Annotated in this window: 51 protein-coding genes and 2 riboswitches (1 of these 53 running past the window's edge); of the genes, 19 read left to right on the top strand and 32 right to left on the bottom strand. The window is 36.9% G+C overall.

Features of this window, described 5'->3' with window-relative positions; translation table 11 throughout:
• Both rarD and AC6CHV_RS14550 read right to left on the bottom strand, forming a co-directional pair.
• On the bottom strand, positions 1-736 hold the 5' portion of the coding sequence (gene rarD / locus AC6CHV_RS14555; RefSeq protein ID WP_341332218.1) for an EamA family transporter RarD. The gene continues 206 nt to the left of window position 1, outside the view; only the first 736 of its 942 coding nucleotides appear in the window; it begins with the start codon at positions 734-736; the stop codon falls past the left edge of the window.
• Positions 737-1,338: 602 nt separating this feature from the next.
• Entirely contained in the window at positions 1,339-1,464 is a 126-nt protein-coding gene (locus AC6CHV_RS14550) for a DUF6254 family protein (RefSeq protein WP_010283238.1), read from the bottom strand.
• 124 nt (positions 1,465-1,588) lie between these two features.
• On the opposite strand from AC6CHV_RS14550, the gene AC6CHV_RS14545 reads away from it, so the two are divergent.
• A complete protein-coding gene (locus AC6CHV_RS14545; RefSeq protein WP_341332219.1) occupies positions 1,589-2,188 on the top strand; it encodes a CPBP family intramembrane glutamic endopeptidase in 600 nt (199 codons plus the stop codon).
• 18 nt (positions 2,189-2,206) lie between these two features.
• The gene (locus AC6CHV_RS14540; RefSeq protein WP_165918087.1) at positions 2,207-2,371 is read left to right on the top strand and encodes a hypothetical protein; all 165 of its coding nucleotides are present in this window, start codon (positions 2,207-2,209) and stop codon (positions 2,369-2,371) included.
• Here AC6CHV_RS14540 and AC6CHV_RS14535 read toward each other — a convergent pair.
• The 3 genes from AC6CHV_RS14535 to AC6CHV_RS14525 form a co-directional block, all read right to left on the bottom strand.
• Complete coding sequence (locus AC6CHV_RS14535) at positions 2,368-3,765, bottom strand: amidohydrolase (RefSeq protein ID WP_498079098.1); 1,398 nt, start codon at positions 3,763-3,765, stop codon at positions 2,368-2,370. The genes AC6CHV_RS14540 and AC6CHV_RS14535 overlap by 4 nt on opposite strands.
• A gap of 71 nt (positions 3,766-3,836) precedes the next feature.
• Complete coding sequence (locus tag AC6CHV_RS14530) at positions 3,837-4,559, bottom strand: small-conductance mechanosensitive channel (RefSeq protein ID WP_121445283.1); 723 nt, start codon at positions 4,557-4,559, stop codon at positions 3,837-3,839.
• Positions 4,560-4,580: 21 nt separating this feature from the next.
• Positions 4,581-5,279 (bottom strand): DUF5058 family protein, encoded by a 699-nt coding sequence (locus AC6CHV_RS14525; RefSeq protein ID WP_341333557.1) that lies wholly within the window; start codon positions 5,277-5,279, stop codon positions 4,581-4,583.
• Between the two features lie 213 nt (positions 5,280-5,492).
• Here AC6CHV_RS14525 and AC6CHV_RS14520 point away from each other — a divergent pair, with 213 nt between their 5' ends.
• Entirely contained in the window at positions 5,493-7,574 is a 2,082-nt protein-coding gene (locus AC6CHV_RS14520) for a helix-turn-helix domain-containing protein (RefSeq protein ID WP_341332221.1), read from the top strand.
• A gap of 115 nt (positions 7,575-7,689) precedes the next feature.
• Here AC6CHV_RS14520 and AC6CHV_RS14515 read toward each other — a convergent pair whose 3' ends face one another.
• Entirely contained in the window at positions 7,690-8,721 is a 1,032-nt protein-coding gene (locus AC6CHV_RS14515; protein WP_341332222.1) for a YkvI family membrane protein, read from the bottom strand.
• A 249-nt stretch (positions 8,722-8,970) separates the two neighbouring features.
• On the opposite strand from AC6CHV_RS14515, the gene AC6CHV_RS14510 reads away from it, so the two are divergent.
• Positions 8,971-11,106 carry an ATP-dependent Clp protease ATP-binding subunit gene (locus tag AC6CHV_RS14510; protein WP_341332223.1) on the top strand — a complete coding sequence of 712 codons (2,136 nt, stop codon included), beginning with the start codon at positions 8,971-8,973 and terminating at the stop codon, positions 11,104-11,106.
• Positions 11,107-11,149: 43 nt separating this feature from the next.
• Here AC6CHV_RS14510 and AC6CHV_RS14505 read toward each other — a convergent pair whose 3' ends face one another.
• The 3 genes from AC6CHV_RS14505 to AC6CHV_RS14495 are packed head-to-tail and all read right to left on the bottom strand — an operon-like array spanning position 11,150 to position 13,541.
• Positions 11,150-12,130: a DMT family transporter gene (locus AC6CHV_RS14505; RefSeq protein ID WP_341332224.1), complete on the bottom strand. Its 981-nt coding sequence runs from the start codon at positions 12,128-12,130 to the stop codon at positions 11,150-11,152.
• Positions 12,131-12,144: 14 nt separating this feature from the next.
• Positions 12,145-12,609, bottom strand: coding sequence for a GNAT family N-acetyltransferase (locus AC6CHV_RS14500; protein ID WP_341332225.1), 465 nt, complete (start codon positions 12,607-12,609; stop codon positions 12,145-12,147).
• Positions 12,610-12,668: 59 nt separating this feature from the next.
• The gene (locus AC6CHV_RS14495) at positions 12,669-13,541 is read right to left on the bottom strand and encodes a GNAT family N-acetyltransferase (protein ID WP_341332226.1); all 873 of its coding nucleotides are present in this window, start codon (positions 13,539-13,541) and stop codon (positions 12,669-12,671) included.
• Positions 13,542-13,675: 134 nt separating this feature from the next.
• Here AC6CHV_RS14495 and AC6CHV_RS14490 point away from each other — a divergent pair, with 134 nt between their 5' ends.
• Positions 13,676-13,975, top strand: coding sequence for a hypothetical protein (locus AC6CHV_RS14490; protein ID WP_341332227.1), 300 nt, complete (start codon positions 13,676-13,678; stop codon positions 13,973-13,975).
• Between the two features lie 38 nt (positions 13,976-14,013).
• Here the strand turns inward: AC6CHV_RS14490 and map are convergent, their stop codons facing one another.
• A complete protein-coding gene (gene map / locus AC6CHV_RS14485; protein WP_341332228.1) occupies positions 14,014-14,766 on the bottom strand; it encodes a type I methionyl aminopeptidase in 753 nt (250 codons plus the stop codon).
• 138 nt (positions 14,767-14,904) lie between these two features.
• Positions 14,905-16,599, bottom strand: coding sequence for a M3 family oligoendopeptidase (locus AC6CHV_RS14480; protein ID WP_341332229.1), 1,695 nt, complete (start codon positions 16,597-16,599; stop codon positions 14,905-14,907).
• A gap of 215 nt (positions 16,600-16,814) precedes the next feature.
• On the opposite strand from AC6CHV_RS14480, the gene motA reads away from it, so the two are divergent.
• Together motA and motB are read left to right on the top strand one after the other, a co-directional pair.
• Complete coding sequence (gene motA / locus AC6CHV_RS14475; RefSeq protein WP_498079097.1) at positions 16,815-17,606, top strand: flagellar motor stator protein MotA; 792 nt, start codon at positions 16,815-16,817, stop codon at positions 17,604-17,606.
• Positions 17,599-18,345: a flagellar motor protein MotB gene (gene motB / locus AC6CHV_RS14470; RefSeq protein WP_341332231.1), complete on the top strand. Its 747-nt coding sequence runs from the start codon at positions 17,599-17,601 to the stop codon at positions 18,343-18,345. The genes motA and motB overlap by 8 nt, the downstream gene beginning before the upstream one ends.
• Before the next feature lie 195 nt (positions 18,346-18,540).
• On the opposite strand, the gene AC6CHV_RS14465 is transcribed toward motB, so the two are convergent.
• Complete coding sequence (locus tag AC6CHV_RS14465; protein WP_341332232.1) at positions 18,541-20,106, bottom strand: bifunctional metallophosphatase/5'-nucleotidase; 1,566 nt, start codon at positions 20,104-20,106, stop codon at positions 18,541-18,543.
• A 214-nt stretch (positions 20,107-20,320) separates the two neighbouring features.
• Between AC6CHV_RS14465 and AC6CHV_RS14460 the strand changes: the two genes are divergently transcribed.
• Complete coding sequence (locus tag AC6CHV_RS14460; RefSeq protein ID WP_341332233.1) at positions 20,321-21,826, top strand: ATP-binding protein; 1,506 nt, start codon at positions 20,321-20,323, stop codon at positions 21,824-21,826.
• 50 nt (positions 21,827-21,876) lie between these two features.
• Here AC6CHV_RS14460 and AC6CHV_RS14455 read toward each other — a convergent pair whose 3' ends face one another.
• Positions 21,877-22,824, bottom strand: a complete 948-nt coding sequence (locus tag AC6CHV_RS14455; RefSeq protein ID WP_121445298.1) for an aldo/keto reductase — start codon at positions 22,822-22,824, stop codon at positions 21,877-21,879.
• 229 nt (positions 22,825-23,053) lie between these two features.
• On the opposite strand from AC6CHV_RS14455, the gene AC6CHV_RS14450 reads away from it, so the two are divergent.
• Positions 23,054-24,289 carry an MFS transporter gene (locus tag AC6CHV_RS14450; RefSeq protein WP_121445299.1) on the top strand — a complete coding sequence of 412 codons (1,236 nt, stop codon included), beginning with the start codon at positions 23,054-23,056 and terminating at the stop codon, positions 24,287-24,289.
• A 124-nt stretch (positions 24,290-24,413) separates the two neighbouring features.
• Here the strand turns inward: AC6CHV_RS14450 and AC6CHV_RS14445 are convergent, their stop codons facing one another.
• The 7 genes from AC6CHV_RS14445 to AC6CHV_RS14415 form a co-directional block, all read right to left on the bottom strand.
• Positions 24,414-24,674, bottom strand: coding sequence for a Spo0E family sporulation regulatory protein-aspartic acid phosphatase (locus AC6CHV_RS14445; protein WP_121445300.1), 261 nt, complete (start codon positions 24,672-24,674; stop codon positions 24,414-24,416).
• A gap of 302 nt (positions 24,675-24,976) precedes the next feature.
• The gene (gene cbpA / locus AC6CHV_RS14440) at positions 24,977-25,606 is read right to left on the bottom strand and encodes a cyclic di-AMP binding protein CbpA (protein WP_121445301.1); all 630 of its coding nucleotides are present in this window, start codon (positions 25,604-25,606) and stop codon (positions 24,977-24,979) included.
• A gap of 176 nt (positions 25,607-25,782) precedes the next feature.
• A complete protein-coding gene (mtnD, locus tag AC6CHV_RS14435; RefSeq protein WP_498079096.1) occupies positions 25,783-26,328 on the bottom strand; it encodes an acireductone dioxygenase in 546 nt (181 codons plus the stop codon).
• Between the two features lie 21 nt (positions 26,329-26,349).
• Complete coding sequence (locus tag AC6CHV_RS14430) at positions 26,350-26,970, bottom strand: methylthioribulose 1-phosphate dehydratase (protein WP_121445303.1); 621 nt, start codon at positions 26,968-26,970, stop codon at positions 26,350-26,352.
• On the bottom strand, positions 26,957-27,625 hold the full coding sequence (locus tag AC6CHV_RS14425; protein ID WP_121445304.1) for a 2-hydroxy-3-keto-5-methylthiopentenyl-1-phosphate phosphatase: 669 nt from the start codon (positions 27,623-27,625) through the stop codon (positions 26,957-26,959). The genes AC6CHV_RS14430 and AC6CHV_RS14425 overlap by 14 nt, the downstream gene beginning before the upstream one ends.
• A gap of 2 nt (positions 27,626-27,627) precedes the next feature.
• On the bottom strand, positions 27,628-28,866 hold the full coding sequence (mtnW, locus tag AC6CHV_RS14420) for a 2,3-diketo-5-methylthiopentyl-1-phosphate enolase (RefSeq protein WP_341332234.1): 1,239 nt from the start codon (positions 28,864-28,866) through the stop codon (positions 27,628-27,630).
• 76 nt (positions 28,867-28,942) lie between these two features.
• A riboswitch (SAM riboswitch) is annotated at positions 28,943-29,049 on the bottom strand.
• 139 nt (positions 29,050-29,188) lie between these two features.
• Entirely contained in the window at positions 29,189-30,364 is a 1,176-nt protein-coding gene (locus tag AC6CHV_RS14415) for an aminotransferase class I/II-fold pyridoxal phosphate-dependent enzyme (RefSeq protein ID WP_498079095.1), read from the bottom strand.
• A gap of 96 nt (positions 30,365-30,460) precedes the next feature.
• Between AC6CHV_RS14415 and AC6CHV_RS14410 the strand changes: the two genes are divergently transcribed.
• The 3 genes from AC6CHV_RS14410 (at position 30,461) to mtnA (ending at position 33,973) form a co-directional block, all read left to right on the top strand.
• Positions 30,461-31,252, top strand: a complete 792-nt coding sequence (locus AC6CHV_RS14410; RefSeq protein ID WP_121445307.1) for a carbon-nitrogen family hydrolase — start codon at positions 30,461-30,463, stop codon at positions 31,250-31,252.
• Positions 31,253-31,338: 86 nt separating this feature from the next.
• Positions 31,339-31,473, top strand: a riboswitch (SAM riboswitch).
• 255 nt (positions 31,474-31,728) lie between these two features.
• A complete protein-coding gene (gene mtnK, locus AC6CHV_RS14405; protein WP_341332236.1) occupies positions 31,729-32,919 on the top strand; it encodes an S-methyl-5-thioribose kinase in 1,191 nt (396 codons plus the stop codon).
• Between the two features lie 4 nt (positions 32,920-32,923).
• Positions 32,924-33,973: an S-methyl-5-thioribose-1-phosphate isomerase gene (gene mtnA, locus AC6CHV_RS14400; RefSeq protein WP_341332237.1), complete on the top strand. Its 1,050-nt coding sequence runs from the start codon at positions 32,924-32,926 to the stop codon at positions 33,971-33,973.
• Positions 33,974-34,030: 57 nt separating this feature from the next.
• Here mtnA and AC6CHV_RS14395 read toward each other — a convergent pair whose 3' ends face one another.
• Both AC6CHV_RS14395 and AC6CHV_RS14390 read right to left on the bottom strand, forming a co-directional pair.
• Entirely contained in the window at positions 34,031-34,519 is a 489-nt protein-coding gene (locus AC6CHV_RS14395; RefSeq protein WP_341332238.1) for a methylated-DNA--[protein]-cysteine S-methyltransferase, read from the bottom strand.
• Positions 34,520-34,632: 113 nt separating this feature from the next.
• Positions 34,633-36,393, bottom strand: coding sequence for a methyl-accepting chemotaxis protein (locus tag AC6CHV_RS14390; protein ID WP_498079094.1), 1,761 nt, complete (start codon positions 36,391-36,393; stop codon positions 34,633-34,635).
• 211 nt (positions 36,394-36,604) lie between these two features.
• On the opposite strand from AC6CHV_RS14390, the gene AC6CHV_RS14385 reads away from it, so the two are divergent.
• Entirely contained in the window at positions 36,605-38,350 is a 1,746-nt protein-coding gene (locus tag AC6CHV_RS14385) for a DUF4080 domain-containing protein (RefSeq protein ID WP_498079093.1), read from the top strand.
• A gap of 42 nt (positions 38,351-38,392) precedes the next feature.
• On the opposite strand, the gene ykzP is transcribed toward AC6CHV_RS14385, so the two are convergent.
• On the bottom strand, positions 38,393-38,548 hold the full coding sequence (gene ykzP / locus AC6CHV_RS14380; protein WP_498079092.1) for a protein YkzP: 156 nt from the start codon (positions 38,546-38,548) through the stop codon (positions 38,393-38,395).
• A 145-nt stretch (positions 38,549-38,693) separates the two neighbouring features.
• On the opposite strand from ykzP, the gene AC6CHV_RS14375 reads away from it, so the two are divergent.
• On the top strand, positions 38,694-39,050 hold the full coding sequence (locus AC6CHV_RS14375; protein WP_121445313.1) for a DUF3905 domain-containing protein: 357 nt from the start codon (positions 38,694-38,696) through the stop codon (positions 39,048-39,050).
• A gap of 70 nt (positions 39,051-39,120) precedes the next feature.
• Here the strand turns inward: AC6CHV_RS14375 and AC6CHV_RS14370 are convergent.
• Positions 39,121-40,469, bottom strand: a protein-coding gene (locus AC6CHV_RS14370) for an IS3 family transposase (RefSeq protein WP_498079091.1) whose coding sequence is annotated in 2 segments (ribosomal slippage) — positions 39,121-40,025 and positions 40,025-40,469 — 1,350 coding nt in all. Because the reading frame shifts where the segments join, the coding sequence is not laid out codon by codon here.
• A gap of 72 nt (positions 40,470-40,541) precedes the next feature.
• The gene (locus AC6CHV_RS14365) at positions 40,542-41,891 is read right to left on the bottom strand and encodes a TrkH family potassium uptake protein (protein ID WP_341332242.1); all 1,350 of its coding nucleotides are present in this window, start codon (positions 41,889-41,891) and stop codon (positions 40,542-40,544) included.
• Positions 41,892-42,121: 230 nt separating this feature from the next.
• Here AC6CHV_RS14365 and AC6CHV_RS14360 point away from each other — a divergent pair, with 230 nt between their 5' ends.
• Entirely contained in the window at positions 42,122-42,316 is a 195-nt protein-coding gene (locus AC6CHV_RS14360) for an alpha/beta-type small acid-soluble spore protein (protein WP_099354122.1), read from the top strand.
• A 45-nt stretch (positions 42,317-42,361) separates the two neighbouring features.
• Here AC6CHV_RS14360 and AC6CHV_RS14355 read toward each other — a convergent pair whose 3' ends face one another.
• A complete protein-coding gene (locus tag AC6CHV_RS14355; protein ID WP_498079090.1) occupies positions 42,362-43,429 on the bottom strand; it encodes an anti-sigma-I factor RsgI family protein in 1,068 nt (355 codons plus the stop codon).
• Complete coding sequence (gene sigI / locus AC6CHV_RS14350; protein WP_341332244.1) at positions 43,426-44,178, bottom strand: RNA polymerase sigma factor SigI; 753 nt, start codon at positions 44,176-44,178, stop codon at positions 43,426-43,428. Before sigI ends, AC6CHV_RS14355 begins: the two co-directional genes overlap by 4 nt.
• A gap of 473 nt (positions 44,179-44,651) precedes the next feature.
• Between sigI and ku the strand changes: the two genes are divergently transcribed.
• Positions 44,652-45,581, top strand: coding sequence for a non-homologous end joining protein Ku (ku, locus tag AC6CHV_RS14345; RefSeq protein ID WP_341332245.1), 930 nt, complete (start codon positions 44,652-44,654; stop codon positions 45,579-45,581).
• Between the two features lie 48 nt (positions 45,582-45,629).
• The gene (locus AC6CHV_RS14340) at positions 45,630-47,462 is read left to right on the top strand and encodes a DNA ligase D (RefSeq protein WP_498079089.1); all 1,833 of its coding nucleotides are present in this window, start codon (positions 45,630-45,632) and stop codon (positions 47,460-47,462) included.
• A 1,054-nt stretch (positions 47,463-48,516) separates the two neighbouring features.
• Here the strand turns inward: AC6CHV_RS14340 and AC6CHV_RS14335 are convergent.
• From AC6CHV_RS14335 to proV, 4 genes are all read right to left on the bottom strand, one after another.
• Complete coding sequence (locus AC6CHV_RS14335) at positions 48,517-51,585, bottom strand: efflux RND transporter permease subunit (RefSeq protein ID WP_498079088.1); 3,069 nt, start codon at positions 51,583-51,585, stop codon at positions 48,517-48,519.
• Between the two features lie 126 nt (positions 51,586-51,711).
• Positions 51,712-52,611, bottom strand: a complete 900-nt coding sequence (locus AC6CHV_RS14330; RefSeq protein ID WP_440272663.1) for a glycine betaine ABC transporter substrate-binding protein — start codon at positions 52,609-52,611, stop codon at positions 51,712-51,714.
• On the bottom strand, positions 52,611-53,459 hold the full coding sequence (locus AC6CHV_RS14325) for an ABC transporter permease (RefSeq protein ID WP_341332271.1): 849 nt from the start codon (positions 53,457-53,459) through the stop codon (positions 52,611-52,613). The genes AC6CHV_RS14330 and AC6CHV_RS14325 overlap by 1 nt, the downstream gene beginning before the upstream one ends.
• Positions 53,459-54,709: a glycine betaine/L-proline ABC transporter ATP-binding protein ProV gene (gene proV, locus AC6CHV_RS14320; RefSeq protein WP_341332272.1), complete on the bottom strand. Its 1,251-nt coding sequence runs from the start codon at positions 54,707-54,709 to the stop codon at positions 53,459-53,461. Before proV ends, AC6CHV_RS14325 begins: the two co-directional genes overlap by 1 nt.
• 326 nt (positions 54,710-55,035) lie before the next feature.
• Here proV and cudC point away from each other — a divergent pair, with 326 nt between their 5' ends.
• Both cudC and AC6CHV_RS14310 read left to right on the top strand, forming a co-directional pair.
• On the top strand, positions 55,036-55,566 hold the full coding sequence (cudC, locus tag AC6CHV_RS14315; RefSeq protein WP_341332273.1) for a choline uptake/conversion transcriptional regulator CudC: 531 nt from the start codon (positions 55,036-55,038) through the stop codon (positions 55,564-55,566).
• 5 nt (positions 55,567-55,571) lie between these two features.
• Positions 55,572-55,835 carry a hypothetical protein gene (locus AC6CHV_RS14310; RefSeq protein WP_341332274.1) on the top strand — a complete coding sequence of 88 codons (264 nt, stop codon included), beginning with the start codon at positions 55,572-55,574 and terminating at the stop codon, positions 55,833-55,835.
• A gap of 175 nt (positions 55,836-56,010) precedes the next feature.
• On the opposite strand, the gene AC6CHV_RS14305 is transcribed toward AC6CHV_RS14310, so the two are convergent.
• Positions 56,011-57,270: a tetratricopeptide repeat protein gene (locus AC6CHV_RS14305; protein WP_341332275.1), complete on the bottom strand. Its 1,260-nt coding sequence runs from the start codon at positions 57,268-57,270 to the stop codon at positions 56,011-56,013.
• Positions 57,271-57,671 lie beyond the last annotated feature (401 nt).

The raw sequence follows: 57,671 nt of genomic DNA, 5'->3' as shown, positions 1-57,671 counted from the left end.
ACGGGATTCGATTTGCTCCTGCTGCAAACCATAGCAGTGGCAATGCTGTCGCTACCCCAGCCCCTATTAATAATAATTGCACGTCAAATGTTGCACCAGTAAAGGATTCAACTCCACGGTTGTATAGAAATCCCAAATAGATAAGAGCAATCGGAGCAACCACCATTGTTTCCATCGCTAGCCCAATTAAGGAATCGAGTTTTGCAAGTTTCTTTGTTAATCCATAAAATCCAAAGCTTAATGCGAGTGTAATCGCAACCCATGGGAAACTTCCGTACTGTATAGTTAAAATGAGTACACCTAGACCCGCTAACACAAATGAAACTCCTTGCCAAAACAAGAGACGTTCCTTAAGAACGATAATCCCCAATAGGACACTGACCAATGGGTTGATGTAATATCCTAAGCTAGCATCAATTATATGATCCGTATTAACAGCCCAAATATATGTCGCCCAGTTGACTGTAATAAGGATTGATGAAGCGATAATCCCAATTAGTTTGGTTTTATTTTTGGAAATCTCTTTGAGGGTCGTTACCAACTGGTTCGCTTTTTTAGAAATTAAGATGATTACTAGCACGAAGACGAGCGACCATACAATCCGGTGTGCTAAAATCTCGATTGCCGGGACATAGTCGATTAATTTCCAATAAAGAGGCAGAACTCCCCACGCAATATACGCAATTGTCGTATACAAGATTCCGATTTTATAATCCTTCATGTCATCTTGACCCATCATGATCCTTCTTTCCATTTCATTTTTTATCATTTGTTAATTATATTTCGGTTCTCGACATTTCACAATGAAAATGAATTGGAATTTTGAGGATATCTGGCTGTATGTGGTCCACAAAACTTCTGAAGTAAACTCTGGAAGTATGTCACGGACCGCTTTTTAGGATGTTGATGGTACTCCAGTGCCTTTGGACTTATGTCATTTTCTATTTTTTAGGAAACCAATGATACTCCAAAGCTTTTTAACTCTCACTTTTGGGTATTTCAGGAAAAACTCTACTGTTATATCACGTATATGACACCACAATTGGAAATAACCGGAAAAACTATAGTGTTAAGACCCTTTTATGATATATGTTTTGGATAAATACGGAAAAACCATGCCGATAAACGTTCTTTATACCTTCACTTTTGTAAAATCTAGGAAAAACCTCTCCATTAAACCCTATTTATACCACCACTTTTGTAAGACTATGGAAAAACACAACCTAAATACCACTTTTATGGATCCCCTTCTGCGTAATACTGGATATCAAGTCACCTCTAGATACCCTCCGCCAAAAAACACACACCCAAAGCAGAGTGTGTGCGCCGTGCGTTTTCCTATTCTTTCGTATCCTTGCCAGCTTCTTCAGCCAGCTGTTCAAAGGATTTGACTTTTCCATGTGGGTTTTGTGATTGTTTTCTAACTGTCCACTGGCGTTCTTGTTGACGTTTTGATTGTGTCATGTAGAATCTCTCCTTCTTTCAGATCATCACCATTAGGATGAGTCACCGTCAGTTATTTATTCTAAAAAGTTTACGTTCATGTTAAAATGACAACGACATAATCTAAGTAAAGAGGAACGACAATATGCATAGAAACTTTTATCTTTTATTACTATTGGTACATATTTTATTGGCGACGAGTTTCTTGTCCACCATCCCTTTTTGGGTGATTTTCACCATATCCTTTTTCCTTTTATCAGCAGCAGCAATCCGTTTCGCCAATTTTGATAATAAATCTATATCAGCATCCAACCTAGCTATCGCTATCTTTTCAGGCATTATGATGTATGGCCTTTTCTCGATTGGAAAAATGGGATCCGCATTCCTCTTTCCAAACATGCTAGATGAGGTAGCTGATTTATATATGAAGATTCAGCCAGAGCTTTCCTGGCATTTTGTTGTACTCTTTCTCATCATTATTCCTGGTGAAGAAATCTTTTGGAGAGGCTATATACAGAAGAATATCGAGGCAAAGTTCGACAGCAAGCTAGTCGCAATCATCATCTCCTCTCTTCTTTATACGTCTGCCAATGTTTATACCTTTAATCTACTTTTCTTGCTTGCGACATTTGTAGGTGGGGTTGTTTGGGGAACATTATATATGTGGAAACGAAATATTTTTCTAACAATCCTTTCCCATCTAGTCTTCAATTTATTTTTACTTGTGCTTTTCCCACTATTTTAAATAAGGGGGCATGATTACATGAAGAAACGCAGAAAAAGGAGAGCGAAGGATGGTAAGTATACCTTCTCCGATCTCCTAGGTGATATTTTATTCGCATTGCCTGAGATTATTATTTTTCCATTTCGAATCATTTTTTACCTAATTAGAGGTCTCTTTAGGAATATATTTGATTTCTTTAATTAGGCCAAATTTATCGTTCTCGGTTTAACATTTTCAGGAATTCCTGCAACATATGGTTTATCTATTGTGGTTAGATTAAACTCCTCTTTTGCTCTTTCAAGTATATGATCTTTATTTAGTAATAAATCATATGCTGATAATGCCATCGTTTGCGCGGCAAAGTGCATTCCCTTGAATCCAATGGATGAACCAAATGAGGCTGTGGCCTGCCAAGTATGTAACTGTATACCGATAGGAGCACAAGTTGCCATAATTGAACCCACTGGTGTAATCCAACTAACATCACCGACATCTGTTGAACCAGTTAAAACTTTGCCCTTTGTCGATTTATCATTTTGTAAGTCTGACGCTAGGGACTCATTTGTAGAATTATGCGTCATTTTTATGATGTTAGAATCTACTGTCTTTAGCAATTCCTGAGCAAATTTCGCTTCTTCAACAGTATATGCCAAGGGTTCTGCTAGATTCATATTTTCAAACATGAGGTCATTTAAAGCTTCATTTGGAAGTGTGTCATAAGCAAAAGCATCGATTTCTGAACAAACCTCTGTTTCTGTCATAAGTGCTGCTCCTTGAGCAATTTTCTCTACCCTTCTAAGGATATCTTCAACTTGTTCTTTTGTAGATGCCCGTAAATAATACCAAACACTAGCATGTTCAGGAACAATATTAGGAGCAAGTCCCCCGTTTGTAATGACATAATGTATTCGTGAACCGTCCAACACATGCTCTCTTAAAAAGTTAGTGCCGACATTCATCAATTCAACAGCATCTAGTGCACTTCTTCCAGCATGGGGTGAGGCGGCCGCATGGGCTGGGATGCCTTTAAAATGAAACTTAATGGATACAATTGCTTGCATACTCATATTTAATGTCATGTTAGATGTCCATGGATGCCAGGTTAACGCACAATCTAAATCGTCAAAGACGCCTTCTCTCGCCATGAACGTTTTTCCAGACAATACTTCTTCAGCTGGACAGCCATAATAACGAATAGTCCCATTGATATCATACTTATCCATAACTTCTTTTAATGCAATTACTGCTTCAACCCCTGCTGTTCCGAGTAAATTGTGACCGCAGCCGTGACCTGGTCCATCTAATATAACTGGTTCCTGAACTGTATTAACTGTTTGAGAAAGACCAGGCAAAGCGTCGTATTCCCCTAATATCCCTATTATTGGTTTATCTGAGCCATATTCCGCAACAAATGCAGAAGAAATTCCTCCTATCGGGGAATGAATTCGAAATCCTTCTTCTTTTAATTTAGACACTTGTAGATCACTTGCATAGTTTTCCTCATATGCAATTTGCGGATGTTCCCATATTTTTTTTGCCATTTCAGTAAAACCTGATTGGTTGTTTTTAATCCACTGTAAAATATTCTGTTTACTCATTTTTTAGTCCATTTACTAAATGGATTTTTCACCCCTTCCCAAAAATTCAATACAAGGTCGACAACAAGGCTTTAATTATTTTTCTCTTGTTTTTTTAACTTCTCTAAAAGTAAACAAACTACAACAGTTCCGAGTATGCAGACAAATGTTTGGAAGGCACGGGGAACAGGACCTAAATTAACAAATAAACCAAATGCAATCCCAACTACACCAAATAATGGCTTCTTTATAGCAAACTGAGCAATGACTCCTCCAAAAATAGCCGGAAGGACAAAGTTTAGGCTATTTAAGACTGATTCAGGCAAGATTGTTAAAATGTATGAACCACTTAGTATTGCTAAAATAAGAATGATAGCATTCACGATTGAAGCAGTCGCAATTGCCAATGAGGCAGTAATTTCTCCCTTTTTAGTTCCTGGTTCTGCATCAACAACACGTTGAGCAACCGAAGCACATGGAAGACACATGTTTCCGATATTACCTGTAAGAAAGGCAAGATATGTACCAGAAACCCCCAAAACAGGATAATAGCTAATCGGCTCCAGCACCCAAACAAACATGATAATAGCTGCATAAGCAGTAAAACCTGAAATGATAGTTGACCAGCCTGGATGGTAACCAAGAACATATGATAGATATAGAGGCACAATTAATGTTAATGCAATGATTCCCCAAATTGTTAAGCGTCCCCAAAAATGAGACTTTAATTGAAAGGTTTCAAAGTCAATTGATGATGCAGACACTGGCACTGCTTCGTTTATAGATAGATTATTTTCCTCTCTAGTAACTGGCATATAGCTCTCCTACTTTCTTTTTTAAGATATCAAGTAACCAGCAAACATACCCACAATAATAACCAGACCTAATGACCATTCTTTTATCCACCTCAACTGGGTTTTATCTCCGATCCAAATAATGATGGGCATAACAATAAAGGCAACAATAAATACGACGAATTCACTAATACCTTTTACCATTTCTCCCCCACCAAGGTAGCTAAAAGCCCCAATCATTGCAGCAACTGATACTGTGCTTAACATCGTTACATTTTTAGGATTAGCTTCTGCTTTTTTCTGTATTTTCCCTAGAGATTTAGTAAATAGAGCAACGAATAATAACCAGCCCATTCCACCAAGACACATCACCCATACTGCATTTGTAAAGGCTTGTAACGTATAACCTTGAGAACCTAAATCAACCCCAGCTGCTTTAGACCCTATACTTGCACCAACTGTTTCTATTGCTGCCGATCCAATAATAGAGATTCGCATCAATGTAACGGGGCTTCCAATTAAAGAAATCATTGAAATAGCGACAACGATGATTGCTAATGATGGTCCAAGGGAACTAATCGCGCCAGCCCTTATTGCAGACTTAACATCTGTAGGTGTCATACCAACGGATTGGCTTGTTTTTGATGCAAGCCGAATAAAGATGATAGCTTGAAAGATTACGATACCAACTACCAGTGTAGCCAAAATCCAAAGTGGTAAGCTATTTGCCGTTTGTAACACTTTTTCCAAAATAATCTTCCTCCTTTTTCGAATTACTTTTAATTACAACCTTTAACCTCTAAAGAAAGCGCATTTAATATTTAATGGTTGAAAATTCTATATTTTCTAATTCTTATAGTAATTTATTAAAATACAGATTACAATGTAATAAATTACATTAATAAACCGGCAGATATGGAACTTTCTACATTTTCTTATTCTAGGAGGTTAGTAATGACAACAATTCAACAAATTTCATCTTATCTTGATAAAATTTTTAATGGAGCTTCCTATGAAATCTTGATACAAAAAGCACACGATACTTCGTTCAACCTTATATATAAAAAAGGGAATCTAAAAAAAGAGAATATTAATCCACAAACAAGTAATGGAGAATGCAAATACAAAATCATGATAAATAAAGGGTACTTATATGTTTTATTTTCTTACGTGAACAAGCATCAAGTGCTTCTTCGCTCTAATAGTAAAACTTGTCCCTTTGATGAAAGAGATTTGGAATATTTATATGTATGCTTCGAACTGCTAGATGCTAAAAGCCAAGTCCAAGCTAAAGGTGCAGAACTAGAGATGTTAATAGAGGGAATACGTTCTGTTTCTTCTTCTCTTGTCCTTGATGACCTATTAGAGAGGATTACAAAAAATGCATTATCAGTAATACCAGTTGCAAATGCAGGTTATCTACAACTCTATGACTATGATCAAGAAAAAATTATCACAAAGACAAGTGTTGGATTTGAACCGATCATCAGAAAGCTTAAAATGGAGGTCGGAGAATCGATTACGGGTGTAGTTTTTAAGGAAGGAAAACCGTTAATTTATCATTCTAAAGAACAGATTTATAAAGTAATGAGTGAGAATTCTATTTCAGAGAGAAATCTACATATAATCAAGTCTTCGTATAAAGAAAAAGAAATTCAAGCAATTGTTAGTGTACCTATATCTATTGGGGAAAAGCGTATTGGAGTCATGACGATTCACCAATTTAATAAGGTAGGAAAATTTACTGATGATGACGTGCGACTTTTACAAGGCTTTGCATCCCAGGCTGCAATCGCAATTCAAAATGCACGTCTTTATACAGAGGTAAAGCAACAATTAAATGAGCTCGCAAAAAGAAACGAAGTCCACGACAGACTTATTAAGATTTCTATACAAAACAAAGGTTTAAAGTCCATTATTAGAGAACTAGGAAAAATGATAAATGGTCCGTTTTCCTTCTACGACTATTTAGAAAACGATTGGTACCATAATCAAGAGAAAGAAAAAATTTATTTTAGCGTGGATGAAATTACTACTATTTTTAAAAATAGAAGAAATGCTGTTTTCGTGGAATTGCGTAAGCCTGAAGAGGGAAAATTTTATCTTTACCCGATTCTAAATGGTACTATTTTTCTTGGATGCTTTATTTACCCCTACTCTAATACATTATCAATCATTGATCGAATTATTATCGAACAGGGTGGCTCTTTACTCGCACTTGAACTTGTAAAGAAACACACACTAGAAGAAATCTATTATAAGAAATTCCATGAATTTTTTAATGAATTGATTCAAAGCAAGGAGCCAGAAGTCTTACTTGAGAAAAGAAAAGAGTTTAACATAAATCCTTCTCATATGTTTTATGTGGTCTTAATTGAACTTGTTAATTATAAAGATTTATATAAGCTTGGTGCTGATATTCATAGTATTATCTCATTGATAAAAAAGAATATCCAAGACGTGCAACTCATCTACGGATTTCATAATAAAATCATTTTACTTGTTTCAGTTGCACACAATTCAGGAGCTGACGACACGATAAAGGGATTAAAAACAATTATTACTAACTGGAAAACTATTAATGATTCGTTTTTGTGTGTGGGTATTGGTTCTGAAAATCAGGGAGTATATCACATAGGAAAGAGTTATGAGGAAGCAAAGAAGGCAGTTGCCTATCTAGTTAATAAAAAAGAATCTGGTATGATCGCATATGAAAGCATTGGGGTTAATCGCTTGTTTATTAATCAGGATACCAATGAGATTCAGGAATTCATAAATACCTTTTTCCAGCCTTTAAATACAGCAAAATCAAAGAAAAATGATTTAGAACAAACATTGTTAACATATGTAAAGTTAAATAAGTCTATGAATGAAACTTCGAAAAAACTTCACGTTCATATTAATACACTATACCAGCGTCTTAAAAAAATTGAAGACATGCTGAATTTGAGTTTTAATGACCCTAAAGAATTTCTTGAAATACAGCTGGCCTGTCACCTTAAAGAAACATTCGCTTATTCTAAGGATGTACATTAGTTATTTAAGTAGTTACCGTTAATCACTCTAAAAAAGTAAATAAAGAGGTTGATTATACCTCTTTATTTTTCCTCTTATATAGTTTCATTTATCCAGGTTTTGATTATTCCCTCGGTTAGCGCTTCATCGGTCTTGCCAACAGTACTAATAAAATCAAACTCATGTACCCAAACAATGGATATAAGAAAGAAATCAAGGAGCCATAACCTAATTGACTTATCAAATAGGCTATTGATAGAATCCCAAACACAATTGAAATCGATGAAAGCTTCAAGACATTTTTCAATTGGCGCTCAAGACCAAATAGGTTTCCGATCACAGACGTAAAGATTTCTCCATAAATCACAAGGATGTACAACCAATAAAACACAGCCATGAAGTTTTTCATTACTTCAGCCATCGGGATTTCAAAACCTTCTACATTTGGTAGTGCGGATAATGATATATGGCTCGTAAATAAAATAAGACATAACGCACCACCACCGATAAAACCGCCCCATCTTAATGTATGTTCATGGTTAATTTCTTTTGCAAGCGGAACTAATACCGGCATTGCCATAGTCAAATTAAAAGCCGAATATAAAAATGGTGAAATCAGCCATTTAGCGCTATGCGACTCGATTTCTGGCCGACTTAATAGACCCGTTGCATCATTTGCTATGACCTCTATTGCTAAAACAACACTAAAGAATATCATAATTGGAACAACAAACATGTTCACACCAAATAACCCTTTAACTCCATAAGTCAAAACAAAGATGGAAAGCCCACCCGTCAACAGGATTCCAAGCTGATAAGATATTCCCAATTGTTCATGAAAAACCGCTCCTGCACCAGAAAGCATAACGGAAGTTACTCCTATTAGGACAAGAAGCATAAGTGCATTCACCATTAACCCAATTTTTTTTCCAAATAAGTATTCATTAAATTCCTTATATGAATTTGCTTGAATTCGGTTTGCAATAATCATAATTCTTGTTCCTAACCATATAAATAGGAAACCGCTGATGCAGATTCCAACCAAGCCATATACACCGTGCTGGGTAAAAAATTCGACAATTTCTCTACCTGTTGCAAAGCCTGCTCCTACGATTGTTCCTACATATACAGCACCAATCTGGAATGCTGCTCCCCAATTCCCTCGCACAAATAGCCACCTCATTGTTTTATCTATATTACTTGATATATATGTACAAGTTCTATAAATAAGACGAGCTATTATTTCGGAAACAAGCGGAAAAAATTGCTAGGCCTTTTCACTTGAAAGTCAAAAATGGTCAAAGTATAATGTAGACATAAGGTCAAAGATGGTCAAACACTACGAATCATCATGCATGGCCTATTTCATTTATCTAATTAGTCAAAGATAGTCAAAAATTCAAGGAGGTATTTGTTTATGATTTGTCAAGCATGTAATCAAAATGAAGCTACTGTTCAATTACATCTACAACTTAACCAAGAAAAGCGACAAATTCAACTTTGCAGTGAGTGTTATGCGAAGGAGAAGAACAACATGAAAATACCTTCAGGATTGAACGGTTTCCCTAATTTCACATTTGATGACCTATTTAAAGGCAATGCCTTTAGTCAACAAAATGGAATCAACCAACAACAAACACAAACAAAACACGGTGGAAATGGCGGAGGTCTTCTCGATCAATTTGGACGTAACCTTACTCAAATGGCGAAAGCTGGACTAATTGACCCAGTTATTGGCCGTGATGAGGAAATCCAACGTGTCATTGAAATTCTGAACCGTCGTAATAAAAACAACCCCGTTCTAATTGGGGAACCGGGTGTAGGTAAAACTGCTATTGCAGAAGGATTAGCCCTACTTATCGCTGAAGGAAAGGCACCTAACAAGCTTTCAAATAAACAGGTTTACTTACTAGATGTCGCTTCATTAGTTGCCAACACGGGAATCCGTGGTCAATTTGAAGAACGAATGAAGCAATTAATAGCGGAACTTCAAAAACGTAAAAATATTATTCTATTTATTGATGAGATTCACCTTTTAGTTGGTGCAGGATCTGCAGAAGGATCAATGGATGCAGGAAATATTTTAAAACCAGCTCTTGCACGTGGTGAGCTGCAAGTGGTCGGTGCAACCACTCTAAAAGAATATCGAGAAATTGAAAAAGATGCTGCACTCGAGCGCCGTTTCCAACCTGTTACTGTGGAGGAACCATCGATTGATGAAGCAATTCAGATTCTTGAAGGAATTAAAGGAAAGTACGAAGACTTTCATGGAGTAAAATATTCAAACGAAGCAATCCGTGCATGTGTCACATTATCACACCGCTACATTCAGGATCGCTTTTTACCAGACAAAGCCATTGACTTACTTGATGAAGCTGGGTCAAAAATGAACCTAGTATCTGGTGGAACAAATCCAAAGAATATTGAAGGAGAGCTTTCAAAAATTGCAGCAGAAAAAGAAAAAGCTGCTGGTGAAGAAAATTATGAATTAGCAGCAAAATTAAGACATCAAGAAATTCTACTTGAAAAACAATTAAATAATCCAGAAAACAACGTAGAGCATGTGATTGATGTCGAAAACATTCAACAAATTATTGAAAAGAAAACCGGTATTCCTGTTGGTAAGCTCCAAGAAAATGAACAACAAAAAATGAAGCTACTTGCAGAAAATCTTGCCAAAAAAGTAATTGGTCAAGATGAAGCAGTAACAAAGGTTGCGAAAGCAGTTCGTCGTAGCCGTGCTGGTTTGAAGGCTAAAAATCGCCCTATTGGTTCCTTCCTCTTCGTTGGACCAACGGGTGTAGGTAAAACAGAATTAACAAAGACACTTGCTGAGGAGCTCTTCGGCTCAAAGGATGCGATGATTAGACTCGATATGAGTGAGTATATGGAGAAACATTCAGTGTCTAAAATCATCGGTTCACCTCCTGGATATGTCGGCCATGAGGAAGCTGGACAACTAACCGAAAAAGTTCGTCGTAATCCTTATAGCATCATCCTTTTAGACGAAATTGAAAAGGCACATCCAGATGTTCAACATATGTTCCTACAAATATTAGAGGATGGTCGTTTAACAGATAGCCAAGGCCGTACTGTAAGTTTCAAAGAGACAGTCATTATCATGACAAGTAATGCCGGAGTTGGCGCTCCTAAGAAAATTACGGTCGGCTTTGAAAAGGCTGAAACAGGTGCCTACAAGGAATCATCTATCCTTGAGTCACTTGGTTCCTTCTTCAAGCCTGAGTTCTTAAACAGATTTGATGCAATCATCGAATTCAAACAGCTTGAAAAAGAGCATCTGCTAAAAATTGTCGACTTAATGTTACATGATCTTGAAGCAACTCTTAAAGAACAAGAAGTAACTATGTCTGTTGACGACGAAGCGAAACAAAAATTAGCTGAGCTTGGTTACCACCCAGCATTTGGTGCACGTCCACTACGCCGTGTCATCCAAGAACAGCTTGAAGACCAAATCACAGATATTCTTCTAGAAAATGAAGATCAAAAAAGCTTGAATGTAACAGTTGAAGAAAATAAAATTGTAGTAAAATAATCTTCCCACTAAAAATGCAGAGCCCAAAAAGCTCTGCATTTTTTTATATTGACTTAGTCTTCAGGTCAGTCACCTTAATCGGAGTCTTTCGATTCGAGAACAGGCTGTGTAGCACCATCCCACCAGCGATCATGAAGAGTCCGACAAAGGAATACATCGTTGGCATTGGTGCACTTAATAAAAGGACCTCACCAAATATGACAAAAATAATCTGTGTAGCTTGGGTTGCTTCTACAGCAGCAAGTTTACTTTGATCATGTTTAACTAGCTCTGTCGCAAAAAAGAAAAGTACGGTTGCGATAATCCCAGAGGAAATCCCTACAATAAAGGACTGAAACACCTGGTCCTTACTCGGAAGTCCAACCGTAGCACCCCCAATTCCAGCAATGATTAGCCAAAATGGAGTCGATGCAAGTGTCATTCCAAGCACACGCTGAAACGTATCAAAGTTATTTTTACAATGCTCCATCATTTTCCTGTTACCTAATGGATACGCAAAGGCTGCCACCACAACTGGAAGGATCCCTACAAGAAACATCTCCATTCCAATGCCTTCATTTGCTGCCTGGAGTTGGATCAAGATAATCCCAATAAAAATGAGACTAGAAAAAATAAGACCTTTAACAGGGATTTTTTCTCGAACCCTTTGCATTCCATTCTTTGTTTCTACTGTCTTATAGAAAAACGGCACAACTAGTAATCCAGCAATAATCACAAATTGCCAAGTTCCCGCAACCAACCAACCTGGGCCTGATGTAGCTGCAAATGTAAGGGGTGCATAAAACAAGCCAAACCCAATCGTGCTCCATAATATCCATGTAACAGGATTTATTTTTAGCTCATGTAGTAGTTCCTTCATATTCCCTCTAAATAGAACAATCCCAATTAAAAATGGTACCATAAAAAAATATCGCAAGGATGAACTCCAAAGCCAACTACCACCTGAAAGTTCCATCGATCGATTTAGAATAAAAGTAACTGCAAAAAATAGTGATGAAACAATCCCAATGAGTATTGCTTTCATTCATATACTCCTTCCTACACCCTAAAACAATAAACTTCTTCGTCTACAAACCCTTTTATGATTTCAGCTGTTTTCGTAAATCCTGCTTCTGTATAAACATGGATTGCAGCTTTGTTAGTTGGAATAACTGACAAGTAAATCTCATCACAATAGGGTAATGTCCTTATCATTTCCGCAATAATTTCCTTTACTGCCGCTGTACCATAGCCTTTTCCTTGAAATTTATAATCAATCATTATCCTACATAGTTCAAACCGATTTCGTTCATTATCTAGTCCGAACATCGTAAATCCAATTAATTGTGTCCCATCATAAATTGCCTTTGTTACCCAATCTGGTTGGACTTTTGCCTGGGCTAGTGAAAATACATTTGAAGCAACCCACTTTTCAAATAAAACAAACTCTTTATCCTCAGATTTCAATTGAATGACATCCAGTAAATTTTCCATCGTGACATCACGTAAAATGATTTTTTTCAATTACCCTCCCCCACTTTACAATTGGTTTGACACTCAATTGATGTGAATATTCTAATAATTCATTTTATCATAAAGACTTGCTCTGCTTTCACATTAAATCCTTCTTTTTCTAATAATTCCCGTAAAATATTATTCAACATTGAAATATTGGCTGCAGTTCTTACCACAGGTTGACTAGTTGTTTTGTAAACCATACTTAGTAGATTTCTAACAATGTCCTCTTTCAATAGATGCGAAGGCTCGGCCTCACATTGAAATAGAATGATAGATTGAAGTGTACCTTCCTCATTAAATAGCCTTTTAAAGATTGCATAACCAACGACATTCTTGTTCTCATCTAAGGCTAGTATTGATTCTCCATCACGTGCATTGCTCCACTGCGTCTGCCACGGAACAAGTGCTTTGTAAAACGGCGCTTGCATAGCGTCAATTGGAATCCCTTTTTTATAAGTGTAACAGTTATTGTCTGATAAAAATGCATCCTTTGACAATTCACCTGTATGCTGGAGGTGAACTAACTCATCTACAATTTTATAACCGACCTTTTCGTATAAAGAGATAGCTTTCACATTTTCTTTCACAGCCTCGAGCGTAGCAACTTCTACACCTTCCACTTCATAGATTGCTAGCACAGCCTCAATCAGCTTTTTGCCGACGCCCTTACCTCTGTATTCAGGGTCAACACCTGTTCCACCATTCCAAGAAACCTTCTTACCGTTAATAAGGCGAATGCCGTTTAATATAATTCCTACTGGTCGCTCATCATCATATGCAATCACAGATAAACTTGGAGAAAGCCCTTCCAAAATTAATCGTCTTGTAAAAAAATCGACTGTTGTCGTCATATCAAAATAGTATCCTTCAAATCCTTTATTCCATGCAACTACTGCATCCTCAAGTGTACATTGGGACAAGCGCTTTATTGTGATCATGATTTTTTCGCCTCTTCCTTAAAAAGTAATTTAGTCGATTTATTTAACCATATTTTTGCTTAGGCTACAAGTAATTTTTGGAAGTGTGTCATCTACCTCTTTACTAATTCATATACATTAATGAGGTGGAAAACATGTCCATTATTCCAAGAATTTTCTTAATCATGTCCTTTTTCTTATTATTTATTAATGGTTCAGCATTAGGATTTATTTTGTATAATGAGAGGTTTAATACTTTATTTGGGAATGGCTTTTTTATCTTTACTTGTCTAGTGGGGGCTGTATTTGCGTCGATTGCTGAGGAACCAGGTTCGACAAAGAGGTTTTATTGTAGATATTGTTTCTATGGAAACTTACTTGTTATTGTTTTCCCGCTCTATTTTCATTGGGTAGCGGACTCCGTCTTCCCAGTATTAATCGAAACAATTCTTTAACAAAAAAGTGCCACAATGGATGTGACACTTTTTTGTGATTATGCATCTTGGTCGGTTAAGATTAGAGGACCATCTTGTGTAATTGCAAGTGTATGTTCGTATTGTGCGGAAAGACTGCCATCAATTGTACGCGCCGTCCATCCATTTTTATCCATGGTTGTTTGCCATTTTCCGACGTTTACCATTGGTTCTATTGTAAAAACCATTCCTTCTTTTAAGCGCAATCCTTTGTTTGGAAGACCATAGTGTAACACTTGTGGCTCCTCATGCATCGTTGGTCCGATTCCATGTCCGATAAAGTCACGAACAACTGAAAATCCTTCACCTTCCGTATAAGACTGAATAGCGTGACCAATGTCCCCAAGACGGTTGCCGATTACCGCTTGTTCAATTCCCTTGTACATTGCCGTCTTAGTAACATCGAGTAGCTTAGATGCCTTTGGTGAAATTTCACCAACCCCATAAGACCATGCAGAGTCTGCGAGTGCGCCCCCAAGGTTAACAACCATATCAATTGTAACTATATCACCATTCATCAATGGTTTCTTTCTAGGAAACCCATGACAAATTTCATCGTTAATTGATGCACATGTTGCATATTTGTAGCCCTTGTAGCCTTTTTGTTCAGGCGTGGCACCATTTTTCTTAATAAAGTCCTCAGCAAAGCTGTCGATCTCAAGGCTTGTGATTCCAGGCTGAATCATTTTAGCAATTTCCTTATGACAAGCAGCTAGAATTTGGCCCGCTTCACGCATTAATTCAATTTCTCTTTTTGTCTTTAAATGAATCATGAAAACACCCTCAATTTCAGTTTGATGTTTTTATTATATCCTTAATTCATACCTTTTGCATAACATACAACTTAATTTGAAAAATTTGAAAAAATAGCACAGAAAAGACTGTGGAATTTTCCACAGTCCCCCTGTCTTTTATAATGTTTTGTCGTCTACACTATTTAGCCACGCTTCAATTTCACCAACAACAGATTCTACAGTTCCCTCTTCGAATGGGGAAAGTAGGTTTGCAACCTTGACTAATTCAGTGAAAGGCTTGCTTCCTCCTTGTTTACATAGGTGAAGATAATCCGCCCACGCTGCTTCATGATTATCTCTAGATTTTTTCCAGAATTGGAATGCACAAATTTGAGCTAATGTATAATCAATATAATAAAAGGCAGTTGTGTAAATATGTCCTTGACGCTGCCAAAAGCCACCTTCTTCTAAGTATTGATTACCATCATAATCACGTAGTGGCATATACTTTTTCTCAATTTCTCTCCAAGCATTATTGCGTTCAGCAGGTGTTAATTCAGGATTTTCATAAACAATATGTTGGAATTCGTCTACTGCTACACCATATGGTAAGAATAATAACGCCTCACTTAAATGAGAAAACTTGTATTTTTCTGTATCTTCTTTGAAGAATAATTCCATCCATGGCCATGTGAAGAATTCCATGCTCATTGAATGAATTTCTGCAGCCTCATATGTTGGCCAGTTGTATTCAGGAACCTCGTAATGTCTACTTGAGTATACCTGGAACGCGTGTCCAGCCTCATGTGTCAGTACATCAATATCCCCTGATGTTCCATTGAAGTTTGAGAAAATATACGGAGCTTGATAATCGCTAATGTACGTACAGTAACCGCCACTAGCTTTCCCTTTCTTGGCAACAAGGTCCATTAAATTCGTATCAATCATATAATTGAAGAATTCTTTTGTTTCTTCAGAAAGTTCCTCATACATTTTCTTTCCATTTTCAATAATCCATTCAGGGTCACCCTTCGGAACTGCATTTCCGGATTTAAAGCTGAATGACTCGTCATAATATTTTAAGCTGTCAATTCCAATACGCGCTGCTTGACGCTCACGAAGCTTAACAGCTAGCGGAACAATATGTTCTTTCACTTGTTTTCTGAAGTTAGCAACCATTTCCGCATCGTAATCTGTTCTTGATAATCTCACATAGGCTAACTCTACAAAGTTATTAAATCCTAGCTTTTGTGCAATTCGAGTGCGTACCTTTACTAGCTGATCATATATCTCATCGAATTTCTCTTGGTGCTCTTGGTAAAATGAAAATCGCACTTCATTCGCTTTTTTACGCATAGTTCTGTCTTTAGATTCAGCAAATGGCTGTAACTGTGCTAATGTACGTTCTTCTCCCTCAAACATAATTTTTGCTGAAGCTACAAGTTTCGTATACTCGGAAGAAAGCTTATTTTCTAACTGTAGATCCTCCACAACTTCTGGAGAGAATGTTTTTATTTGTGTTTCTGCAAAATCAAATAGCTGTTTGCCCCATTTGTTTTCTAATTCGGTACGGAATTTAGAATTAACAAGAGCTTCATAGTATTTCGTTGTTAAACCTTGAACTAATGGCTGTATTTCATCAAGATAATCTTGCTCATTTTTGTAGAATTCATCATTTGTATCAACCGTATGCCTGATATAGCAAATGTTAAAAGCTGTATCAACTGTTCGTTGAATGGCAATGATTTCTTTCATCGCTTCATCTTGTCGGGCAGGATTTGCCGCATTTTTAAATTTTTCAAGCGCTACATTAAATGATTGCTCTACATCGTCCATGTTCGGGCGGACATACTTAAAGTCATTAAAATTCATAGAAGGTTCCCCTTTTCGCTTAAGAGATTCGTATATATGTATACTCTTACATTGTAAACCACTCCTACATATATTTACCACTCCGAAATATTCGATATTAAATGATAAGTTTCGCTAAATAATCTAGTAAGTTTGTCGATAAAAATAGTAGAATGTTAGAATACACGATTATAAACAACTCGAGTTGTTGCGTATGAAAGTAAAGGTGATATTAATTGGATAAATCGTCATTAATAGGTGTAATACTTGGTTTGATTGCCGTCTTTATAGGTATGGTTTTAAAAGGGGTCCCAATTACAGCTTTGGTAAATCCCGCTGCCTTTTTAATTATTATTTTAGGTACGATTGCAGCAGTAACGATTGCTTTTCCTTCCAGCGAATTAAAAAGAGTACCACAATTATTTGGGATCCTATTTAAAGAAAAAAAGCTGTTAGGTGTCGAAGAATTAATTCCAATGTTCTCAAACTGGGCAACGATTGCTCGTAAAGAAGGGCTATTAGCGCTTGAAGTCAAGGTTGCTGAAGTGGATGACCCTTTCTTAAAAAACGGTTTAAGCATGGCGGTTGATGGACAAAGTGCTGAATTTATTCGCGATGTGATGACAGAAGAATTAGAAGCTATGGAAGACCGCCATTTATCTGGCGCTTCGATTTTCTCCCAAGCAGGAACATATGCCCCAACACTTGGGGTATTGGGGGCTGTTGTAGGTCTGATTGCCGCATTGGGCCATATGGACGATACAAATGCACTAGGGGAAGCTATTGCAGCTGCGTTCGTTGCAACTTTATTAGGGATTTTCACAGGTTATGTACTATGGCATCCTTTCGCAAATAAGTTAAAACAGAAATCAAAGCAGGAAATAAAAATAAAAGAAGTCATGATAGAAGGCGTTTTGTCCGTCCTTGAAGGTCAATCACCTCGAGCAATCGAACAAAAGCTTTCAATGTACCTATCAAACAAAGACCGCGAAAAGGTTTTGACTGAAGGTGAAATGATAGATGGCTAGAAAAAGAAGAAAGAAAAAACACGATGAGCACATGGATGAATCATGGCTGGTACCTTATGCGGATATTTTGACATTGTTGCTGGCGTTGTTTATCGTCCTCTTTGCTGCAAGCAATGTAGATGCGAAGAAATTTAATTCACTCAGAAGTTCCTTTAACAATGTTTTTATTGGAGGGACTTCTGTTTTGGAGTATGAGAGTCCGACACCAGTTGAAATTGATACAGTTGCAATCCAAAATGATAAAGAAAAAGAAAGAGAAAAACAAGAACAAGAAGAATTGAAAGAATTGCAAAAGAAAATTAACGGTTATATCACCGAGAGTGGTTTAGATTTAAGTCTTAAAACGCGCTTAACAGAAGAAGGTTTGCTAGTTACCATTCAGGATGGTGCCTTCTTTAATCCGGCAAGTGCAAAGGTTCGTGCAGAGGATATTAAAATTGCAAGGGAAATTTCTGAGTTGTTAGTTATGGATTCCCCTCGCAATATCATAGTAAGTGGACATACAGATACTATCCCTATTAATAATCATGAGTTTAAAAGCAACTGGCATTTAAGCGTCATGCGCTCCGTTAATTTTATGAGTATTTTATTAGAGAATGAAAAACTTGATCCAAGCCGTTTCAGTGCTCGCGGCCTTGGTGAATATGAGCCCGTTGCGACAAATGACACACCAGAAGGTCGTAGTCTAAATCGTCGTGTAGAAATATTAATCCTGCCAAATGGTGTAGAACAAGAATAAATGCGCAAGTGCCTTAAACAGCCCTGACAAGGTGGGACCCTGATGAGGGCTCAAAGCTAAGCTGAGCATATGTTCTCCGTGGATTATTCTCGTACATTTCTTCTGCAGCAGGTAGAGTAAAGTGACCACTAAGGGCTAGGTGTTTGAGCTGGATTACCATAAGAAAACCCCCGGACCATATCCGTGGGTTTTTCATTACCATATTACCTTCCAATTATCATCAACAGTGGCTTCAATTGTTCCTCTTTTAAGGATATAGTTTGCAATTAACTCGGACATATCAAGTGGAATATCTTTAATAACTGGCTTATCCTTGAACATGACATATTCACCACCACCACCTGCACGATAGTTGTTCATGACAACATCATACTCACCTTCTGGTTGAATGGGTTCACCCTTAAAACTTAACTTTACTACTCTCTCCCCCATAGGCTTTGAAATATCAATTATATATTCAATACCCTCCCACATATCATAATTGTAATGTTGTGGCTTTGGTGTTGCGAATGAAGGGTTGACTGCTGCCTTTCCATTTTCAAGAATAAAATAACTTGCACTTCTTTCTAGTGCAGCTCTTACGTCATCCCCTGTTATCCGAATGACCGTTAACGTGTTCGGATAAATATAATTGGAGACCACGTCTCTCATCGTAATATTTGAAGGAAAACCTTTCGTTATATTATTAAAAAGTGCTGTATTTGAAATCGATACCTTGGCGACATCCATCTGCACCTTGTTAATAAATTCAACAAGCGCATTATCCCTTAAGCGTGCTTTTAAAGGATCATCAATTGTCATATTTCCGATAACTTGACCAATTGGTTTGTCCAACCATTCTTGTGTCGCAACCTCATATTCATTTACTAGTTCAATTGAGCCTTCGTCTGCTTTTTTATCTTTTACGAAAATAAGTTCAGGCCTAGATTCAGAAATGGTCCACTTTTTCTCATTTTTCGTAAGGATTAGGGTAATTTTACCAATTGCCTGACCATTAAAGCTTGGCTGAACAATCGGGATGCCGTTTACTTTCCCGGCAAGTGAACGATGCTGATGGCCAGTTAATAAAAGGTCAACCCCCTCAATCTCTTTACAAATTCGGTACCCCTGATTTTCTCCTGTTATCTTTTCGGTTGGCTCACCGGTTTCCAAATCTGCTTCAAATCCACCGTGGTAGGAAACAATCATCAAATCCGGATTTTCATCATTACGGATTTTCCCCACCCAATATTTTGTTGTTTCAAATGCATCATTAAATGTTAAACCTTTAATATGTTCCGGATTCTCCCAATTCGGGATGTAATGAGTGGTTACACCCAGAATCGCAACCTTTATTCCTTCCTCAAGCTCAACCATGATATATGGCCTTCCAATAAATGGCTCCCCTTCTTCATTTACTATATTTGCAGAAAGCCATGGAAAAGTTGAATCTTTAATCGCCTGCTGTAAAACATCGATCCCATAATTGAATTCATGATTTCCAACAACAACTGCATCATATTTTAAATCATTCAATATTTTAATCATTGGATTTTGTTTATGACGACCTGATCTTACATAATAATAAGTTAAAGGTGTTCCTTGAATTAAATCTCCATTATCAATAACGATAGTATTCCTATTACGACTTCTCTCTTCTTTAATCACAGTTGCAATCTTTGTAAGTCCAAGACCAACAGGCTCATTGTTCCCATAGTTAATTGGAAAAATATTGCCGTGTACATCACTCGTTTCAAGAATGGTAATTGATATCGATTTCATTTTTTTACCTCTTTTGTATAGGGTCAATTTTAGTATACATAATTTTACCAATTTTCGGGGTTAAGAATAATAATCTTTTAACATTAAAGTTTCTCCATTCACCCCTAATTAATGTACCATTAGACAGAAATTGACTACTTTTGTCAAATTTAATATGTTTCTCTTTGCCATTTTGATATAATAATTTTACAGAAAAATGGCAAGGAGAATGTGTTTGAAAATAGAATCTAAAGTTCTAAAAAATAGTCTTGTATATCTAATTATTGTAATTTTACCTACCACAATTGGTAGTATTTTATTTGCGAATTATCATTATAATACGGCTATTATTAACCAAACAGCCAAAACAAAAGAGATGGTAAACTTTCAATCTAGCTATATTGATCGGTTTATTGGAGAAACTTTAGCTAGCACCGAAACTCTTGGGATTGTCTTTGAAAACAAAAATAGTAATGAAGAGATTAAGAACATGCTACATTCAATTCATAAAAAGGATGATCGCTTTTCTGGACTATATTGGGCAAATCCAAACGGTGATATCCTTGTGTCTACTCTCGACTTAGATAATAAAGTGAACATTTCCTATCGCGAATATTTCCAACAGGCGCTTCAAACAAAACGGACAGTCATCTCATCAGGGCATAAAGGAGTAATAACTGGAAGATTTATAGTTACAATCGCCACACCCGTTATTAAATCGAATAAAGTTAAAGGAGTTGTACTCTTTAGCTTACGCCTAGATTATTTAGAAAACGTACTGAAGGTTCTTGCACCAGATGAAATTTTAAGAGTCATCGACCCGATTGGCCAGGAATTAATTACCACTAATTTAGATTCACATTCGATTGATAGCGATATCATTAGTACGGAGCTAGCTAATGTGAATTGGACAGTTGAAGCATGGCCACGAACAACATTATCGAATAAAAAGATATTTATTTTAAACTCAGTGATTTTTAGTGGTATTTTATTGATCCTTACTCATATTCTTTTTCTTCTTGGAAAATATCTTCTTCTCAAACGCCAAACTATTCGTGAGCGAGAGGAAAATGAGTTACAGAAATTAGAATTAGTCGGAACACTAGCAGCAAGTAGCGCACATGAAATAAAAAACCCTTTAACTGGGGTTAAAGGACTCATTCAATTATTAAGTGAAAAACATAAGGATCCGAACGATCAATTTTATTTTTCGGTCATTCAGCAAGAAATTACAAGGATTAATGATATTGTCAATGAGTTCTTAATCCTTGGCAAACCTACCGCAGACAAACGTAAAAGTTATGATATGAATGACATTGTGAAAGAAGTCCAACCCATTATTCAATCTGAAACAAACCTCTATAATGTGGAATTTGATTTACATCTTTCGGAAAAGCCAATGTACATCATGTGCTCAAATGATAATATTAAACAGGTTGTTTTAAATCTATCCAAAAATGCAATAGAATCGATGCAAGCAGATGGTGGCAAACTGTCAATTTCAATTCAAAAAGAGGGAAAATCTTGTATATTATCAATCACTGATACAGGTGTCGGTATTCCAAAACATATTCTTTCAAAGGTGTATACCCCATTTTTTACAAATAAGGATACTGGAACTGGCCTCGGTCTTGTGATTTGTAAAAGAATTGTCAATATGTATAACGGAACAATTAATATTGATAGTGTGGAAGGTAAAGGTACTATAGTTCAAGTACACTTGCCTTTACACGAAGATTAATTAATAACAAACCCACTTTCTCGAAAGTGGGTTTGTTGATGCTTATGGGACTAGACAGTCAAAATAGATTCGATTCTCTTAATCTCTTCAAATCCAAGTACTAGGTCAGTGGCCTTGGCATTTGCTTCAATTTGTTCCGGATTTGTCGCTCCGACAAGTGTACTCGCGATATTGTGCTGTCTTAATATCCATGACAGAGCTAATTCCGGTAAGGTGACACCTAGTTCTGTTGCAAATTCTTCAAGACGATCTAATTTAGTTGAAACAATTCCATTAATGATATTTTTCACCCACGTATTTACCTGTGAGTTTGCTCCCCTACTACCAGTTGGAATCGTACCACCTCTATACTTACCGGTTAATACCCCTTGGGCAAGCGGTGAATATACCACCTGAGAAATTCCATTTTTCTCACAAACTGGTATTATCTCATCCTCGATGTCACGATGGAGCATATTGTATTGAGGCTGATTCACAATAATTCGATCTAATAAATACTTATCTGCAATGGCTACAGCTTCCTGGATTTGAGCTGCACTCCATTCGCTTACACCAACATAAAGAATTTTTCCTTGCCTAATTAAATCGTCAATTGCTCGTAGTGTCTCATCCAGAGGAGTATCTTCGTCATAGCGGTGACAGTAAAACACATCCACATAATCTAGTTCCATGCGTTTTAAACTTGCATTCACCTGTTCAATCACGTGTTTCCTTGATAAGCCTCTATCGTTTGGACCATCACCCATCGGACCATATGCCTTAGTTGCGATAACATATGACTCTCGCGGATATTCTTTTAATGCACTTGCTACGATTCGCTCTGCTTCCCCTCGCTCATACACATTTGCCGAATCAAAAAAATTTATTCCAAGTTCATATGCTTTATGAACGGTTTTCGTTGCCATTGATTCATCAACTGTTTTCCCAAAAGTTAGCCAACTACCCAAACTAATTTCACTAACTTTAAGACCAGAACGTCCTAATCTTCTGTATTTCATGTCATGCCTCCTCCTTCAAGCGAATATTATCTTACTATTAAATTTATCAGAAATTTCAAACAAGGTAAAGCAATTGTTCAATGAAGAAAATGCTGATTTTTGTCTTGATTTACTTAAATTTATTTTGAATTTTCGCTTTACAAAATTGAAAAAAAGGTTTTTTATAGAGTAAAGGATTATATTGATTAAAATTACTTCATCGGTAAGTAACAAAGGGGAAATAAATAAAATGCTCGCAGCAAAAACACAAGCTACAAGTACTGAAAATGACGCGAATAAAACACTTTATGGGATTTTATTTATCATTGGATTTGTCCACATGCTCAATGACTCCATACAAGCGATTATTCCAGCGATGTTCCCAATTTTAGAACAATCAATGGGATTAACGTTTACGCAGCTCGGATTAATATCCTTTGCGTTACAAATTGTATCTTCAGTTGCTCAACCTGTTGTCGGTTGGTATACAGACAAAAAACCAATGCCATTTGCCTTGCCAATTGGATTAACCTCTACTTTTTTTGGAGTCATTGGCCTCGCATTTGCACCTAACTTTTTAACGATCATTCTTTCAGTTCTATTTATTGGAATAGGTTCAGCTATTTTCCATCCCGAAGGGTCCCGTGTTGCCTACATGAGTGCAGGTAACAGACGTGGATTGGCACAATCGATTTATCAAGTTGGGGGGAATTCAGGTCAAGCTCTGGCACCTGTCATTACTGCTTTAATCCTTGTACCACTAGGACAATTTGGGGCCATTTGGTTTTCATTAGTTGCTGCGCTTGCAGTCGGACTACTTATATATATTGCTAAATGGTATTCTAAAACACTAAAAACAGTTGAGCTTCAAAAGAAAGTAAAAAAGGCCATTTCAGCTGCTCCGCGAAACATGAAAGCTGTCAAATTCGCATTAGTTGTTCTCGTGCTATTTGTATTTGCTCGAACATGGTACATGTCAAGCATCACAAATTTTTACTCATTTTATGTAATTGAAAAATATGGTTACAGCATTTCACAAGCACAAATATTTATTTTCTTATTCTTAGCCACAGGGGCCTTAGGAACATTCTTTGGGGGACCATTGGCTGATAAATTCGGTAAACGAAATGTCATCATTGTTTCTCTATTAGGTACAGCACCATTAGCACTGATTCTCCCGTTTGTTGGTCCTCATGTGGCAATCGTGCTCGTTACAGTTATTGGGTTTATGCTACTATCAAGCTTCTCTGTTACTGTTGTCTATGCTCAAGAATTAGTTCCAGGAAAAATCGGAATGATGTCAGGATTAATTGTTGGCCTCGCCTTCGGTATGGGGGCTATAGGCGGCGTTGGGATTGGTGCTATCATCGACGCAATCGGGTTAACACCAACCATCATTATGATGGGCTTCCTTCCATTGTTAGGATTATTGGCCTTCCTATTACCTACTGATCATAAGCTTAATGAGTGGAATAATGCAGGATAACACAATTTTCAGGACGCGTATGCGTCCTTTTTTATTGAGTCTTGGCATAACCTTGCAAATTCCTCTTCCCTTCGCAAAAAAATAAACAATCCATTTTCATGAATTGTTTGGTAGGTTATATTTTTTATGATTGTGATTTATAGCTGACTTTTTGAAGTAAGAAAAATAACATGACTCTCTTTAAAAACTGACGAAAAAGTGAATGGTTTCGTTCTGCTGTTTCTGCTCGTTGATAGATATTTATAAGTTCATCAAGTTCTTGACTACATTCAATTGTTTCATTACTTGTAAACCCCGTACTATTAGCGATAGCAATCATTTCTTCTCTTTTTCTATTAATATCCTCTAATAGTATCTGTTTGTAATCTATACGTCTAGTTTCCAAAACTTCCACTCCTTTATTCACACGTTAGAAAATTCTAACGCCGCATACAACTATCGTATGCCAACCAATACTACCTTTGGTGCATGCTGAGTTGCTACTCTATGAATTATTACAAAATCTACTATTTATGTAAATAGATTCGCAAAAATAGACATTTTTTTCTTAAAAAAATTTACAAATTTGTGTACGAAATCGCTTCCAAGCTGCCATTCAACCTTTTTCGACAATCGAAATAATACAGGAACCGACATAAACTTCAATAGAAAAACCTACAGGAATTCACCCATAGGTTAAAATTTTTCTTATTTAATTCGATCGATATGTGTAACACGGAATTCTTTCGTTTCGAGCTTCCTTTTGATAGCTTGAATCTTATCCTCTCCAAGAGTTCCCGGTAGATTTAGGATAATGCGACGGAGGTATTTTTCACCATTATCCAGAGTTAACATTCCATCTATGTTAACGTCACGGATTAGAGATACAAGATCTTTTATCGCACCTTTATGTTCAATCGTAGCAATTGTTAGTGTATATCCACCTGTCCGCATACCAAATGAATCCTCAAGGACATCCATAACATTAGAATGTGTAATAATTCCAAGAAATTCTTTCTCGGAGTTAAGCACCGCAATAAACGGCAAACGACGAATTGTTAAAAATGTTTTAAAGAAGGAATCCTCATCGTAAACAAATGCATCCTTACTTTCGACAAGGGTAAGAATACTTCCATTTGCATCTCCATTCTTTTCATAGAGGTACTCTAAAATGTCAACTTTATAAATTAAACCTTCAAATGTTGTACCATTTTTTGACAATACCGGCACAGACCGATATCCTGTTTCATTTAAAAATTGAAGTGCTTGTTGGACGGTAAAATCGTCGTTACAATATTTTACATCTGATTTTTCAACAAAATTATAGCGAATTTTCATAGTCTCCACTCCTCTTACAGTAGAAAGAATTCCCAACTACCTATAGTATATGCATCAGAATATTTCTTTTTCCAATGAACAAAAATGTAACATATTTACACTAATGTGTAAAGAATATTCTAAACATTTTGATATAAAAAAGCTTTATGGAAAATACCATAAAGCTCCTTCTATTCCTATTTTGTACCTGTAAACTCTGGGTCTTGGAATGGATGAGCTACCCAACCAGTTGGATCAATAAATAATCGAACTGCTACGACCTCACGATCATCCATTAGTGTGAAAAAGTGTGGTGTGTCAACAGGAACAGAAATAACATCCCCTGCCTCTAATTCAACATCAAAGTAGCCAGTATCGCCACTTCCTTTAATAATGAAAATTCCATGTCCTGCTACGATTGCACGTACTTCATCTTCTGTATGAACATGTACTTGTTCAAATTTCTTTAAAAGCTCATCAAGATTAGGAGTAGCATCGGACAATTCGATGACATCCCATTTTTGATATCCGTTACGCTCACCAAGTGATTTGATTTCTGCTTCGTAAATCGATAGGATTTGATCTTTTTGCTCATCCGTAATTCTACAATTTCCTCTTAATTCCTCTGGTAGTTTGTTAGTATCCCAATGTTCATAAAGGACACCTTGTTCTTCTAAAAATGCTGCTACCTCTTCTTGTCCCTCTAGTCTCTCACCTGTATTACGTAATTTAATATTTGCCATTTTTCTCACCTCGTGAATTTTTTATACCCTTAAAGGGGCTAATGCTAATAGTTTTAAATGATAGCTAAAAAGAAACTCATATGCTTCTAAATGTTTTTTTGCATCAAATGCATTGTTAGCCCAGACAGTGATTCCATGGTTTCGGATCAGTACGGCGCCAAAGTCGCTAGTGACATACTTGCCAAAATTTCTTGCAAGTGTAGGGATATCAGCATCATTTTGGATGATTGGTATTCTAATTTCTGAATCCACATCCCATAAACCAAGCGCTTTAATAATTTCCTGCCCCTTGAATACAACTTCTCCTTTGTCAGCATATAGTTCAGAAATGACATTATTATCAACTGTATGAACATGAAGACTACAACCTGCATTTGTTTTGTTATAGATTTCAACATGCAGAAGTGTTTCTGCCGAAGGCTTCAAGTGAGTAGGAGTAACTGGATAACCTGCTTCATCCACTAATAAAAAGTCCTCATCAGTTCTTTTCTTTTTATCTTTGCCACTTGCTGTAACAAGAAATGTGATAGGATTGTCGGATACTTTTATGGAAAGATTTCCACTTGTCCCCATAAACCAATCACGCGCTGCAAGTTCATCTTTTATATCTGCAAGCTCTGTCCATTGCTTAATTCGAAGCATTTGTTAGAACCTCCTTTTTTAGAATCTCTATTACATCAAAAAAGGAATGGAATGAAGAATGATTAATTCCAAGTTCTTCACATTTTTGGACAAGAAAATCTCTAGCAATGACCTTGTCTCCAAGTTTAGCCGCTTGAAGATCTGTAATGGAATCACCAATAACGATCTTAAAATCGTCCTGATTTGCAAACTTACGAATCAACGTTGGCTTGCAACAGCCACACTCGTTTGTGCACTCATCATCACAAGTGTATGGCCATACAATCTTTATTTTTTCATTTGTAAAATCGGATCTGTTACAGTAAATTTGCTCTTTTGGAACGAGTCCGTCAAGCAATGGCTCTACAAAAAAATCAATCCCACCGCTGACAATGTATAAGGGAATTTCCTCTTCTTTTGTAAACGCAACAAATTCCTTAAATCCTTCTCGTATTTCTGCATGGTTGAGTATATAGTCTGTAATTTCCTTACGCGATGCTGATGGTAAAAGCGCAAACATTCTACTCACTCCCAACTGTATCGGGATTGTTTGTAAGAGAACTTGGTCCTTGATCTCCTCCCATGCAGGGGGAGCAAATCTTTTCATGATGGCAATAATGTTATCAGTATTCGTGATTGTACCATCAAAATCACAGAAGATAATTGGTTTATTCATTTTTATACCTCTTTATATCCCCATAATTCAATTGCCTTTTTAAGCTCAGGGCTATTTTTTGCAAATTCAATAAGTGTCTTTCCACCTAGTACTGCATCAACTGCAGCATTAAAGGCTATTCCGCCCCCAATTGCACCATCAGGATGTCCGTGAACACCGCCACCGGCATTGATGACACTATCTTTTCCAAAATCATTGATTAGTAGTGGCACTAGGCCTGGATGGATTCCGGCTGAAGGAACAGGAAATGTTGGTTTAAATACCTCATCATTTTTTGTTAACTCTTCTGCAATTGCTAGTGTCTGTTCTCTTTCAAGCGCAACACTACCATATGGTGAAGGGAACAAGACAAGATCTGCCCCAGCATATCTAAGTAATTTTCCTAGTAATAGCTTATTAGAAAATCCGTAAAACTCAGAAGGAGTGAGTGTCCCACTTACAGCTGGATGGGCCATAATTGGTATTGAAATTTGCGGGTCTTCTGCTAAACTTTGAAGTACATCAATTCCGTAAGCAAAAACATTAAACAATAGTAGGTCAGCACCTAACTCTACTGCCTTCCTAGCTTTTTCCCTTAATTCGAATGTTCTTCCGGTTAAGTTTACAGCGTAAAGTGCCCGTTGTCCGGTTTCTTTGAACACATCTTCAAGTACCTTTTTCCCTTCAGTGATTCTTGTTTCCAAAGGTGTTAACGTGTTCTCAAAGAGTATTTCATCATCCTTGATGATATTCACACTACCGAGTGCCTGCTCACGAAGCTGATCCTTGAGATAGGCTATGTCTCTTCCAATGACCCCTTTAAAAATACTCATTACCAGCGGTCTATTATATACTCCAAGTTTTGCACGAATGCCTTCAATTCCAAATTTCGGACCAGGGAATGTGGATTTTAATTCACTAGAAAACTCCAAATCTAATAGTTTAACTTCCCCATCCAAGGAAAGCTTACCAAAGGTAGTTGTTAAAACAGCTGGTAGGTCTGCACTAAAATTAGCGCTTGGGTATGCTATTCTAATAATTCCCTTTTTTACTTGCTTTCCTAAATATTGACTTGCTCTGTTGTCTGAATCTAAATGCTCGACACTTATTACTATACCTTTATGCTTTTTAAGTTGGTTTTGTTCTATTTTTGGTAAATTTGTCCAAGAGCCGATTGTTAAGCCGAGTGCGATACCTTCAGCTTTTTTCACTAAGTTGTCCCCGGTGTCATGCACCAAATACGTAGCAATCACTTCACTCATTTTTCAACCCTCATTTCAAAATGTTCCATAAGACGAAAAAAACCTCTTCATAAGAAGAGGTTAGCAAACTAACATCTTCTTATCTCTCAGCTTAATGCTGCAAGAATTAGCACCGTGCTTACAATTTGTAAGTCGGTTGCCGGGCTTCACTGGGCTAGTCCCTCCACCTGCTCTTAATAAGAAAATAGATTCTATTATTATATTGAGCCATGTTTTAAGTAAGCTCAATCTAAATTTAATTTTTACGAAATTGAATTTAATTAGGATTATGACAGGAATTATTTTTCTTGTCAAACATTTTTTAACTTTTAAATTTTAATGGTTATTTAAACAAGTTTAGTTTTTTAATTCGATTTGCAGCTTCAACAAGTCTATTTTCGTCAGTTAAAAGACCAACACGTACATATCGATCGCCATATTCACCAAAGCCGATTCCTGGTGCTACAGCAACATGAGCTTTTTCTAGTAATAGGTCTGCAAAACTAACTGATGTGTAACCTTTAGGTACAGGTAACCATGCGAAAAATGAGCCTTCAGGTGCGTTCACATCCCATCCGATGTCTTTTAAGGCACCAATGAATGCATTCCGTCTTGATTCATATTTGTCTACTAATTCTTTTACACAGTCCTGTGACTCGGTCAGTGCGGATGCAGCTGCTACTTGAACGGGACTGAACAAACTCACGTACATATGGTCTTGAATTAGATTTATTGCTTCAATTACACTTGGGTTTCCAACCGCAAAGCCCACTCTCCAGCCTGCCATATTATAGGTTTTTGAAAGTGTGTATATTTCAATACCGATATCTTTGGCACCTTCAACTTCCAAAAAGCTGATCGGCTTTTTCCCCTCATATCCAATCGCACCATATGCAAAATCATGTACCACACAAATATTATGTTCTTTCGAAAAAGAAATTGTATCTTCAAAAAATTCTTTCGTTGCAATAGCCCCTGTTGGGTTATTCGGGTAATTTAAGAACATTACCTTTGCTTTTTCAAGCTTTTCTGAATCAATTTCTGTGTAATCTGGTAGAAAGTAATTCTCTTCTTTCAGAGGCATATAGGCCATTTCAGCTCTTGCAAGCTCAACACCTGACCAATAGTCTGGATAACCAGGGTCAGGTACTAATGCAACATCCCCAGGATTTAATAGACATTGTGGAATCTCTACCAATCCAGCCTTTCCACCAAATAAAATCGCGATTTCTGTTTCAGGGTCAAGTTCAACACCATATTCACGTTGGTAAAATTCTGCCGCTGCCTTCTTTAAGAATGTATGGCCACGAAATGGAGAATACTTATGAAATTTAGTCTGATCGGCAGCCTTTTTAAGAGCTTCAACAATATGTTGAGGTGTTGGTTGGTCAGGATTCCCCTGACCTAAATTTATTACATCATGCCCTTGGGCAACTACATTGTTCACCTTAGCTACAAGAGAAGCAAAAAACTGTTTCGGTAATTTTTGCAGGGTTTCAGATTGTTGGAAATTTTTCATATCTACACCTTCTTCAAAATACTTGAAATACTAACCAAAAATAATATATTGTTAGAGTTAACTTGTAAAGTATTATTTTCACTGGGAGGATACCAAATGAATCTTAAAATTGCTTGTATACAGTATGATATTCAATTCGGTAAACCGCAAGAGAATTTTGCCCAAATTTCTAAAGAAATCGAAAAGACAATGAATCAGGACAAACCTGATATTATCATCCTTCCAGAGCTTTGGACGACTGGATATGATTTAACAAGATTAGATGAAATTGCAGATGAAAATGGCGATGAAACAAAAACGTTTATAAAAACCTTAGCAAAACAATACTCTGTAAATATTGTAGCAGGCTCTGTAGCCAAAAAGACGGAGCAAGGTGTGACAAATACGATGTTTGTCTTTAATCGAGACGGAGAATTGCTAAGTGAATACAGCAAACTACATTTATTCAAGCTAATGGATGAACATTTGTATTTAAAGGCCGGTGAAGCAAAAGGCGATTTCATAATTGAAAATGTACCAGCAGCTGGTGTGATTTGTTACGACATTCGCTTCCCAGAATGGATTCGTGCACATACAACAAGTGGCGCAGAAGTTTTATTCGTGGTAGCAGAATGGCCACTTCCTCGCCTTGAGCATTGGCGAACATTACTCCTTAGTCGAGCGATTGAAAATCAGTGCTATGTTGTTGCATGTAATTGTGTTGGAAGTAATCCTAATAATGAATTCGGAGGTCATTCGATGGTTATCGACCCTTGGGGAAACATTATTGCTGAAGCAGGTACTGAAAGCACAACTCTAGTTGGAGAAATCGACCTTAGCAAGGTAAAAGAGGTGAGAAAACAAATTCCTATCTTCCAGGATCGTCGTCCTAATTTTTATCATTCATAGAAATAAAAATATATTGACAATTATGTACATTCGTTGATATCATTCTCTTCAGTATCAACATATAATAGAATATCAATTAATTTGATCTCTTATCAAGAGTAGGCAGAGGGACTTGGCCCGATGAAGCCCAGCAACCGACCGTAAATCCATCGCAAGGTGAGGCGCTATTTTTTAGCGCTGGGGAAACCCACAAGGCACGGTGCTAATTCCAGCAGGAAGTGAATAACTTTATTCAGTCATGCTTAAAACCAGACTGAATAAAGTTATAGCCTCCGGCGGATGCAACAGATTTTCAAAGGTAAATTTTCGAGCAAGCTCGAAAAAATCTGTGCGCAAATTCGCTGAAGGCTCATTTGATCTTCTTGGCAGATAAGAGGTGCGAAGCCGTGTCTTCAAGCCTCTTTCAATGAAAGAGGCTTTTCCGTTTTTAGAAAAGCCTCCAAACTATTAAATAATACTTCTGGAGGAATATAAATATGTCAATTTCATATCAATCGATTTACGAACCATTAACAGAAAGCACTGCGGTGGCATTGGCCATTCGTTTAGGTTTGTTTGAAGAAGGAACATTTTTAAAATGCAGAGAAATTGGGGATGGAAATTTAAATCTAGTTTTCCATATCACCGAAGAAGAAGGAAATGGCATTATTATTAAGCAAGCTTTACCATATGCAAAGGTGGTTGGTGAAAGCTGGCCATTATCTTTAAAGCGAGCAACAATTGAAGCAAATGCATTATTAGCAGCAGCGGATTATGTGCCAACTCTTGTACCAAAGGTTTATTATTCTGATGAGATTCTAGCTATTACTGTGATGGAAGACCTCTCCCACTTGCAAATCTCAAGAGCAGGTCTCATTGAAGGTAAAAACTTCCCGCTTTTATCTGAGCATATTGGAACATTTTTAGCTAAAACATTATTTTACACTTCAGACTTTGGACTAGAGCCATCGAAGAAAAAAATATTGGTTCAAAAATTTATAAATCCTGACCTTTGTAAAATTACGGAGGATCTTGTTTTTACAGATCCATTTTTCGATATCGATACAAATAGTTTCGAAGAGGAATTACAGAATGATGTTGAACAAATTTGGGCTGACCAACCGCTGAAGCTTGAAATTGCAAAGTTAAAGCAGAAGTTCTTAACTCAAGCAGATGCTCTATTACATGGCGATTTACACACAGGAAGTATATTCGCTAGTGAAACTGAGACGAAAGTTATTGATCCTGAATTTGCCTATTTTGGCCCACTCGGTTTTGATATCGGGCAATTTATTGCAAATCTATTATTAAATGCAATTTCAAGAGATTCTGAGTACCGTGAGCCATTATACGAACATATCAAAAGAACATGGGAAGTGTTTTCCTGGACTTTCTCAGACCTTTGGAAAAATGAAGCGGTTGAACTTTATCGTGATACGGAAGGTTATTTGGAATATGTTCTTGAGCAAACTTTTGAAGATGCAATTGGTTTTGCTGGCTGTGAAGTGATACGTCGAACAATCGGCCTTGCACATGTTGCTGACTTAGATGGCATTGAAAGCATTGAACAAAAAATCGCAACTAAACAGCATGCACTACGTTTAGGAAAAGAATTAATAAAAGAACGCAAGTCAATCAAGGAACTTGGAACTCTACGAAACTATGTAGAAAAAACAGCTAAGGAGTGACAACATGACATACACAAAAAAAGTTCCTCAATCTGTTCAGTGGAATGAAACACATATCAAACTATTAGATCAAACAAAGCTTCCGTTGGAAACTGTATTTATCGACCTTTTTTCAATTGAGGATGTTTGGGACAGTATTACCACATTAAAAGTCCGTGGAGCTCCAGCAATAGGAATTACTGCTGCGTTTGGTTTAGCATTGTCTGCTCAAGGCTATGATGTAACATCCATACAAGAATTCAAGGAAAGACTCCAAAAAGATAAAGAATACTTAGGAAGCTCACGCCCTACCGCTGTAAATCTAATTTGGGCATTAAACCGTCTAGTTGCAAGTATCGAAGCTTCAAAGTCAGTGAATGAAGCAAAAACAACACTTGTCCATGAGGCGATTCGAATTCAAGCAGAAGATGAAGGGGTTTGCCGCCAAATTGGTGAATATGCACTTTCTCTATTCAAAGATGGATTCAAGGTGTTGACAATATGTAATGCGGGTTCAATCGCAACAGCACGTTATGGAACTGCACTAGCACCTTTCCATCTTGCTGCACAACAAGGAATTAATCTATCAGTCTATGCATCTGAGACAAGACCAGTATTACAAGGTGCTCGGTTAACAACTTGGGAGCTACTTCAGTCAGGAGTGGATGTAACACTCATTACGGACAATATGGCCGCCCATACAATTTTGGAAAAAGGCATTGATGCGATCATTGTAGGTGCTGATCGAATTACAGCAAATGGGGATACTGCCAATAAAATAGGAACCTTTAATTTGGCGTTATTAGCAAAAACATTCGGTATTCCATTTTATGTCGCGGCACCTCTTTCTACGTTTGACGTGACATTGGAAAGTGGAAAAGAAATTCCGATTGAGGAACGAAATCCAGAAGAAGTGACTCATTTGGGTGGTGTTCGCGTCGCTCCAAAAGAAGTAAAAGTATACAATCCTGCGTTTGATGTTACACCAAATGAACTGATTACAGCCATTATTACGGAAAAAGGAATTTTACAAGGCGAGCTAAGAACGGAAATCCAGCAGGTGTTTGAAAGATAATAGATTATAAGAAAATCCAGTGTGAAGGCACACTGGATTTTTTGATTTGAAAGATCTTTAAAACACGCCTTCCAATTCCAACAATTTTTCTTTTAAATCTGTTCGTGTACCAGAGTATCCCGTCAATGACTTGTCTTTTCCAATTACACGGTGGCATGGAATTACAATCGGAATTGGATTTTTCCTGTTGGCTTGTCCAACCGCACGAACGGCTTTTGGATTATCAATGGCATCCGCAATATCCGCGTAACAGCGAGTTTCACCGTATGGAATATTTAAAAGTTCATTCCACACCTGTTCTTGAAACACTGTACCACGAAATTTAATTGGGAGGCTGAATATCTTTCGTTCCCCGCTAAAATATTCCTCAAGCTGATTTTTAATTTTAACGATAGTAGCATCGTCCGGAGCATTGGAAGCATTGTACTTTTTATTTGCCACTTCCCAGTCCTCTTCAGAGAGTGAGATGTCAACTAATTCCATTCCGTGGACAAGGATATAAATAGTTCCAAATATATCGGTATTCATTTCACTATATTTATACATCGCGCAGAACTCCCTTCTCTACTTTTATTTTACAAAACCCTGAAACATTTTGGAAATCCTATATTTTCTAAATAGAAAGCCAGTGCTTTGATTAGTGCACTGGCCTGTCCGCCTTATAGTTTGAATTTAGTAATCATGGTGTTTAGTCTATTTGCTAAATGAGATAACAGCTCTGAATGGTCAGAAATTGTTTCCATCGTACTCGTGGTCTGTTGAACAGAGGCAGACGTTTGCTCAACTCCAGCTGCTGACTGCTCTGAAACCGCAGCAATATTGTCAATCGATACATTCATTTCCACCGTATTACTTGTAATTGTATCAAGATTTTCAGAAATCGTTTGGATACGCTTAACCATGTCTGTAACGGCATCATAAATATCCTTAAACGTTTGTCCAGTTATTTGAATTTGTTTGGACCCTTCATCTACCTGGCTGTATCCATTTAATAAAACCTGAGCAACTGAATTTGACTCCTTTTGAATGCTATTTACAATTTCAGTAATGTCTTTAACTGAATGAGATACTTGTTCAGCTAATTTCCGGACCTCATCTGCAACAACTGCAAATCCTCTTCCATGTTCTCCTGCTCGTGCTGCTTCAATTGCTGCATTAAGTGCCAACAGATTCGTTTGATCTGCAATATCTCGGATGACCTTAACAAGGGTAGATATTTGTTTTGTTTGTTCGTCTAGTCCTTTTACCTTTTCGACGGAAAATTGCATGATGTTGTTTATTTTATTCATTTGCTCTGTTGAGGCACTCATATATTCATGGCCCTTTTTCGTCATATCCAATACGTTTTGTGACGACTCATTGATTTGGATTCCACTTTGATTTGCTGTCTTAATTTTCTCAGCATAATCATCCATCATTTTAGCTAATTGTGTAGAGGAGTTAGCCTGCTCTTCAGCCCCTGTTGATAACTCTTGGACGGTAGACGCAATTTGCTGGCTCGCTGCTTTCACTTCACTTGACGAGATCATTAATTCGGAACTCTTTGTAGTTACTTGCTCGGAAACCGTTGTAATTTCGCGAATCATCGACCGAAGGCTTTCATTCATTACGTTCAATGACTTGCTGAGCAACCCTATTTCATCATGTCCTTTCACTTGAATGACATCGACATTTAGGTTACCCTCTGCAATTCGATTCGAAATTCCAATCAATTTTTTAAGCTGCTTTCCAATATTTCTACCGATTATCACTAGGCTTAAAATAGCAATTATCGTCGATATGACTATTGAAACAAGTAAAACAATAGCCGTTCCAGTTACATTCGAATTTGCTACTGTAATGGCACGTTCACTTTTTACTTTCATGTTCGCTCTCATCTGATCCAATTGTCTGACAGTATCTTTAATTATTTGTTCAGCTTCCTTACTAGCTTCTATTGAACTAAGCTTATTTGCCGAGACAACCGCTGGAAAAACTTTCTCATCAAATAAAGTGGTGAGCTTTTGCTTATTTTCTCCAACCTTGTTATAATGCTGAAGCTCTATAGTTGTTAGAGAAGGCTTAAGTTCATCAGATAATTTGTCATATCGTTTACTTAAATCTTGAAATGCTGTAACGTGTTTTCCATTACTATCTTGTATGTAAATACTAATCTCGCTTCCTAGCTGGTTGAAAACACTAGCAATTTCAGTAATCATTATGGATTGCTCGCCGCTTTTTTTCACTTCTTTCATTTCATTATTTACTTGATGCAGCTGTACAAAAATGACTAATGCCGATAAACAAAATAAAAGAATGGTAATCGTAAATGCCACTCCATATTTATTACCAATCTTCAAATTATGCCACCATGCTGCTAGTTTTGTTGGTAACTTTCTATGTTCGTTCTTTTCCCGTTTCTCCCTTATTGACCCCTTCAAGAGCCTACCCCCTTGTTTACTTCTTTTCTCTATTTTAGATCTTTCGACAAAATCTCTGTTTCGCTATTCTTTATTATAGTAGAAATTGTCGGACTTTGGAATGAATTCTGAGAATTAAACTAAGGAATATTCACTTGTATTTGGTGCAAGTAGCCTCATGTGGTAGAATATATTAGTTAATCATAGTGTTTTTAAAATAAGGAGTAAAAAAATGAATATTGTTGTAAGTACGTTAAATGCAAAGTATATCCATACAAGTCTGTCGATTCGATATTTAAAGGCTTTTGCAGCACCTGAATTTGATGTTACACTCGCGGAATATACAATTAAGGACCCTGCAATGAACATCGTTACTGACTTGTATCGAAAAAAGCCGGATATTATCGGCTTTAGCTGTTACATTTGGAATATCGAAGAAACGATTAAAGTCATCAAAATGCTAAAAAAAATAAATCCGGAGCTAATCATTATCCTTGGCGGCCCTGAGGTGACTTATGATGTTCATGAATGGCTTGAGCGCATACCCGAGGTTGATTACATTGTCATGGGTGAAGGAGAGGAAACTTTTAAAGATCTACTGACTGCGATTCGTGATAATGAAAGTAAAGATGACATCAGTGGTGTCGCTTTCCGTAAAGAAGATCGTTTGAAAATCAATCCACAACGAAATAAGCTCAATCTTAAAGAATTACCATCACCTTTTCGGTTTGAAGAAGACCTCGAACATTTATCAAAACGAGTGACTTATATTGAGACAAGTCGTGGATGTCCATTTAATTGCCAATTTTGCCTTTCCTCCATTGAAGTTGGTGTCCGCTATTTTGATCGTGAAAAAGTTAAAGATGACATTCGTTTCTTAATGGACCATGGTGCTAAAACCATTAAATTTGTTGACCGCACCTTCAATATTAGCAGAAGCTATGCGATGGAAATGTTTCAGTTTTTAATTGATGAACACCGTCCAGGTACTGTTTTTCAATTTGAAATTACAGCAGACATTATGAGACCTGAAGTCATTGACTTTTTAAATAAGAATGCACCTGCTGGGCTGTTCCGATTTGAAATCGGGGTTCAATCAACAAATGATTTAACAAATGAATTGGTTAAACGCAAGCAAAACTTTACAAAGCTGCAGCGGACTGTAATGATGGTCAAAGAAGGCGGAAAAATCGATCAGCATTTAGATTTGATTGCCGGTCTACCTGAGGAAGATTATCAATCCTTCCGAAAAACATTTAATGATGTGTTTGAAATGCGTCCCGAGGAGCTTCAGCTTGGCTTTTTAAAAATGCTTCGTGGTACAGGAGTACGAATCACTGCAGCACAGCACGATTATATCTATATGGATCACTCACCTTATGAGATTCTAGGAAATAATGTTTTGAGTTTTGAGGATATAACAAGAATTAAGCAGGTAGAGGATGTACTTGAAAAATATTGGAATGACCATCGAATGAACGAGACGGTGGAGTTTTTGGTTACTCATAGTTTTGAGACACCATTTGATTTCTTCCAAGACTTTGGTACGTATTGGGATGAGCGTGGATGGTCTCGAATTGGTCACCAGTTAGAGGATTTATTCAAGCGGCTCTATGAATTTTTACAAGCGACAAACCAATATCAGCTCCCGGTTATAGAAGCTATCATGAAATATGATTATTTAAGAAATCAAAAATACAAGCCACGTAAACCTTGGTGGGAAGACCTTGTAAGTAAGCAAGATCGTGCAAACTTCTATCAGGAGATTGTGGAGGAACCGACTGCTCTAGGTGAGGAATTCAGCAGACTAGAACTTCAAGAAAAAGATTTATACAAGCATACAGTTGTTGAAAAAATACCATTTGACCTTGAGACTTATAAACAAACAGGTGAGATCAAATTACAAGATACGTATTTACTCGTTTATTTTGATCCGATTGAAAGACAAGCAAAAGTGTATTCTCGAAAAGTTTCATAAGAAAGAGTCAGCCTGGCTGACTCTTTTTTCCTTTTTTGAGGACTATTCGCCAGTGCTGTTTCCTTTTTTGGAATTACGATTTGCACCCTTCATTGGATTTTCATAATCTGCTTCTGCTGAAAATTCTGAATCAGGCATACTTTCTTTTGGTGTAAAATTACTCTTTCTTGCTGCATCAAACTTCACTTTACGTTTCATCGTTTTTACCCCCTTTTCATCTGTAGTTTTTACCGTGAATGTCATCTACATAGGTGGTAAAATACACCTCTTTCTAAACCTTACATTTTATAAATTTCTGGTTGTTGCAAACACTATAGAAAATAGATAGGTGAGGTGTATAAGATTGACAAAAGAGAAAAAACAATCAGAAGAGATTGAATCACCAATTTTAGACGAAACGATGCCCCATCAAATTTCAGCTCCATCCTTTAAAGGTACTGGAATCAAAATGGAGGAACCATTTGTTAACGAACATGGAGTGGTCATAGGCGATAGTCTTTATGACTCCCCCCATTCACCATTGAATAATTGGAGCGATGAAGTGGATCCAGAAATTATGGCCGGAGACCAGTGGGTACATCCAACAAACGATATCGGCTGGAATACAACCGAGAATCGTGAATTACTTGAAAGTAAAAAACAACCTAAAGGAGTTCCATTCATGCATCCATCAAAAGACACTAGCTATGGAAACGACTAAATAGAAAAAGCGAACGATATTAAAAAAGAGCACCCGAATTGAACTGACCCAAATAAGTTAGACACATATTTTAAGCAACTTTTAAGACTTGAGTTCGATATTCTACAGGACTCAAGTCTTTTAATTTTGCCTTTATTCGTTTGTGATTGTAATAGTGAATATAATCATCTAATTCCTTTTCAAAATGTTCTATACTGTCAAATTCCTGTAGATAAAGGAGTTCGGACTTTAATAAGCCAAAGAAGTTTTCCATGACCGCATTGTCCAAACAGTTTCCCTTTCGGGACATACTCTGCGTAATTTGGTACTGTTCTAATGTCTTTTGATATTGTCTCATTTGATAATGCCAGCCTTGATCTGAATGAAGAATCACTTGATCTCCTGGTTGAATACTTTCTATTGCTTGGTTTAACATTTCACCCACTAATTTATAAACAGGACGTTTCATGACATTATAAGCAATGATTTCACCATTACACAAATCAAGTACTGGAGAGAGGTAACGCTTTTCACCGAATAGGTGGAATTCCGTCACATCAGTTACCCATTTTTGATTCACTTTCTCTGCCGAAAAATCGCGATTTAGGATGTTAGGAGCAACTTTTCCCACATTTCCTTTATAAGAACGGTACTTTTTCATTCGGACTAAGCATAGTAAGCCCATATCATTCATTAAACCATTGATGGTTTTTTTATCGTGTTTAAACCCTCGTTTCTCTAGTTCTATCGTGATCCGACGGTGTCCATAACGACCCTTATGTTCATGAAATATCTCTTTAATACTTTCTTTAACGTTCGCATACTTATCAGGTTGGTTTAATCTTTTCTCCCAATAATAATACGTACTACGTTTAATGTCAGCGACTTCAACAAGATCCACAACTTCATACTTATGCTTTAGTTCAAAAATTACTTGCGCTTTGATTTTGTTTGTAACTTTTCTTGCATTTGAACTAAAGCATTCAACTTTTTTAAATAGGCGTTCTCCATTTCTAAACGTTCAATTTTCGCTTGTAGTGCTTCAACTGATCCTTCAACTGGTGCTAACTTCTTTGATTCTTTTTCCATAGATGGACGCCCCTTTTTCTTCACTTTAAGGGCATCCAATCCTTTGGTTTCAAGCTTCACTTTCCAAGTAATTATGGTACTGGGAGATGGAATATTGAAAATAGCAGCTGTTTCATATAGAGATGTCCCTTGTTCGTTCATATATTTTAGTACGTCTAGTTTAAACTGAACAGTATAGTTTGTATAGCTTTTTATTAGCCCTTTTCCACCATGATATTGATACTGTAAAACCCATTTTTTTATTGTGCTTTTAGATATTCCAAACATTTTACTAAGATACCCATATCCACCCTCATTATTTAAGTACCTTTGGACAACTTCTAATTTCTTTTCTATTGTAAATTTAGCCATAAAAACACCCCGTAAACGTTAGATTAGAGTGTCTAACATTTACGGGGCAGTTCAAATCGGTGCTCTTTTTTATTATCCAATTATTAGTCTCTCTTTCGGGTAGTGGTAATTTACATCCTTTCCTTTCTTTCCGATAATGAAGATAAAGTTTAAGATACCTACCCGTCCGATAAACATTAATAACATAATCAGTATTTTTCCGAAATTACTTAAATCTGGCGTAACCCCCATTGATAAACCACATGTACCAAAAGCAGATGCTACCTCAAAGAATATTTCCGTAAAAGTAAAGTCCTCAGTAATACTTAATAAAAATACAGAAATAAAGCAAGTAAAAAAAGCAAAAATCGTGACTATAAGTGATTTTCTAATATCGTCTTCATGAATTTCACGTTTGAAGATTTTAATATTCTTGTTTCCCCTTGCAAAGTGATATAAAAACAATATATTTATTGCAAATGTCGTGGTACGAATTCCTCCACCAACAGAGCTGGGCGAAGCTCCAATAAACATCATGGCACCCAGAAACAGTAATGTAGGCTCCGAAAATTGATTTACATCCATTGTTGCAAGACCAGCACTTCTAGTTGTTGTCGATTGAAATAAGGCATAGAAGAAGGTTTCATGCCAGTTCATTCCTTTAAAGAAATGATTAAATTCCAATAGTAGAATCATTATCGTACCAAAAACAACTAAGGATAAAAATGTAACAGTCGTAAGCTTCGTGAAAAGTGAGAATCGATATCTTCCTTGTTTTTGAAAAAGAAAATCCTTGATTTCGACTAAGACTGGGAAACCAATTGCGCCTAAAATGATTAGTATAATTGTAATAAATTGGACGAAATAATCGTTTGCATAAGGCACTAAAGAGGTCCCTGTAATATCAAACCCTGCATTCGTGGTCGCACTAACTGCGGCAAAAATACCCTGAATAAAAGCTTCCTGCCAGGTATCAAAAAACTGCATAAAATAAAGACCTAAAATCATGCTTCCAAACAACTCAATAATAACCATAATAATAATAATTTGTTTAAGAAGATTTACTAAACCTGATAACTGTGATTGATTCTGATCAACCATAATTAATCGTCTTTCACGAAGACCAATTTTCCGACGAAATAATAACCAAATAAAAGTACCCATTGTCATAATTCCAATCCCGCCAACCTGTAAAACGAAAATCAAAATAAAAATACCAGAAACGGTATATGTATCTTTGACTGAAATTACACTTAATCCTGTTACACTTACTGCACTTGCAGCTGTGAACAACGTATCAATGAAGTCGACCTCCACCCCTTCCTTAATAGCAAAAGGAAGACTAAGTAATATAACGGAAATCGTAACAGCCAATAGATAGAATGCAAAAATTAATTGAGCTGGAGAGAGATCGTTGAAATACAAATTTAATTTTTTCCACATTTTTATGTCACCCTAACCTAATTGCGAAATCTATTCCTTTATATTAAAGAATTACTTACCATTTTAAAAGTCTTTTTTGTGTAAACGAACGGTCAACTAAAAAGGCTTTTGTCTTGATACTTTTCCGATATGATGATTAGTATGCATTTCCAGTATTGAAATTAATTATATTCTCATACTAAACATACAACGAATTAAACGTTGTTTATATCTAAAAAGGAGTGAGTTAAATGGCTAGAAGTAGTAATAAATTGCTTGTTCCTGGAATTGAACAGGCTTTAGATCAAATAAAGTTTGAAATAGCCCAAGAATTCGGTGTTAAGCTTGGTTCAGATACAGCATCACGATCAAATGGTTCTGTAGGCGGCGAAATTACAAAACGCCTCGTTTCCCAAGCACAACACCAATTAAGAGGCGGAGAATAATAACTTCATAAAATGGACGAAGCCGAGGCAAATTTGCCTCGGCTTTTAATCGTCATCATCGTCATGCTTTCTGTCTTTGCCACGATTGTTATTTTCTTTTTTATCCCATCTATCTTCTTTATCCCGTTTTTTTTCTTCCTTCTTACGTGGCTTTTTTTCCCAATTTTCTTCTTGTTTTTGCTTCTTCTTTTCCCACTTCTCTTCAATTTTCTCTAATTTTTTTTCTTTTAAGTGGGCTGGCATATTGGAGTTTTCAATATTGTTTTTGACTTTTTCTTTTATCTGTTCTTTTTTCTCTTTTAGTTCTTCCTTAACTTCTTCAGCCTGTTGTTTTTGATTGTTTTTAAATTTGTTTATCTCTTTCTGCTCATATGCCTTTTTCTGTTGATTCTTTTTCTCTTGGCGAACAGGCTGTACTTTCTTTTCTTGTACTGGTTTAGGAACTTTATCTTTTTCAATTAGCAGTTTCCCCGTCGAGATCCCCTTTTCTTGTGCAGCTTTCCTTGTTTCAACCGTACTTGTTATTGAGGTAACTGCAATTTGTTCCTTTTTATATTCTTTTTTTATTTCTTCAATACCTTGCTCAAGTTCACGGTCTATTTTTGTATCATGCGAGTCCGTCACAACTGTGGTAATTAAAACTTGCTTACCGTCCTTGAGATAGCCACTATTTTTACTATGTTCAATGATTTCTTCTGTGATTGAGTCTAACGTGCTATTTTTCCAATCTGGAATGGATTCAAGCAGTTTTTTCGCCTCGTCATTTAAAGCTTCTAAGCTTATGACTTGTAGGTTTTCGTCTAATCCAACTTCAAAGCTTGGATTAATATCGATGGACATGTATGCATACACTTCATTACGCGTTGAAAAAGGAATAAATAAAGATAAAAATAAAATTGCAACTAAAGAACTTACTAACGCATAACGCCATTTCCTTACCTGAAAAAACCGCGGCTTTGAAGCATTCCTTACCCGCACGTCGATTGGAAAACAGGCTATTTCTTCGCCAATTTCATAGCTCTTTTTAGTATGTTTGGCTTTTACGAACTCACCATCAGGGGTTAGCATCGTAACATAATCATCGTTCACATCCATAACGATCCCCTTTTTCAACTCTCGAGCACCCCTTTTAGATAATCTTTTAAATAGACATAGTCGCTAGATAAAATGATTGCCATTGCAATAATGTATTTTCGATTTCTCTCTATCGTTTTACGACTAACTGAAACCTTTGATTCTAGCTGCTTAATTGGAAGGTGTTTCTTTTCAAACAGCGTCTCCATCAGCTCTGCATTTTCTACAACGGCCTTTGATACCATAATAGCATTTTGTCTAGCATCTGCATGTTTTGGCGAAATTTCAAGGAGCTCTTGAAATGACAAACCAAATTCCTGCAATACCTGATGAAAATGGAGAATTTCCTCTTTTCTCTGTTCTTGCTCCACTTTCCTTTGATAATCGTCAACAGATAGATGAGCCTCGAGCTTTGATTGAGCTCCTTCCTCATCTGTTTCACCATTAGAGATAAAATTTATATTGCGTACTCGTGCTTCTTTACGAATGTAGTCAATTACTCGTCGTTTAATGAGAAGTTCACTAAACGATAAAAAGGAGCTCCCTTTTTCCTTCGAGTATTTTTCAATTGCCTCATTAAATGCAATAAGGCCGATACTAAATTCATCGTCTGATTCATTTATATATCGTTTACAAACAGCAGAAACATTTTTCGCAATAAAGGGCTTATAGTCATCAATTAGTTTATTTTGTAGTTGTTGATTTCCATTTTGAATCTCTATAACGGTTTCTTCCAGAGTGCTTTTTCGTTTTCCAATTTTAAATAAAAGGCTAAGCACCTGTTTCACCTCAATTCTCTTTACTATCTGTTAATAGTAGCAAGAGTCTGAAGCGAGATTCAATAACAATTTTTCACATTGGAATGCTCTAGCTGAAAATATTACAAAAGAACTAATACGAAAGACTATTCTTATATAGAAATGGTGACAAGCTCTGTAACATATATTTCTTTTCCGTTACATCCGCTTCTATTTTTGTAATGTTTGACTCATTTAAAGGTTACGTCTTCGGTATTATTTTTGAGGGGGTAAATAATACTTTTTTATCAAATATATTTTTACGAATTATTTTGAGGTTATTATTACCAACATTCCTTCCCCATTTAAAGGAAACAATAGAAAATAAAAGCGCAAGCGCCTTGCTCATCCATAAGGAAAAGCTGGTGGAAAGGATTTTATCCTTTTTGAAAGTTCGCTTTGGGACAATGAAGGGCGAGGCGCTGGAGTTAGACTTAGATCACAAAAAGAAAGTAGGAAAACATATGCATACGATGTGGAAGGGCTCAATTAGCTTTGGTCTTGTCAATATTCCAATAAAGCTTTTCTCAGCAACTGAAGACAAGGATGTCAAGCTTCGAAATCTTCATAAAGAATGCAATACCCCTATTCAATATGAAAAAATCTGCCCGAATTGTGAAAAGGACATTGGAAATGATGACATTGTTAAAGGCTACGAATATGTAAAAGGGAAATTCGTCATTTTAAACGATGAAGAACTGAAAGAACTAAAGGACGAGCACGAGGATAAAAGTGTAGAAATCATTGATTTCGTAAAACTTGAAGAAATTGATCCAATCTATTTTAGCCGTTCTTACTTTATGGGGCCTGGTGAAAATGGAAGCAAAGCCTATGCACTCCTTCGTGAGGCTCTTCAAAAATCAGGTAAAATCGGGATAGCTGAAATTACAATCCGTTCCAAACAACAAATGGCCATTATCCGAGTTTATAAAAACAGCCTAGTAATGGAAACGATTCACTATCCTGACGAAGTTCGGAATGTAGGTGAGGTCCCAGGTGTCCCAGAAAATGTGGATATTAATGAAAAAGAACTTGATACCGCCATCATGCTGATAGACCAATTAACAACAGAATTTAATCCTGATAAGTATAAGGATGAATACCGCACTGCTCTCATGGAGCTGATCGAATCTAAAATTAATAATAATGAAGGAACAACCTCTCAAGAAGCTCCAAGGACAAATGTTGTGGATTTAATGAGTGCCTTGCAGGCTAGTATCGAACGAACAAAATCGAAGGAAACAGCAGCACCCAAAAAGGCAGCAACTACAAAAGGTACAGCAAAGGCAACAGCTGCAAAACCAAAAGCAAAAGCTGAAGCGCCAACAGGAACAGATAAAACAACATCTGTCAAACCAAAAACGAGAACTACCCGTAAAAAAGTCGGTACCTGAAAAGAGCTCCTAATAAGGAGCTCTCCCCTTAATTAAAGGAGTGGTATGATGCTGAAGCCTATGCTTCCAACTCTTATTTTCGAAGCACCTACTGGCGAAAACTGGGTATATGAAATTAAATATGATGGTTTCCGCGCGATGCTACATTGGGAAAAAGATCGAATCCAGCTAATCAGTAGGAACGGAAACCTCTTAAATGAACAGTTTCCAGAGATTATAAAGCAATGTGAAGATCTTTTGGATGAAATGATTCCCTACTTGCCACTCATTTTAGATGGAGAACTATGTATTTTAGAATCTCCTTATAAAGCTAGTTTTGAAAAAATTCAGCAAAGAGGCCGATTAAGGAGCACCGATAAAATTAAACAAGCATCTGCTTCAACACCTGCTCATTATTTGGTGTTTGATGTGTTAGAGTTAAGTGGTCAGAATCTCAAGGCTGAATCACTTCAGGTAAGAAAAGATGAACTTTATGATCTTTTTAGTAAAGCCGATCTCTCTCACATCATTAATCCAAGTAGTGACAAACTCATCCAATTAATTAAATACGAAATAGACCTCGACGCGATTTGGAAGAATGCTACAGAACATATTGCTGAAGGGATTATTGCAAAAAAAATTGATAGCACTTGGGAGGAAGGAAAGCGCACCACTAACTGGTATAAAATAAAAAATTGGCAAGTTGGTGTCTTTTTTATTCTAGGCTACGATAAAAAGAATGCCTTTTTTCATGTCGGGGTTATAAGAAATAAACAAATCTATGAAGCAGGCTTATTTTCACACGGTCTTTCTACTGATGAAAGACAAGCACTCCTTCGTGTTATACAAACAAACTCCACAGAAGAAACAGCTAGTTTTATTAAAGTCGACCCTGGCATCTGTGTTGAACTTTTATATCTAGAGTTGTATAAAGAGCAATTACGACAGCCTAGCTTCTCAAAATTTCGGTTTGATGTGGAATGGCGGGAGTGCACATGGGATAAGCTCATTAAAAATGCCCCACTTCTACCTAAAGAAATTGAGATTACTCATCCTGACAAGCCACTTTGGAAGGATAAATCGATAACAAAACTCGATTATATTCAATATTTGGTTGAAGTTTCACCTTATATGCTTCCTTTTTTAAAAGAGCGTTTATTGACCGTGATTCGTTATCCACATGGGATGTATGGTGAGTCCTTTTATCAAAAAAACTGCCCGGAGTATGCACCTGACTTTATCCAGACCTCTATGTCTGATGGGATTGAATATATTATGTGCAATGATTTAAAAACCCTTTCTTGGTTAGGAAATCAACTAAGTTTCGAGTTTCACATCCCATTTCAAACGATTCATTCAAAAGGACCATCTGAGATTGTGTTTGATTTGGATCCACCGTCGCGCGCGGCTTTTCCACTTGCTAAAAAAGCCGCATCCATACTGAAAGAAGTATTTGATGGACTGAAACTGATATCATTTGTAAAGACTTCGGGAAATAAAGGTTTACAGATTTATATACCTCTTCCGGAAAACAAGTTTACGTATGAGGATACGAGACAATTTACTGAGTTTATCGCCAATTATTTAATAACCATGGAACCTGACCTGTTTACGATTGAAAGATTGAAAAAAAATCGGGGAGACCGCATGTACGTAGATTACGTACAGCATGCTGAGGGTAAAACCATTGTAGCACCCTACTCTGTTCGCGGGAATGAGGGAGCCTATGTTGCCACCCCACTATATTGGGACGAAATAACGGATGATTTGTCAATTGAAGATTTTCCGTTGGAAACAATCATTAATAGAATTAACGAAAAAGGCTGCCCCTTTACGCATTATTTTGATGCGAAAGAGAAACAGCCATTTGAACCTGTGCTGAAGTTTTTGAGACAAAGCTAGGAGCGTGGGTCATTGGTTGGAATTGAGGAAAGTGAGTTTTGGGCTTGATGTATTTAGAGTACATGTGGGTTACTTGGTGATGAAGAACACTTCGGCTCTAATTTTGGCTTGAAATGTTCTTCATCAGGATTATGAAGTACACTTGTACTCTGATTTTGGCTTGAGATGTTCTTCATCGGGATTATGAAGTACACTTGTACTCTGATTTTGGCTTGAAATGTTCTTCATCGGGATTATGAAGTACATTTTCGCTCTAATTTTCGCTCGTAATGTTCTTCATCGGGATTATGAAGTACACTTGTACTCTGATTTTGGCTTGAAATGTTCTTCATCGGGATTATGAAGTACATTTGTGCTCTAATTTTCGCTCGTAATGTTCTTCATCGGGCTTATGAAGTACATTTGTGCTCTAATTTTCGCTCCTAATGTTCTTCATCGGGCTTATGAAGTACATTTTCGCTCTGAATTTGGCTTAAAATGTACTTCACCAAGCTTATTTAACGTTTGTTTTTCCTTAATTATCCAAAACCCCTATCTTAAATACCACTTTTGCAATGACAATTCCCAGAACTATCCAATAGTCTTGTCATATCAACCATTTATCTGATCACCTTTTCCAACATTGCCCAAAAATCCATTCATATCTACCATTATGCTGCTACTTTTTCCAATATCCCCCAATACCCTTGCCATATCAAGCACTTATCCCATCAGCTTTTCCAACATTACCCAAAACTCCATTCATACCTACTATTTATGCTGCTACTCTTTCCAATATCACCCAATACTCTTACCATATCAAGCACTTATGCTATGACTTTTTCCACCATTACCCAATAACACTGCCATATCTAAGACTTATCCAACCGCCTTTTCCACCATTACCCTATACCCCTACCATATCTAACACTTATCCAACCACCTTTTCCAGAGATTACCCAAACCCCACACCTTATCTACCATTGTTTGATCCCATCACTCAAAAGCCACCAAAAAACCCTTCGATATCAACTATAGCTCCCTGCACCATTTCCAATATTCCCAACAACTATCCTTATTCCGCTCTAGCTCTCCTCCTCGTCTCCTTATCAAACAAGCTATACACAATTGGAATGATAAACAAAGTTAACAAGGTACTGCTAATCAAACCACCAATGACGGTAATTCCCATCGGTTGGTTAATTTCGGAGCCTTCACCGATACCGAATGCTAGAGGCAATAGCCCTAAAATGGTTGTGCTGGCCGTCATCATCACTGGTCGTGTTCGATCTTTAACCGCGACAACGATTGCTTCATGAGAAGCCATACCGTCCTCTTTCTTCTTATTAATATAATCAACAATCACAATTGCATTGTTTACCACAATTCCCGCTAGCACGATAATTCCGATGATAGCTGTGATTCCGATTGGAGTGTTTGTGAGACTAAGGCCAATTGCAACCCCGATGACCATTAACGGAACCGTAAACATAATAACAAACGGATATTTTAATGATTCAAACTGTGCTGCCATTACGATATAAATCAATGTTAGTGCAAGCACAAAGGCAAGACCCAATTGATCAATTGAGGATTCTAACAGTTCTTTATCACCACTGTAGACGATGTCTGTTTCATCAGAAAGTTTAAGGTCTGCTACTACTTCATCCACCTTTTTCGAAATTGCACCAAGATTTGTTGTCGTTACGTATTTGACTGTAAATTGTACGGCATTCTGCTGGTCAATTCTTCGTAAAGTTTGCGGCCCCTCGCCTATTTCAATTTCTGCCACTTCGTTTAAAGGCACAAAAGTTGTTGCTTGAGTTTTAATAAGCAGGTTCCCTAGACCCTCGATATTGTTTGTAAAGTCTCGATCATAGCCTACAGTAACCGGATAAATTTGATTGTCTTCATCAGTTAGCTGCAACGCTCTTGTTCCTCTTGTAACATCGTTTACAGTTGTTGCGATTTGTACAGGCATAAGCCCTTCCTCAAACGCTTTTTCTTGATCAATCGTAATTTGAAGCTCCTCAATTGTTTTTGAAACATCTGTAGAAACCTCTGTAACATCTTTCAAATCAACCAGCGCTTCTGAAAGCCTTTGAACAGCCTCATTCAGCCTGTTTTTATCTGTATCTTTTACGTGAAACTGCAAAGTGTTTGGAGTTGAACCCGATGAGGATTGTAAATTAAATCTTACTTTTGCCTCTGGATGAAGTTCGAGAACTGTAGACTCAATTTTCGATTTCGTCTCGTCAACAAACTCAAATGTTGAGCGCTCACGTTCCTCGAAACCAACCATTTTCACATAAATTTCTGCTTCATTTGAACTTCCTCCACCCCTGAAACTATTCTCTTGATTAGAGCCTATCAGGCTTACAAATACATCTACGTCAGCCTCTTTTTCTAATTTATCTTCAATTACTCCCACTATTTTTTGTGTTTCATCTAGTGGCGTTCCATTTTCAAGTTTTAAATTGATTGTAAAGAATCCTTCATCACTTTTTGGAATGAATTCCGTTCCGACTCTAAACAACACGAATATACTGGCCGCAAAGAACACAATCGTGAGCAAAAGGACCATGAGGCGATGTCGAAGTGACCATCTCGTGGCATTTTCTAAGAATCGCATGCCCCATGAAGACTGGCGCTTATTCTCAAGATTTCCTTTCGGTTTCCTTAAAAATCGACTGGCTAGCATTGGAACAACTGTTAGTGCCACAACAAGGGATGCGAATAAACTAAACGCGATCGTAACAGCAAATTCAGTAAACAATTCCCCGATAAGACCGGTAATAAACACAACTGGCAAAAAGACCGCTACCGTAGTTAAAGTAGATGCTATAATCGCCGTTCCAATTTCCTTTGTTCCATCTGCAGCAGCTTGTTTTGGTTCTTTCCCCATTGATAAATGACGATAAATATTTTCGATGACGACGATTGAATTATCAACAAGCATCCCAATACCAAGTGCTAGTCCACCTAACGTAAGTATATTTAACGAGAAATCCGAAAAATACATGAGCACAAAGGTAACAATGACGGAATAGGGAATAGCAATTCCGATAATGAGTGGACTCTTAACACTTCTAAGGAAGAAAAAGAGTACAATCATCGCAAACAGTCCGCCTAATAGCAATGTACTTGTAATATTTCCAATGGCGATTTTGACATAATCCCCTTGATCAAACAGTACTTCAGCTTGAACATTTTTATATTTGTCCTGAGAGAGCTTCTTTTCTAGTTCTGTTTGGAAGGCTTTTGATACTTGCGCTGTATTTGCGTCTGATTCTTGGAGGACGCTGACTAACATCGCAGGTTCCTTATTTGCTCGAGTGATGGTTTTCTTTAATTCGGGCACAATTTTAACTTCAGCAAGGTCACCTAGAACTACTTTTTCACCAAGTAGTGGGTCAATTGTTATCGAAAGCTCCTCTAAGTCCTGGACCGACCCCAATGTACTAATTACTCTTGTAGTAAGTTCTCTGCCTTCAGATTCAATTGTATTTCCAGGTAATGAGACGGAATTTGCACGGAGAATGTTTACAATATCAGCCTGGGTCAAGGCGTATTCTTCTAATTGGTCTTGATTAAGTTCGACTTTTATTTCTTTTGTAACAATACCTGACAGATTAACGTTCGCAACACCTTCAACTTTATTGAGTTCAGTTGTTAGACTTTCTGCAAGCTCTTGGAGACCCTTTTCATCCCCTTCCATGCTAAGGGACAATTGAATAATCGGAAACTGAGATGGATCAAATTTTAGAAACCGAGGCGCCTCTGCATCATCGGTAATTTGTGTTTGATTAATCCGACTTAAAATGTCATTTTCTATATCATCAATCGATGTTGTCCATGAGAACTGTAATAAGATTAGTGATGCACCCTCCTGAGAAGTGGAGGACATTGTTTTTAAGCCGGGCAATGTTGATAAACTTTGTTCAAGAGGTTTTGTCACTTTTTCAGAAACTTCATTAGGACTAGCGCCAAAATAATTTGCAACAACTACACCTACAGGTGGATTGATTTCTGGGATTAATTTAAGCGGGATATTCATTAAGGAAACGAATCCTAGAATTATCACTAAAAACATTGTCACCAACGTAAATATTGGTCGTTTTATTGAAAAGTTGCTTATGTTCATAAAAAAAGTACCTCATTTCGCAAAAAGTACAGTATCATTGACATTATACCCATTAAATAGAAAAAAACTGTACACCCTCTAGAGAATGTACAGTTTCTTTTTAACTTATCCTTACATGATTGACTCTTATTCTTTTAAGTCTTCGATTGAGTCAATATCCATGTATGCTGGTACAACTAAGCCGATTTTTGTGCCTTCAAGGTTTGAACCTAAATCTTCAAACTGACCATCATACTTTTCTACATAATCAGCATGAGTTACAGGTAACCATCCAGCAACGTGTGCATCAACAGAACCATCAGCTACACCAGTCCACATTGGGCCGGCTTCTACTTGGCTCATTTTTACTTTATATCCTAAATCTGTTAAAACCTTACCTACAATATTGGTACTTGCGATTTCACTATCCCATGCAACGTAGGCTAATTTTACTTCTTCGCCATTTCCTTCCTCTACACCATCAGTCCACTCTGCAACTTTATCTGGATTTTCTTCAATCCAATTCGCAGCGGCCTCTTCCGGTTTTGTTCCTTCATTAATATCTACCATTACACTTCCCATATCATCTGATGTCCAATTGAATTGGTCCAAGAACTTATAAACACCTGGCATGTCTTCTTCTAAACCATTTCGTGCAATAGTATGGATGTTTTCTTCCCCACCATATACTCCCTTAGGATCTTCAAGATATTTAAGATCGAAAGCTGAGAATTTCCAGTGAGGTGTCCAACCAGTGATGATAATTGGTTCTTCTTTATCATAGGCCTTCTTAAGTGCTGCTGTCATAGCTGCACCAGAACCTTCAACTACAGTCCAATCCTCAAGACCATATTCTTCAATTGCTGAAGCAGTTGCCTTCATGATTCCTGCCCCTGGATCAATTCCAACAATCTCATAATCTACACTTTCTCCTACAGATGCTGAAGATGTAGATGTAGTTCCTGCCTCATCAGAATTGCCACCACATGCAGCTAATCCTAGAGTAAATCCAATTGCTAATGATGCTTTGACTACTTTTTTTAACATTAAGCAGTTCCCCCTTGTTTAGTTTTTCCTATATTTTGAGTAATCCGATCTAAGATGATTGCAACAATAACAATCGCTAGACCAGCTTCAAAACCAGTTCCTGTTTGCAGTTGTGTAACAGCTCGGTATACATCTGCTCCTAACCCTGGTGCTCCTACCATGGAGGCAATTACCACCATAGATAATGCAAGCATGATGCTTTGGTTAATACCGGCCATAATTGTAGGCATAGCCAATGGAATTTGAACTTTTACTAATCTTTGTTTTGTTGTAGATCCAAAGGCTTCAGTTGCCTCTATTAAATCTTGTGGCACTTGGGTAATTCCAAGTATCGTTAATCGAATTGTTGGTGGCATTGCAAATATAACTGACGCCACAACACCAGGTACAACTCCGATATTAAAGAAAAAGATTGCCGGTAATAAATAAACAAATGCAGGCATTGTTTGCATGAAGTCTAGAATTGGAATCACGATACTTCCCACAGTTTTACTTTGTGAGGCCCATATTCCTAGCGGTATTCCAAGAATAACCGATATTCCCACAGAGGTTAGCACAAGTGCAATTGTTTCAAGCATATTGCCCCAGTAACCAAGGTTATCGATTAAAAATAAACCAATCAATGTAAAAAGTGCAATTTTCCAATTACAAATTTTCCAGGCCACAGCACCCAAGATAAGTGTTAGTAGAATAGAAGGAATAAATCCTAATCCTGCTACAATCCCTTCTACAAATCCTTCAAGTCCTACTGCAATTCCTTCAAATAAAAATTCGAAATTTGAGACTAACCAGTCTACAAATGTATCGATCCAATCCGCTATTGGCAGCTTTGGTAATAAACCTTCCATTATAAAGCCTCCCTTTCATCACTTGGAGGGAGTTGTTCAGCCCCAAAGTCATTTATATATGTGTCATTACCAGCAAGTGCACCGATCACGGCACCTCGTATGACAATTCCCTTAAGTCGATTTTGTTCATCAACTACAGCTACTGGAATAGTAGCTTGTGAAACATCATCGAATAAATCAACAAGTAATGTACTTGTATCAACCGTTTTAAGATTTGTTTCCATGACTTCAGCTAATGGTAATTTTTGCTCGACCGCTTTCGAAGCTTCTACAGCACTCACCGCACCAACAAGTCTATTCTGCTTGTCAACAACATAGACAGTCGATAAACCATTATCTTTCATGATTTTAAGAGCAAGTCTGGCTCCTTTATCAACCTGAACGGTTTCCGCTCGTTTGACGATATGGCCTGCAGTCAGTACCTTTGATAAATCAACATCCTCTACAAATCTTTCTACATACTCATTAGATGGATTCATTAGTATTTCTTCAGGGGTTCCGATTTGTACGATGTTTCCGTCCTTCATTAAAGCGATACGGTCACCGATTCGTAACGCTTCGTCGAGATCATGTGTAATAAAGACGATCGTTTTTTCCATAGAGCCTTGTAACTCAATCAATTCATCCTGCATATCCTTACGAATTAATGGATCTAGAGCACTAAATGCTTCGTCCATTAATAATATATCCGGGTCATTTGCGAGCGCTCTTGCAAGCCCAACTCGCTGCTGCATCCCACCACTAAGTTGGTCAGGATATTGATTTTCATAGCCTTCAAGACCGACTAATTTAAGAGCCTCGAACGCCTTTTGTGAACGTTCATGCTTTGCTACACCTTGAATTTCTAGTCCGTATTCCGTATTCTGAAGAACCGTTTTATGTGGGAATAATGCGAAGCGTTGAAACACCATGCTCATTTTTTTCCTACGTACTTCTCGAATTTCTTCTTTATTCATGGATACGACGTCTTTTCCATCAATAAAAATTTGACCAGAAGTTGGTTCTATTAATCTATTTAAAAGTCGAACTAAGGTAGATTTCCCACTTCCGGATAACCCCATAATGACAAAGATTTCTCCGGGATATACCTCAAAGCTTGCTTGATTTACACCAACGGTTGATCCAGTGCTTTTTAAAATTTCTTGCTTTGTTTTTCCTTCTTTTAAAAGTTGAATAGCTTTTTTAGACGATCGTCCAAAAATTTTCGTTACACTAGAAACCTTTATTTTTGCTTGTTTCTCACTTTCCATTCTGTCACCTCAATTTTTTCTTGCTGAAAACTTGCCTAATACAAACTACCCTTTATGATTTTCAAACAAACTACTGTATCCTATGTAGAAAGCAATAGTCACATTGACCTTTTAATTGTAGTAATGATTTCCAAAATACTCAAAGTTGATATAACGTGATATGCAACCGTAAAGTTTGTAAAGTAAAAACTGTACATACTTTACATCTTAAATGCATAGAATTCCTTCAGTATCCTCCATAATCCTTCCAGCACCTCCCCTTTACATTCATTGTACAAATGAGTAGTCTATATATATCAAACCTTTGATGTAGGATGTGAATCTATTTGCAAGGCATAGACAAGCTAGAAAAAGCCCGAGAACGTGTGATTGATGCGATTGCTCAAAATATGAATTTATATGGAGTAACACCTTCAGTTGGAAGACTTTGGGGTCTCATGTATTTTCATGATGAGCCGATGACGCTGGATGATATGAAACAAGAATTAGGCATGAGTAAAACAAGTATGAGTACTTCCGTTCGTAACTTGGTGGAATTAAAAATGGTTGATAAGGTATGGAAGAAAGGGATTCGAAAAGACCTTTATGAGGTTGAAGAAGACTGGTATCAAACTTTTATTGACTTTTTTACGATAAAATGGAGGAGTGGCATTTCTATGAATGTAAGTGCCATTCAGAAATCATTAGCTGATCTTAAGGAACTCATAGAGGACGAACAAATTAGCGAAGAGGTTAAAGTAGAAGCAGAAAATGATATTGCAAAGTTAAACAATGCGTTAGAATATTATTTTTGGCTTAACCGGTTAGTAGATAGCTTTGAATCACATGAAATCTTTACATTTGTTCCAAAAGAGTAACGTTTATGAACGTTGCTCTTTTTATGTTAAAAACAGATTACGATTCGTCTGTATCCCTCATCAATTTAATACGATTTCATACGTTACTATATGGGGGTGAGAAAATGCCATTATGGGGCTGGATGTTAGTCTTCTTTGGAGGGTTACTCTTTGTTGGTTTTGTAGTAGACCTTATTTCCAAAAAGAAACGTTCTACCGACTCCCGCAGCATTCAAAATCAAATCGATGAAGTAAAAAATAACCAAACAGATTATCATAATTTTCTATAGAATCAAAGAAAGCAGCCCTCAATCAGGCTGCTTTCTACATTATACCTGTACTTCGTGTGAATCTGGATAGTCATTGTCCACCCATGCAACTCCTTCATTTAATTGATAACCAGCAATTGTCACAAGCCCAAGCACGAATAGTAGCATTAGTTTTTTCATTTTACGATCATCTCCTTTATTGATTTATATGACTATGTTTTTTCAAAGATGAGATTACCTTTGAAAAATAATAGCTTGCTAGCTTATATTTATGATTTTCTTGATAGATTTTTCCAAGTTCCTCTGCATAATAGGCTACGTAAAGGTGATGTTCAATGCCTTCAAAATATGGCAATGCATCCTTTTCAATAAATCTCATCAAGTTATCAGACTTATTCAACAAATAATCATAATAGATAAAATGAATCTTGAATTCAGGATACCCCTGGTGATTCTCAACTATGGTAAACCCTTCCTCAAGCCATTTTTTGCATCCTTCATGGTCTCCTATTTTATAATTTTCTTCAATTAAACCGTGAATCGACCGTAAACGCCCAATTACCATGTGTTCTTCTTTATGTTCAAGGCTATTTACAAATTGCTTAATGGCTTTATTGGATTCACCTAATTTTGAATAGAGGACACCTTGATTATGATAAATTAAACCTAGTAATGACGGGTCTTTTATCCCTTCTGCTACCTTTGTTGCAAGCAAGTAATTCTCTTCAGCCATTTCGAATTCGTTTATTTTTTCATAACAAATTCCCAATAATATTTGACACTCAGCACTCCTTTTTAAATCGTAAAGAGATTGATAGATTGCCAATGCCTTCTGTATATACACGATACTTAAGGCTAATTTCCCCATCCGGTTATTATTTAGACCTTTATAATAATATAAATCAGCCGTTTCCCAGCTCTCAAAGTGTACACTGCTCGTTAAAATCTCCTCTGCTACCTTAAAGTGATCCATTGCAACGGAAAACTGGCTTTTCAAATAATAAAACTGACCAACAAATTTTTCGTAGAAGTAATTCATTCGAATTTCAAAAATATCTTTATATAATTCAATTTTCTTGATATGTTGTTCAGCTTTTTCTAATTGGTTTGTAAATATTAGATACCTTAGTTCAAAAAGAACAAAGAAAATGGCAACCCGTGAATCATTTGTATTCTTACATTCATAAGCATCATAAAATGAAACCGCCTGCTCCCTTTTTCGAGAAACCATTAGGTGGTACCAATCATAAAGCTCCTTTAGCTGGGCATATTCTTCACTTTCAATTAGCTTGATTCCTAATCGATCACATAATAATTCAAGTACCTCTATGCTTGCAGAGGTTTGGTTATTTTCAATTTTTGAAAGATAAGAAATTGAGATAATCTCATGTGCCAATTCTTCTTGTGTCATATTGTTTTGAATTCTAAAGAAACGTATTCTGCTTCCTATCTCCATCTTTCATACCCTCTCATTGACTGGTTATAGAGGCAATTCAAAAAGCCATCAAATGAAAAACTTTGAATCCTGTCATCATCTGGTCTCTCCGTTCTTCACGTATTTAAAGTGTACGCTCCGTACCTATAGCGTGAGTTCCTAGACCTTTTCGTTTCTGATTTGTTGACTGTCTAAACTCTTATAATAACTTTTTCTAGAAAATTGGTAAAAACCCTCTTTTAATAAATAGGGCAAAAGACTCATTTTTCAGAGCAACACGATGGAAGTCACACTGACTTTTGCCATATTGAGTGTCTTTCTTTTCTTTTTTTATTCATTAAAACCTATGCTCTGTTCTGATTAATATGTAAAGACATGTTCAAATACACAAAAAGTACTATAAAAAAAACGGTCCCAGATAG

Source organism: Ferdinandcohnia sp. GQ5 (genome assembly GCF_059759275.1).
The sequence above is the reverse complement of the archived record's forward strand: the minus strand, read 5'-3'. Positions and strand labels throughout refer to the sequence as shown.

Bases quoted from the DNA above. Each gene is read 5' to 3' on its own strand.
- AC6CHV_RS14465 (WP_341332232.1), bottom strand. From the start codon at position 20,106: ATGAAATCGATATCAATTACCATTCTTGAAACGAGTGATGTACACGGC.
- AC6CHV_RS14535 (WP_498079098.1), bottom strand. From the start codon at position 3,765: ATGAGTAAACAGAATATTTTACAGTGGATTAAAAACAACCAATCAGGT.
- AC6CHV_RS14505 (WP_341332224.1), bottom strand. From the start codon at position 12,130: ATGAAAGCAATACTCATTGGGATTGTTTCATCACTATTTTTTGCAGTT.
- AC6CHV_RS14335 (WP_498079088.1), bottom strand. From the start codon at position 51,585: ATGAACATAAGCAACTTTTCAATAAAACGACCAATATTTACGTTGGTG.
- ykzP (WP_498079092.1), bottom strand. From the start codon at position 38,548: ATGAAACGTAAAGTGAAGTTTGATGCAGCAAGAAAGAGTAATTTTACA.
- AC6CHV_RS14450 (WP_121445299.1), top strand. From the start codon at position 23,054: ATGCTCGCAGCAAAAACACAAGCTACAAGTACTGAAAATGACGCGAAT.
- AC6CHV_RS14305 (WP_341332275.1), bottom strand. From the start codon at position 57,270: ATGGAGATAGGAAGCAGAATACGTTTCTTTAGAATTCAAAACAATATG.
- AC6CHV_RS14360 (WP_099354122.1), top strand. From the start codon at position 42,122: ATGGCTAGAAGTAGTAATAAATTGCTTGTTCCTGGAATTGAACAGGCT.
- AC6CHV_RS14480 (WP_341332229.1), bottom strand. From the start codon at position 16,599: ATGAATTTTAATGACTTTAAGTATGTCCGCCCGAACATGGACGATGTA.
- map (WP_341332228.1), bottom strand. From the start codon at position 14,766: ATGATTCATTTAAAGACAAAAAGAGAAATTGAATTAATGCGTGAAGCG.
- mtnA (WP_341332237.1), top strand. From the start codon at position 32,924: ATGACATACACAAAAAAAGTTCCTCAATCTGTTCAGTGGAATGAAACA.
- ku (WP_341332245.1), top strand. From the start codon at position 44,652: ATGCATACGATGTGGAAGGGCTCAATTAGCTTTGGTCTTGTCAATATT.
- AC6CHV_RS14455 (WP_121445298.1), bottom strand. From the start codon at position 22,824: ATGAAATACAGAAGATTAGGACGTTCTGGTCTTAAAGTTAGTGAAATT.
- AC6CHV_RS14430 (WP_121445303.1), bottom strand. From the start codon at position 26,970: ATGCTTCGAATTAAGCAATGGACAGAGCTTGCAGATATAAAAGATGAA.
- mtnK (WP_341332236.1), top strand. From the start codon at position 31,729: ATGTCAATTTCATATCAATCGATTTACGAACCATTAACAGAAAGCACT.
- AC6CHV_RS14325 (WP_341332271.1), bottom strand. From the start codon at position 53,459: ATGGAAGGTTTATTACCAAAGCTGCCAATAGCGGATTGGATCGATACA.
- mtnW (WP_341332234.1), bottom strand. From the start codon at position 28,866: ATGAGTGAAGTGATTGCTACGTATTTGGTGCATGACACCGGGGACAAC.
- AC6CHV_RS14540 (WP_165918087.1), top strand. From the start codon at position 2,207: ATGAAGAAACGCAGAAAAAGGAGAGCGAAGGATGGTAAGTATACCTTC.
- AC6CHV_RS14385 (WP_498079093.1), top strand. From the start codon at position 36,605: ATGAATATTGTTGTAAGTACGTTAAATGCAAAGTATATCCATACAAGT.
- motB (WP_341332231.1), top strand. From the start codon at position 17,599: ATGGCTAGAAAAAGAAGAAAGAAAAAACACGATGAGCACATGGATGAA.
- mtnD (WP_498079096.1), bottom strand. From the start codon at position 26,328: ATGGCAAATATTAAATTACGTAATACAGGTGAGAGACTAGAGGGACAA.
- cbpA (WP_121445301.1), bottom strand. From the start codon at position 25,606: ATGAAAATTCGCTATAATTTTGTTGAAAAATCAGATGTAAAATATTGT.
- AC6CHV_RS14310 (WP_341332274.1), top strand. From the start codon at position 55,572: ATGAACGTTGCTCTTTTTATGTTAAAAACAGATTACGATTCGTCTGTA.
- AC6CHV_RS14410 (WP_121445307.1), top strand. From the start codon at position 30,461: ATGAATCTTAAAATTGCTTGTATACAGTATGATATTCAATTCGGTAAA.
- AC6CHV_RS14545 (WP_341332219.1), top strand. From the start codon at position 1,589: ATGCATAGAAACTTTTATCTTTTATTACTATTGGTACATATTTTATTG.
- AC6CHV_RS14495 (WP_341332226.1), bottom strand. From the start codon at position 13,541: ATGATCACAATAAAGCGCTTGTCCCAATGTACACTTGAGGATGCAGTA.
- AC6CHV_RS14395 (WP_341332238.1), bottom strand. From the start codon at position 34,519: ATGTATAAATATAGTGAAATGAATACCGATATATTTGGAACTATTTAT.
- proV (WP_341332272.1), bottom strand. From the start codon at position 54,709: ATGGAAAGTGAGAAACAAGCAAAAATAAAGGTTTCTAGTGTAACGAAA.
- AC6CHV_RS14550 (WP_010283238.1), bottom strand. From the start codon at position 1,464: ATGACACAATCAAAACGTCAACAAGAACGCCAGTGGACAGTTAGAAAA.
- AC6CHV_RS14330 (WP_440272663.1), bottom strand. From the start codon at position 52,611: ATGTTAAAAAAAGTAGTCAAAGCATCATTAGCAATTGGATTTACTCTA.
- AC6CHV_RS14365 (WP_341332242.1), bottom strand. From the start codon at position 41,891: ATGTGGAAAAAATTAAATTTGTATTTCAACGATCTCTCTCCAGCTCAA.
- AC6CHV_RS14490 (WP_341332227.1), top strand. From the start codon at position 13,676: ATGTCCATTATTCCAAGAATTTTCTTAATCATGTCCTTTTTCTTATTA.
- AC6CHV_RS14425 (WP_121445304.1), bottom strand. From the start codon at position 27,625: ATGAATAAACCAATTATCTTCTGTGATTTTGATGGTACAATCACGAAT.
- AC6CHV_RS14340 (WP_498079089.1), top strand. From the start codon at position 45,630: ATGCTGAAGCCTATGCTTCCAACTCTTATTTTCGAAGCACCTACTGGC.
- AC6CHV_RS14520 (WP_341332221.1), top strand. From the start codon at position 5,493: ATGACAACAATTCAACAAATTTCATCTTATCTTGATAAAATTTTTAAT.
- AC6CHV_RS14530 (WP_121445283.1), bottom strand. From the start codon at position 4,559: ATGCCAGTTACTAGAGAGGAAAATAATCTATCTATAAACGAAGCAGTG.
- AC6CHV_RS14510 (WP_341332223.1), top strand. From the start codon at position 8,971: ATGATTTGTCAAGCATGTAATCAAAATGAAGCTACTGTTCAATTACAT.
- AC6CHV_RS14415 (WP_498079095.1), bottom strand. From the start codon at position 30,364: ATGAAAAATTTCCAACAATCTGAAACCCTGCAAAAATTACCGAAACAG.